This window comes from Collinsella aerofaciens (assembly GCF_028207065.1).
GTDB classification, from domain to species: domain Bacteria; phylum Actinomycetota; class Coriobacteriia; order Coriobacteriales; family Coriobacteriaceae; genus Collinsella; species Collinsella aerofaciens_AR.
On record NZ_JAQLFP010000020.1, the window covers coordinates 1 to 48,537 of the forward strand.

38 protein-coding genes and 2 tRNA genes are annotated in these 48,537 nt (G+C 57.2%); 11 read left to right on the forward strand and 29 right to left on the reverse strand.

Annotated elements, in window-relative coordinates; all coding sequences use genetic code 11:
- Window positions 1-738: 738 nt before the first annotated feature.
- The 15 genes from PMX72_RS06760 to PMX72_RS06830 form a co-directional block, all read right to left on the reverse strand.
- Complete coding sequence (locus PMX72_RS06760) at window positions 739-1,536, reverse strand: TraX family protein (RefSeq protein WP_117655807.1); 798 nt, start codon at window positions 1,534-1,536, stop codon at window positions 739-741.
- 193 nt (window positions 1,537-1,729) lie between these two features.
- A tRNA-Lys gene (locus PMX72_RS06765) sits at window positions 1,730-1,805 on the reverse strand.
- 28 nt (window positions 1,806-1,833) lie between these two features.
- Window positions 1,834-3,114 carry an aminopeptidase gene (locus PMX72_RS06770; RefSeq protein ID WP_117655806.1) on the reverse strand — a complete coding sequence of 427 codons (1,281 nt, stop codon included), beginning with the start codon at window positions 3,112-3,114 and terminating at the stop codon, window positions 1,834-1,836.
- A gap of 89 nt (window positions 3,115-3,203) precedes the next feature.
- A complete protein-coding gene (locus PMX72_RS06775) occupies window positions 3,204-3,779 on the reverse strand; it encodes an ABC-2 transporter permease (RefSeq protein WP_271729401.1) in 576 nt (191 codons plus the stop codon).
- Window positions 3,780-4,658, reverse strand: coding sequence for a phosphoribosylaminoimidazolesuccinocarboxamide synthase (locus tag PMX72_RS06780; protein ID WP_035136481.1), 879 nt, complete (start codon window positions 4,656-4,658; stop codon window positions 3,780-3,782).
- A 118-nt stretch (window positions 4,659-4,776) separates the two neighbouring features.
- Window positions 4,777-6,342, reverse strand: a complete 1,566-nt coding sequence (locus PMX72_RS06785; protein WP_117786700.1) for a sensor histidine kinase — start codon at window positions 6,340-6,342, stop codon at window positions 4,777-4,779.
- Between the two features lie 11 nt (window positions 6,343-6,353).
- Window positions 6,354-7,076 carry a response regulator transcription factor gene (locus tag PMX72_RS06790; RefSeq protein ID WP_006236208.1) on the reverse strand — a complete coding sequence of 241 codons (723 nt, stop codon included), beginning with the start codon at window positions 7,074-7,076 and terminating at the stop codon, window positions 6,354-6,356.
- Between the two features lie 153 nt (window positions 7,077-7,229).
- A complete protein-coding gene (locus PMX72_RS06795) occupies window positions 7,230-8,441 on the reverse strand; it encodes a twin-arginine translocation signal domain-containing protein (RefSeq protein WP_117786702.1) in 1,212 nt (403 codons plus the stop codon).
- Window positions 8,441-8,704: a TIGR03905 family TSCPD domain-containing protein gene (locus tag PMX72_RS06800; RefSeq protein WP_089572560.1), complete on the reverse strand. Its 264-nt coding sequence runs from the start codon at window positions 8,702-8,704 to the stop codon at window positions 8,441-8,443. The genes PMX72_RS06795 and PMX72_RS06800 overlap by 1 nt, the downstream gene beginning before the upstream one ends.
- A gap of 113 nt (window positions 8,705-8,817) precedes the next feature.
- Window positions 8,818-9,432: a GGDEF domain-containing protein gene (locus tag PMX72_RS06805; protein ID WP_271729402.1), complete on the reverse strand. Its 615-nt coding sequence runs from the start codon at window positions 9,430-9,432 to the stop codon at window positions 8,818-8,820.
- Complete coding sequence (locus PMX72_RS06810) at window positions 9,353-10,618, reverse strand: hypothetical protein (protein ID WP_271729403.1); 1,266 nt, start codon at window positions 10,616-10,618, stop codon at window positions 9,353-9,355. Before PMX72_RS06810 ends, PMX72_RS06805 begins: the two co-directional genes overlap by 80 nt.
- Entirely contained in the window at window positions 10,615-11,535 is a 921-nt protein-coding gene (locus tag PMX72_RS06815; protein WP_271729404.1) for a substrate-binding periplasmic protein, read from the reverse strand. Before PMX72_RS06815 ends, PMX72_RS06810 begins: the two co-directional genes overlap by 4 nt.
- A gap of 262 nt (window positions 11,536-11,797) precedes the next feature.
- Window positions 11,798-15,139, reverse strand: a complete 3,342-nt coding sequence (locus PMX72_RS10280; protein WP_334203762.1) for an Ig-like domain-containing protein — start codon at window positions 15,137-15,139, stop codon at window positions 11,798-11,800.
- A gap of 296 nt (window positions 15,140-15,435) precedes the next feature.
- Complete coding sequence (gene purB, locus PMX72_RS06825; RefSeq protein WP_117840643.1) at window positions 15,436-16,779, reverse strand: adenylosuccinate lyase; 1,344 nt, start codon at window positions 16,777-16,779, stop codon at window positions 15,436-15,438.
- A gap of 555 nt (window positions 16,780-17,334) precedes the next feature.
- Window positions 17,335-17,409 (reverse strand) — tRNA-Gly (locus PMX72_RS06830).
- Window positions 17,410-17,706: 297 nt separating this feature from the next.
- Here PMX72_RS06830 and PMX72_RS06835 point away from each other — a divergent pair.
- On the forward strand, window positions 17,707-21,138 hold the full coding sequence (locus tag PMX72_RS06835; RefSeq protein WP_271729406.1) for a SpaA isopeptide-forming pilin-related protein: 3,432 nt from the start codon (window positions 17,707-17,709) through the stop codon (window positions 21,136-21,138).
- A gap of 67 nt (window positions 21,139-21,205) precedes the next feature.
- Here PMX72_RS06835 and PMX72_RS06840 read toward each other — a convergent pair whose 3' ends face one another.
- Entirely contained in the window at window positions 21,206-21,424 is a 219-nt protein-coding gene (locus PMX72_RS06840; RefSeq protein ID WP_022094153.1) for a hypothetical protein, read from the reverse strand.
- A 21-nt stretch (window positions 21,425-21,445) separates the two neighbouring features.
- Window positions 21,446-24,643 carry a hypothetical protein gene (locus tag PMX72_RS06845; protein ID WP_271729407.1) on the reverse strand — a complete coding sequence of 1,066 codons (3,198 nt, stop codon included), beginning with the start codon at window positions 24,641-24,643 and terminating at the stop codon, window positions 21,446-21,448.
- Between the two features lie 198 nt (window positions 24,644-24,841).
- On the opposite strand from PMX72_RS06845, the gene PMX72_RS06850 reads away from it, so the two are divergent.
- Both PMX72_RS06850 and PMX72_RS06855 read left to right on the forward strand, forming a co-directional pair.
- Window positions 24,842-25,864 carry a helix-turn-helix transcriptional regulator gene (locus PMX72_RS06850; protein WP_271729408.1) on the forward strand — a complete coding sequence of 341 codons (1,023 nt, stop codon included), beginning with the start codon at window positions 24,842-24,844 and terminating at the stop codon, window positions 25,862-25,864.
- Window positions 25,851-26,768 (forward strand): helix-turn-helix transcriptional regulator, encoded by a 918-nt coding sequence (locus PMX72_RS06855; RefSeq protein ID WP_271729409.1) that lies wholly within the window; start codon window positions 25,851-25,853, stop codon window positions 26,766-26,768. Before PMX72_RS06850 ends, PMX72_RS06855 begins: the two co-directional genes overlap by 14 nt.
- On the opposite strand, the gene PMX72_RS06860 is transcribed toward PMX72_RS06855, so the two are convergent.
- Both PMX72_RS06860 and PMX72_RS06865 read right to left on the reverse strand, forming a co-directional pair.
- Entirely contained in the window at window positions 26,765-29,659 is a 2,895-nt protein-coding gene (locus tag PMX72_RS06860) for a helicase C-terminal domain-containing protein (RefSeq protein ID WP_117877322.1), read from the reverse strand. The two genes, PMX72_RS06855 and PMX72_RS06860, sit on opposite strands and share 4 nt — an antisense overlap.
- Window positions 29,653-30,618 (reverse strand): D-alanine--D-alanine ligase family protein, encoded by a 966-nt coding sequence (locus tag PMX72_RS06865; protein WP_117647819.1) that lies wholly within the window; start codon window positions 30,616-30,618, stop codon window positions 29,653-29,655. Before PMX72_RS06865 ends, PMX72_RS06860 begins: the two co-directional genes overlap by 7 nt.
- Window positions 30,619-30,703: 85 nt before the next feature.
- Between PMX72_RS06865 and rlmN the strand changes: the two genes are divergently transcribed.
- On the forward strand, window positions 30,704-31,756 hold the full coding sequence (gene rlmN, locus PMX72_RS06870; RefSeq protein ID WP_055287295.1) for a dual-specificity RNA methyltransferase RlmN: 1,053 nt from the start codon (window positions 30,704-30,706) through the stop codon (window positions 31,754-31,756).
- A gap of 199 nt (window positions 31,757-31,955) precedes the next feature.
- Here the strand turns inward: rlmN and PMX72_RS06875 are convergent, their stop codons facing one another.
- From PMX72_RS06875 to rpmH, 9 genes are all read right to left on the reverse strand, one after another.
- Window positions 31,956-32,210, reverse strand: a complete 255-nt coding sequence (locus tag PMX72_RS06875) for a hypothetical protein (protein WP_271729410.1) — start codon at window positions 32,208-32,210, stop codon at window positions 31,956-31,958.
- Window positions 32,200-33,105 carry a ParB/RepB/Spo0J family partition protein gene (locus PMX72_RS06880; RefSeq protein ID WP_271729411.1) on the reverse strand — a complete coding sequence of 302 codons (906 nt, stop codon included), beginning with the start codon at window positions 33,103-33,105 and terminating at the stop codon, window positions 32,200-32,202. Before PMX72_RS06880 ends, PMX72_RS06875 begins: the two co-directional genes overlap by 11 nt.
- Entirely contained in the window at window positions 33,098-33,898 is an 801-nt protein-coding gene (locus tag PMX72_RS06885) for a ParA family protein (protein ID WP_117584022.1), read from the reverse strand. The genes PMX72_RS06880 and PMX72_RS06885 overlap by 8 nt, the downstream gene beginning before the upstream one ends.
- 134 nt (window positions 33,899-34,032) lie before the next feature.
- Complete coding sequence (rsmG, locus tag PMX72_RS06890) at window positions 34,033-34,770, reverse strand: 16S rRNA (guanine(527)-N(7))-methyltransferase RsmG (RefSeq protein WP_233540033.1); 738 nt, start codon at window positions 34,768-34,770, stop codon at window positions 34,033-34,035.
- 96 nt (window positions 34,771-34,866) lie between these two features.
- Window positions 34,867-35,436: a Jag family protein gene (locus PMX72_RS06895; protein ID WP_022093802.1), complete on the reverse strand. Its 570-nt coding sequence runs from the start codon at window positions 35,434-35,436 to the stop codon at window positions 34,867-34,869.
- Between the two features lie 44 nt (window positions 35,437-35,480).
- Window positions 35,481-36,251 (reverse strand): YidC/Oxa1 family membrane protein insertase, encoded by a 771-nt coding sequence (locus tag PMX72_RS06900; RefSeq protein WP_271729412.1) that lies wholly within the window; start codon window positions 36,249-36,251, stop codon window positions 35,481-35,483.
- A gap of 29 nt (window positions 36,252-36,280) precedes the next feature.
- Entirely contained in the window at window positions 36,281-36,505 is a 225-nt protein-coding gene (yidD, locus tag PMX72_RS06905; RefSeq protein ID WP_022093804.1) for a membrane protein insertion efficiency factor YidD, read from the reverse strand.
- Window positions 36,502-36,840 (reverse strand): ribonuclease P protein component, encoded by a 339-nt coding sequence (gene rnpA / locus PMX72_RS06910; RefSeq protein WP_082435526.1) that lies wholly within the window; start codon window positions 36,838-36,840, stop codon window positions 36,502-36,504. The genes yidD and rnpA overlap by 4 nt, the downstream gene beginning before the upstream one ends.
- A 20-nt stretch (window positions 36,841-36,860) precedes the next feature.
- Window positions 36,861-36,995 (reverse strand): 50S ribosomal protein L34, encoded by a 135-nt coding sequence (gene rpmH / locus PMX72_RS06915; RefSeq protein ID WP_019127408.1) that lies wholly within the window; start codon window positions 36,993-36,995, stop codon window positions 36,861-36,863.
- A 345-nt stretch (window positions 36,996-37,340) separates the two neighbouring features.
- On the opposite strand from rpmH, the gene PMX72_RS06920 reads away from it, so the two are divergent.
- The 7 genes from PMX72_RS06920 to gyrA all read left to right on the forward strand — a co-directional run bounded on the left by PMX72_RS06920 (window position 37,341) and on the right by gyrA (window position 48,327).
- Complete coding sequence (locus PMX72_RS06920) at window positions 37,341-38,693, forward strand: ATP-binding protein (RefSeq protein WP_271729413.1); 1,353 nt, start codon at window positions 37,341-37,343, stop codon at window positions 38,691-38,693.
- Window positions 38,694-38,708: 15 nt separating this feature from the next.
- Entirely contained in the window at window positions 38,709-40,433 is a 1,725-nt protein-coding gene (locus PMX72_RS06925; protein ID WP_334203749.1) for a DnaA ATPase domain-containing protein, read from the forward strand.
- 238 nt (window positions 40,434-40,671) lie between these two features.
- A complete protein-coding gene (gene dnaN / locus PMX72_RS06930; RefSeq protein ID WP_099432409.1) occupies window positions 40,672-41,775 on the forward strand; it encodes a DNA polymerase III subunit beta in 1,104 nt (367 codons plus the stop codon).
- Window positions 41,776-41,784: 9 nt separating this feature from the next.
- On the forward strand, window positions 41,785-42,891 hold the full coding sequence (recF, locus tag PMX72_RS06935) for a DNA replication/repair protein RecF (RefSeq protein WP_271729414.1): 1,107 nt from the start codon (window positions 41,785-41,787) through the stop codon (window positions 42,889-42,891).
- Entirely contained in the window at window positions 42,878-43,441 is a 564-nt protein-coding gene (locus PMX72_RS06940; protein WP_271729415.1) for a DciA family protein, read from the forward strand. The genes recF and PMX72_RS06940 overlap by 14 nt, the downstream gene beginning before the upstream one ends.
- A 105-nt stretch (window positions 43,442-43,546) precedes the next feature.
- Entirely contained in the window at window positions 43,547-45,577 is a 2,031-nt protein-coding gene (gyrB, locus tag PMX72_RS06945; RefSeq protein ID WP_271729416.1) for a DNA topoisomerase (ATP-hydrolyzing) subunit B, read from the forward strand.
- A gap of 41 nt (window positions 45,578-45,618) precedes the next feature.
- On the forward strand, window positions 45,619-48,327 hold the full coding sequence (gene gyrA, locus PMX72_RS06950) for a DNA gyrase subunit A (protein WP_271729421.1): 2,709 nt from the start codon (window positions 45,619-45,621) through the stop codon (window positions 48,325-48,327).
- Window positions 48,328-48,333: 6 nt separating this feature from the next.
- Here the strand turns inward: gyrA and PMX72_RS06955 are convergent.
- On the reverse strand, window positions 48,334-48,537 hold a 204-nt coding region (locus PMX72_RS06955; protein WP_271746193.1), incomplete at its 5' end, for a hypothetical protein.

The window sequence follows — 48,537 nt, forward strand, 5'->3', positions numbered from 1 at the left end:
CAAATGGTTCGATGTCTGCCCGGATGCGACACTGAATGTGTCCATCCTCGCAGTATCCGGTTCTCAAGGTGCACGCCCCGCGGCTCATCCGGTCCGACCGGGCCGCGCGGCAAGGAGATATATTGCCAGACCGGAGGGGCGCCGGGGGCGGGAATCGCGCACTCCATATTTTGTTCACAAATGAATAGAACCCTCAGTTGCTTCACTGAGGCCGCATTCGAAGCAGCAGCTTCTGATATTGGCGATGACCAGCTGGTTTATAGGTGTTAAGGCATCGGTCATCTCTGGAGCGCCACTTTACTCCAAAAGCATGAGCTATTTGTTTCCCGTCGGTAAAAGGCAGGTTTTGTTCGCCAAGCGTTCTTATATATAGAGAAGTTCGGGTTCGAACCCGTGCACCGGCAACAAAAAAGCGACCAGCCGGAGCCGATCGCTTTCTATTCTATGCTGGATCATCCAGAGGGCGCTTCCGAACTCATTTTCTCGCTGCCATTCATGCTTTCGAGGCATCGTTCGACCTCCACAGCCTCATGTTTTGAGGATCTGCCGTGTTTATCACTGTTATTAATGAGTGTGTGGAAGTGATCCTCATACAGATACGTGCGATCCGCCAGAGAACTGAGAAGCATCTCTCTGCAGCCCTCGTTGCCTATCCTCGCATCTCTCAGGTCTTCCGGAAATTCACAAGCAGTCTTAGAGTCAGTTTGTTTCCGTTTTCAGAGACTTGTTTGAGAGTTTTTAAAGACAGTTCAAAACAATAAGTGAGACACCATAAAGCAGAGCAAGATGTGCCGGATAGAAAATGTAGAAGAAATATTTGAGCTTCAGCCCTCGCTTACCATTATAAAGATTGATAAGCAGCAACGAAACGACCGCGGCAGCAACATCAGGATTAAATACATTAGCTGTAGCAAACTCAAATCCGCCGCCAACTATATGGCATGACGAAAGGAGCACTGCACATACTGCAGCAAAGAACATCTTGGCCTTGCTGTCGTGGAATAAATAGAATGCAGCCACAAGCATAATGCCATACACACCGCCATCTAGTTTAGTGTATTCAGCTGCCAGTGCTGTCAAAACAATCAGAGCAGTTTCTGCGATGTATCTTTTCCGTTTTGAAAGACTTTGTATCTTTTCCAGAACAATCAAAAAGACCAAGGAAAGCAGGAGCTCACACATAACATTTTGTTGCCGAAGGTCAAATAGTTGCCCGGTTTGGACGAAATCGTATATGGGCTCCGCAATGATTGCGAAGACAAGCATATTTCGCAGGTACTTCTTTAAGTCATGAGTATGCAAAAATCCCTCAACTATCAAAAAGCAAAATAAGGGAAATGCAATTCTGCCAAGAACATGAAGCACATCCGAAGCCTCGCTTAGAATCGCCCACTGTTCGTCTGATATCTGACTGTACGATGCGTGAGTCATGATTCCATTGGTCAGGACGATCCTGCTTACATGATCGAGAACCATCGAAATGGCTGCTATTATCTTTAATGTGCTGCCGCTAATTCCGTATCTATTTGTTTTCATTTCGTATTCCTTACTTTGGGTGGGCCGTCAGGGGTTCAGCCTGCTCCGCAGGCGGCCGCTGCGGCGCTTCGCGCCTTGCGCGCTGCGCTGGCAAACGCTCACGCGTTTACTCAGCTCCGCGCCCTTTCGGGTTCGAACCCGCGTCGCGGCAACAAAAAAGCGGCCGGCATCCGCCAGTCGCTTTTCCATTCTATGGTGGGCCGTCAGGGGTTCGAACCCTGGACCTTGGGATTAAAAGTCCCCTGCTCTGCCAGCTGAGCTAACGGCCCGCGGGTGGCATTGTACCACGGTCTGGGACTATTCCCAACTCCATTGGCCGTTCTGGAAAATCACAACTTCACGTCCATCAGGCGTAATGCCCGTAATATCGATGTCGTCCGTGCCAATCATAAAATCGACGTGCGTGCTCGAGACGTTAACGCCATGCTCCAGGAGCTCTTCCTTGGACATGTCATACCCACCCTCGATACATTCGGGGAAACCGACACCTAGCGCGAGATGGCAGCTGGCGTTCTCATCATAGAGCGTGTCATAGAACAAAACGCCACTTTCACGGATCGGCGTGTTCTTGGAGATAAGCGCGACCTCACCCAGATGAGCGGCACCTTCATCGGTGTCAATGATGCTCGCAAGCGTCGCCTTGCCCACGCGGGCATCGTAGTCCGCCACGCGGCCGGCCTCGAACTTAATCCAAAAATCGTCGACCTTGTTACCGTGGTGAATGAGCGGCATGGCCGAGTACACGATACCGTCGGCGCGCATACGATCAGGCGAGGTGAAGACTTCCTCGGTGGGAATGTTGGGGAAGAAGGGGTGTCCATCGGGCGTCTTGCCCTTGCCGCCGGCCCACTCGTGACCCTTCGTCATGCCAATCGTCAGATCGGTTCCATTTTCCGCGGTGTAATGCAGGCGGTCAAAACGATTGTCGTTCAGGAAACGCAGGTTCTTTTCGAACGCCGCGTCATGAAGCTCCCAGTCGCTCTCCGGGTCCTGGCCATCGGCACGAGCGGTGTGCAGAATCGCATTCCATAGCTTATAGATTGCAACCTCATCGGCGTCTCCCGGGAACACCTCGTGCGCCCAAGCCACGACCGGAGCGCCGGCGATGCACCACGGATTGATGTTGTAATCCAGTCCACGGCGGAAAACTTTGCACTGCGTATTCCTCGCCTTGGATGCCGCGGCCGGCTTGGCTGGATCGATGCCCTTGAGGGCTGCAGGATCCGCACCCTCAATAAAGATAAAGCAGGCGCCATCCTGGGCCAGGGAATCCAACTGCAGGCGCTTCCACTCGGGCGTCTGCTCAAAATAGCTTTTATCGACATGCTCGTACGTGAGCCTCGTCACGGCATCATCGGCCCAAATGACCGTCACGTGGCCAGCGCCGGCGGCATAAGCCTCCGCGACCACCACGCGGGCAAAAGGCGCGCACTCGACCGGAGACTGAACGACAACCTCCTGGCCGGGCTTGACGTTTACGCCTTTGCGGACAACCAGGCGCGCATAGTTTTTAATCTTGGGCTCCAGGGCCTTCATGCCCTCCAGAGCTTCTTCGACCGTCAGGGCAGCTCGAATCATGTGCCACTCCATCTATCTATAGGACAATAATAAGGCGCGCCGCAAAAACGACACGCCTTATATCTTAGCGATAAGTATGCATGCAAACGCTACTTCTTCTTGGAGTCCTTTTTGTCCTCCTCGGCAGCTGCGCGCTCGATAAGAGCGTTGAGCTTGTTCTCGGACATGCCCTCGGCCTGCGTGCGGTACATGTTGCGCAGGGGACGAATACGAACGAAGTCGTAAATAAAGTCACCCAAAATGACGACGTAGGACAAAACGATGCCGACCATCTGGACAGGGCTGGACACCATGCCAGCGGGAGCGAAGTAGAACGAAGCCCAAATTGCCACGACGAGTACCATGCCGATAGTAAGCACGGCCCACCAGATACGACGGCGCTTGGTGTAGTCCTCATCCTGCTTGAGAAGGATATTCGACACCGTGTAGATGCGGTCCTCCTTGGCGCGCTGCTTAGCCTTGCGGGCGCGCTTCTCCTCTTTAGAGAGGCCCTCGAGGTTCTCGCCCTTCTCGAGCTCTTTGCGGCGTGCCTTAGACGAAGCCGGCACGACGCGGACAGAGCTCGCTGCCTGACGGGCAGGCTTAGCAGATGCGGCGGACTTGCGCGCAACCCCGGTAACCTCGTGGGATTGCGTGCGCTTGTTCGTGGCGCTACGGGTACTCACTTATGCGTTCTCCTTCATGCTTGTGAACTGGGAGCCCGTGATGATCTGGAAGGCCTCGCGATAGCGCTCGGACGTGCCATCGATGACCTCGGCGGGCAGGTGCGGGGTCTCCCCCGTCATATCCCAGTTGGCCTTGAGCCAATTGCGGACGAATTGTTTGTCGTAACTGGGCTGGATCTTGCCCTCCTCGTAGCTGGCAGCAGGCCAGAAACGGCTGGAATCGGGCGTGAGGCACTCGTCGATCAGCGTGACCTTGCCATCGATGACACCAAACTCGAACTTGGTGTCGGCAATGATGATGCCACGGGTCGCTGCATACTCGGCGGCAGCCTTGTAGATCTTGAGGGAAAGGTCACGAATCTGCGTGGCGATATCCTCGCCCACGATCTCGCAGCAACGCTCGAACGAGATGTTCTCGTCGTGGTCACCAATCTCGGCCTTCGTGGACGGCGTGAACAGCGGCTCGGGAAGCTTGGAAGCCTCGGTCAGGCCCTCAGGCAGCTGGATGCCGCAGACGGTGCCGTTCTCGTCGTAGGTCTTCTTGCCCGAACCGGTCAGATAGCCGCGGACGATGCACTCGATAGGAATCGTTTGGGCCTTTTTAACCAGCATGGCGCGGCCAGCGAGGTAGTCACGATACTCAGCAAACTCCTCGGGGAAATCCGCCGGGTCGATGGAAACGAGATGGTTGGGGACGATGTCGGCAAACTTATCAAACCAGAATGCCGAGATGCGATTGAGCACCTCTCCCTTAAACGGAATCTCGTCGGGAAGAATGAAGTCGAACGCAGAAATGCGGTCGGTGGCGACCATCAGCAGGTTTTCACCGGCATCGTAGATATCACGAACCTTGCCACGGGAATCCGGACGACGCTCCATCGTTGTCACGTGAGTCACTCCTTACCAAAATACGACAGTAATGCGGGTTCTTTCCCGCACGTTTTCGCAAACTCGGAGCGGCAGGGATGAAACCCCTCCTTCACCGAATAGCGAAAAGCTAGTGCTCCATTGTAGTAGATGCCGCGTCCGCCGTGTGCTCGCGAGGCAGATGAATCGTAAAAGTCGTACCCTTTCCAAGCTCCGACTCCACGGAAATGTAGCCATGATGTCGCTCGACGATCTGTTTAGTCACGGCGAGGCCCACGCCCAGACCGCCCGCCTCACGGGCACGGCTGGCATCGGCGCGCCAAAAACGGCCGAAGATGCGCGACAAGTCATCCTTGGCAATACCGATGCCGGTATCAGAAACGGCGACGCTGACGTGTTTGCGGTCACTGAGCACCGACACCACGACCCAACCGCCCTCGGGGGTATAGCGCATGGCGTTGCTCATGAGATTGATGACGCATTGTGTGATCATGTCGGGATCGGCTTCGACGACATCGTCGTGACCTTGGGTCTCGTCAGCAAAGCGCAAGCGCAGATCGCGGTCAACAAACAGGCGCTCCTGAGCGTTGACGATGGAACGCACGAAGGGAACCATGTCCACCGGCTCAAGGTTGAGCGGCGCTGTGCTGTTTTCCATGCGCGATAGATCGAGCATCTGCTGCACCAGACGGGCCAGGCGACGTGTCTCGGATGCAACGGTTTCCAGATGCTCGTCGTCGGTGGGATACACCCCATCCTGCATGGCTTCGACTGTCGCGAGCATGGCCATAAGCGGAGTACGAAGTTCGTGAGCCACGTCTGAGGTCAGGCGCTTCTCGTGTTTCATATCCTTCTCGAGCGAAGTGGCCATCTCATCGAAGGTCTCACCCAGCTGATCAATCTCGTCATCACCGCGCAAACCAGTACGAGCGGACAGATCGCCATCGCGAATTTGCTTGGCCGTGCTCGTAATACGATGAATCGGCTTGGTGAGCATGCGCGACACGAGCGATCCGATAACGACCGAAATGCAGATTGCAACAACCGCGGCGAGGGCCATGGCGTTAAAGGTCTTCTCCCTAAATGCAGAATCCGCCTTGGTGAGCAAGGCATCGGAGCCGATGGCCCATAGCTTTACCTGTCCGACATGCTCGCCCGAAGACGTTATGATTTCGACGTTGGCAACGCTATCGGAGTCGGTGGGAGCCGACGAGACCGGGCTATGCGATGCTTTTTTACCGCTCGAGCTGCTCGACGCCGATTCGCTCTCGCGCACATCGGCGGTCGCGCTTGCCGAAGGCCATGAGTCGTCATAGACGACAACGCCCTTCTTGTTGACGACCTGCATACTCAGGTCGTCGGATACCAAACTCGATGTCGCGACCGTGCGCAGCTCGCCCGCAGTCCAGTTGCCGTTTTCCTCATACGACGTCGCAAGCTTTTCGGCAGCTGAATTGGCGATCTCGACGATATTGGAGCGCGTGTAATCCGAAAAGACCGTGCCCCACACAACAGAGACCACGCCCACCAGCACCAATACCGTCATGAGCGATGTCAGAGCAAAAGCAAGTGCCATGCGCGAGGGATAGCTCATCGTTGGCCGTGAATCGGAACGAGGCGTGTTCCAACTAGCCTTGGAACCCGCCTCGCTCTCCTGCTTGTGCTTTTGTCCGATTTCAAAGCGCGCAGGTGTCATATGTGATTTCCCTATTTCTCGTCCGACTTATCGGTCTTGGCCGGAGCCTCGAAGCGATAGCCGACACCGTGGACGGTGTAGAGCCACTTGGGCTTCTTGGGATCATCGCCCAGCTTGGCGCGAAGGTTCTTCACGTGGCTATCGATGGTGCGCTCATAGCCCTCAAAGTCGTAGCCGAGCACCTTCTCGACCAGCTCCATGCGGTTGTAGACGCGACCGGGGTGACGGGCAAGCGTGGTGAGCAGCTTAAACTCGGAAGCCGTCAGGTCGACTTCCTTGCCCTCGACCAAAATCTTGTGGCCCGAGATATCGATGACCAGATCGCCGAAGTCGAGTACCTCGACGGCTGGCTCGTCGGCCTGATGGGCACGGCGGAACAAGGCGCGTACGCGCGCGACAAGCTCGCGCGGCGAGAACGGCTTAATCAGATAGTCGTCGGCGCCGAGCTCAAGACCGATAATACGGTCCTCGATCTCGCCCTTGGCAGTCAGCATGATGATGGGGACATCCGAGGTATCGCGAATGGTGCGGCAAACGCGCTCGCCGGGGATCTTGGGGAGCATAAGGTCGAGCACGACCAGGTCAAACTGATGCTTCTCGAACTCCTCGATCGCGGACTGGCCGTCGCCGACACCCACAACCCAGTAGCCTTCGCGCTCGAGATAGGCAGCGACGGCGTCACGGATTGCCTTCTCATCCTCGACCAGCAGAATCTTTTTTGCATCTGAAGCCATAACACGGCCCCCCTGTCTCAATCAGCTAAGAACAAGCCCATTTTAACGCACCTGAGCCCGCCGGATGCCACTATGACGCGGCAGCTCGGCGGGCGGTACTCACAATTACAACGCGTTTATTCCCCTGTTGGCGCCTTTTTAACCCCTCTAAGCTTAAAGAGAGAATAGGCGTGCGGTGACCGTCTCGGGTATACCCTGGCTGTTGCGCACCGTGGCGTACGTAAGGAATGAGTCCGATTTTCCCGCCGTAGCTGGATAATCGCCATATTCCAAAGCGCGGTCGGGCGACAACAGCGAGCCATAGGTCTTGGCAGAGGTGTCGATGAGAAAATGCGATGCCTGTACCTTAACGAGATATTTATTCTTCTTGCCGGCAGCACATGCGAGCGGCTCGCGGGACAGAAAGAGGTATGGCCCTCCCTCATTACCGATATACGTGCCCATGTTGCCCAGGCTGCCCACGTCACTATAGGTCGCCTCGATAGAAAACACGAAGGTATCGCCCATATATACGGCCTCGAAAGGCGAGACTGACGAGGGAAGGACTAGCTGGGCACGTTTGGTGTTGTTGCCATCGGTCAGATCGATTGCCGTTATGCCATAGTAGACGCCTTCGTCGTTGCGGACACGCGGCGAGATGGTCAAAATGCCGTCGCTCGCGCGCGGGGCCGATGCAAAGCGGCCCATCGATTTCCAAATTACCTCGGCCTTGGATTCATCAAGCGAGCGACGATAGCAAAACGAATCACTACTCGTTTTATTGCCGCCTGCCGAAGGCATTTTATACCAGATGACCGATGACCCGAACGCCGTAAACAGGGGCGGATCATAGTCCTTGCCACCTCGATCGAGCTCAGCCACGTCGCCAGAGAGCGAAGCGCCCGACAGATTTTGAGCGTAGAGCTTCCACGATGAATTGGCAAAGTTCATCTCAACCCACGCAAACACGCCATCGCCGGCACGGACATCGTAAAAAGCATATCCCGTGCCCTCGATAGGATCCTCGATTAATGTGGTAAGCGAGCCATCGCCCAGGTTGAGCACACCAAGCGTATTGGCATGCAGAGCAGAAGCAGGCGCCATCATCGCGGCGGCGTAGTCGCCATCGCAGTAGTACAGCAGCGTGCCCAGCGGCAGCGTCCACGACGCCGCCGGCTCAAGATCGATATCAACAGCTTCGTACTCATCAGTGATCGAGACAATCTTCGAATCGTCCTTGATAACCTGCGGCTCGCCGGCGGCATCGTCGCTGGTGCCCGTTTTTTTCGAGCAACCGGCAAGCACCGTGGCAGCGCCCGCGGCAGCACCGCCGAGCACAAAGCCACGGCGCGATATTCCATTCTTGATGTGGTCGGCGATACCCATTAGGCGATCTCGGCGCGAGCGGCCTCGATAGCGCGCGTAAGCTGATCGGCGCAAGAGGTCTTTTTCATACCGCAGGTATTACCGGCGAGAACCTCGATTACGCGATCGGCAGGAGCACCCTCGACTAACTTGGAGATTGCCTTGAGATTGCCGTCACAGCCTCCGGTAAACTCAACGCCCAGCACCTTGCTGCCATCGTCAGAGAGATTGAGGTGAATATTGCGAGAGCATACACCCTGCGGCTTGTAGTCAAAACTAATCATTGAGATCCCCTCTCGTAAAGCAATTTCAGACGTCTATTATCCCCGTCCGAACCGATAAAGTATCGCGGGCACCGATTCAACATTCCCCAGTGCGCAAACCGGCGGCAGCAATACTAGCAATCTGCTTCCCGAGCGTGGACTTTTCGTTTCTCTTGATACATGTTGTGGTCAGCGATGTGGTACATCTCGGTCAGCGAACATCCGGGTGTCTCTGCCGTCGCGACGCCAAACGACGCACTGACTGTCAGCACCTCATCGCTCGCAGCAGCAAGGCTGAGGCGAAGATCTTGCACTACTTCACATGCGGATTCGCGATCGGTGCGAGGGCAAATCAGCAAGAACTCGTCGCCACCAATGCGCATAGGCACAAACTTCTCGCCTGCCGTTCGCCTCAATACAGACGCCGTACGCCGTAGCAGCTCATCGCCCATTTCGTGACCGTAGAGATCGTTGGTACGCTTGAGGAAATTGCAGTCCATCATGATCACACTCACGGGCAGGGAATCGTTCACCAGGTCGTCGCCAAGGGACTCAAGGTAATTTCTATTGCGAAGTCCCGTCAGCTTATCCTGGAAAGAAAGCTCCTCGGCGCGCTTTGTCATCGAGATGTTATGCGTCGCCACGACGACCGACTCCAGTCGACCCTGCTCATCGCGGCGCTGTGGAACAACCTGCAGCGAATACCACGTACCTCGGCAGTCTCGTACCTCGGCATCCAAGTACGGCATGCCCTCCATACGATCCTGAAGCGTCTTTATATCTAAGAGCTCCATGACCGCCTCGCGACTTTCGGGACTCACAATGTCTCGGCAAACCGTTGCAAAAAAAATCATATGCCTCGGCGTGCTCGGCAAATATCTTCGCCACCGATGGCGACATGTTAATCCCCTCGATCTCGAGCGTGTCGAGATGCAACAGGAGGGTCGACTCATACGTGGAACTGATGGCATTGATGATGCCGAGCTGCTTGTCCTTTTCGGCCAAATTGCGACGATCGGCGACGATACGCACCAACAGCACTACAACCAAAAACACTAGGAACGCCAGCACGCCGACAGCGATAAATGAAATCCTGCCCGACATGACCTCAGATTTGGGATAGAGCGCAAACAGGCGATAGTCCTCATACGCCGCACGCACGGCATACCAGGTACTTCCCCGATATTCGACACGTGTTAGACCTTCGTCTTTCCAATCAATTCCGCTATCGGCAAGAAGCCGGGCGAGAGCTATATCGACGGTCGAATCGTTTGAAGAAACGATTTGCGCATCGCGCATCACGAACACGGTTGGGCTCTGATGGAATGTGTTGTTCACGAGCACGTCGGCGATCGTATACGAATAATCATCGGCGGGCTCGGGCGCAAGCGATCGATACCCCAGCGCTACGCCATCACCGTACGGAACAACACTCACGGCAAAGTCGACATCTCGACGCTCAACGACCGTCGAGTAGGACACCTTGGAGCCTCGATACATCGATGCGACCGACGAACAGGCAAGCTCCTCTCGCCACAGCATCAGCGGATCGCGACCGTCGATATCGTAATGAGCGGTCATATGGCCGTCGGCGTCCATGACCAACATTCCCAAAAGGTGCTCGGAATGGACGTACTCCTCGACACGATCATCGTTGACTTCAACGCGATCAGGCGGCAAGAACGTCGAAAACGACTCGAGCGCGGCATCCAAATTGTGCGTCGCCTCGGTTTTTCTTCCCTGTTCATATCGGTCATATTTTTCGCAGGCGTTTTTTAAAAACACCATGGTTTCCTGGCCAAACCCAAGCGTTTTATTGAGACAGCGATGCGTACCGACCACATACAGCAGACCCAACAAAACAGCGCTGGCCACAACGCAGATAGCCGCGGTGACTAATGCCTTTCGGCGCAAGCGGCGCTCATCATTTGTCATGATTCCGCTCCTTGCCCGTCCGTCGTCGCCCTTGCCTTGTACTTGCCCACAATGCGCTCAATCGTGCCATCTCGATCCATCTCGAACAGCACGGTATCGAGGTTTTTGACGTACTCCCCCTCATAGCCGTCCTTAAACGCGACGCCAAGGTCAACCGTCATAACGTTGTCGGCAAACACACGATAAACACCGGGACACTGCGCGACGAGCCGGTCGAGCGATTGGACGTCCGCCATCCAACAGTCAACATAACCTTTGACCAGGGCAGCTTTGCAGAGTTCGGCAGAGCCATATGATTTGATGTGCACATCCGGCGAGATCCCTAGGTCCCCGGCAAGCAATCGGCGTTCACTCACCGAACCGGCAATCACCGCAACAGTCTTGCTGCCATCGAGATACGCCAAGGACTTGATACCACTCGTTTTCTTGGTGGCAACCGAAACCGTTATGGTTAGATACGGCTCAGTCCAGTAATACTCGTCTTCGCGATAACAGGGCGAGTAGTCGCACCACAGACAATCGATATCGCCGTTTTTGAGCAGGCGGTCACGATCATTCCAAGATATGTCAATGAACTGCGGTTTGATTCCCGCACGTTTGCAGGCCTCGCGGGCGATATCGATATCAATACCAGCGTAGTCGCCTGTGGTATCGACATACACATAGGGATCGTTATCCGTAACGCCGATTTTGAGCACCGGGAGATCTTTATCGGCTTCGCTCGGTGAGGTAGAACTGCTTCGAACGGTATACGTCAGGGCGACCGCACAAACGGCAACAAGGAGTATGAGCACGGACGAGACGATGGCGCCTCGTTTGATACGTCTGGACACACGGCTCTTTTCATCGAAACAGCAGATAAGGTTCATTTTATTACCAGGGGGCCAGTGCAACAGCGAAAAAAGCGCCTTGCCCAAGACGGGCAAGGCGCCAATGGTTGAAATGCATCCGCAGGCGGTCGAATTAGGTCAACCCTACTCGAAGCTCAGCTGCTCCCGAATGCACCCCCGACCGCTGCCTCGTTCAGGCCGTTGGCGCCGACCGCGTATCTGGCGGTTTCCGACGCGCCGCACTGCACGCGACACACGGGCTGAAGTCTTTAACGTAAAAGCCCCGTAGGTAAAACGAGTTACCAACGGGGCTTGGACTGAAAGGTCGCGCTTAAACGAGAGGGGCGCCCTAGCGCTCGAGACGTTTGCGCATAAGCGCGAAGGCAATCAGCGAAGCGCCGGCAACGGCCATAATAAAGGCGACAGCAAGGGCCTGGTCGCCCGTGTTGGCGAGCGTACCCTTAGTAGTCTTAGCAGACTTTTTGGTTACCTTGGTCGTCGTCTGCTGACCGGGCTGGGACGGCGTCGCGGGCTGAGTCGGCTCCCCCTTGGCCTCCTCGCCCGTCACCACGTACGTCGAGAAGTGGCTCGTGCGGAAGCAGAGGTAGTCGCCCTCGGTCCACGTATCCATAGTCTGAGTGGAACCATCCTCGGCAACGTAAAGCACCTTGAGATTGGTGAGCGCCTTCATGGCAGCAGTCATCTTGACACGGACGATGAAGGACATGCCTTCGTAGTCCTCGATAACCTCGCCGTCCTTGAGAAGCTTGATATCGAGCTTATCGGCAACCTTGGTACTCCCCTGCTCAAGGCCGGAAATTGTAGCATTGGCGGCGTCGGTAAGATTTGTCGGTTCCTCGACCACAAGAGAGATGCTGTTGTTCTGGGCAATGCCGGCAGCGGCATTGTTCTCGGCGCTTACGCTAACGTCCGTTCCGTCGCTACCTGCAACGCCCGCAATAGTCCTCGCCGCCACAGTAACGGTACAGGTCATTGTTTTGTCACCACAGGTAGCGGTGATCGTGGCGGTACCGGCCTTAAGCGGCGTCACGACGCCGTCTTTGACCGTAGCGATCGACGAGTCGCTGGAGGTCCAGCTCACCGTTGTATCGTCTGCATCTGCAGGAGTCACCGTTGCGGAGAGCTTTGCGGAGGCGTCGCCTACGGTAAAGGAAAGGTTCGTCTTGTTGAGCTCAACCTTCTGGGCGGGATTGGTCACGCTCACCGAAACGGTCTGGGAGAGCGACCCTGCAGTGATGACAAATGAACCAGAACCGGTCTTGAGGGCGACAACGGTGTAGGAGCCATCGCCGTTGTCGACGACCTTAAACGCCTTCGAAGCGCCCGTGTCATCCAGAGCGAGCTTGGTCTCGTCGACCTCACCTGCCAGGGCTCCGGCAAGAGAGGCTTTTACAGTACCTTCTTCACCCTTCGCAAGGTTGAGGGAGGACTGATCGACTGTAAGACTCGTTGCGGGATTAGAGACGGTCACCGCGCAATCCTGAGAATAGGTGCCATCTTCGGTCGAAGCAGTGATGGTTGCGGCGCCCTTGGAAACAGACGTCACTTTGCCGGTTTGATCGACCGTAGCGACGCTCTCGTTACTGGACTTCCAGACAACCGTCTGGTCAGCCTCCGCGGGAACGACCGTTGCCTTAAGCTGCTCGGTTGCAGCGCCCACAAGCGTGACCTTCTGCTTATCGAGCGTGATACCCGTTGCAGGTTGAATAACCGTCACCTTGCACGTGGCACTATATTCGCCGTCCTCAGTGGTAACGGTGATCGTGGCAGCACCGGCCTTGACCGGGGTCACGACGCCGTCCGCAACCGTGGCGACCTCCGGGTCGCTCGAAGACCAGGACACATTCTTATTCGTTGCATTGTTGGGCTCAACCGTTGCGGTCAACGTCGAGGGCTCACCGCCCACAGCAAGCTTAAGATTCGACGCGCTGAGACTGACGCTCGAGACCTTTACGACCGGAGTGGTTACCGTAATTGCATCCGTGGTTGCAGAGACTCCATCAACCGTTGCCGTGATAGTAGCATTACCGTCACCGACAGCAGTAACAAGACCGTTGCCATCGACGGTAAGGACGCTCTCGTTAGAAGAGGACCAGACAACCTTACTGGCTTTATCGTCAGGGGAAACCTTTGCCTTCAACTGCTGAGTCGTGCCCTTGTCCATAGATGTTGAGTAACCATCCGCAATGGAGACCGTAGTTTTTGCAGGTTCCTCGCCAGGCTTAACGACATGAACGGTCATCGTGTCACAGAGACGACCACCCAAGTACATTGAAACCGTTGCATCGCCGTAACTATGAGGCACTAAATACCCCAAGTAACTGCCACCATTAAACATCGGTCCTTTTACCTCGAGGACATCGGGATTATCTGAAGTGAAAGAATACTTTGCACCGGCATAGGAGTCCATCAATTCCTCAGCGCTTTTGCTCAGCACGCCCTTTGGATATTCAAACCCCCTGTCACATTCCAGCCAAAGCCAATCTTTGGATATACTATCTGAACTGACCTCACAGGGAAATGTATAATCGCTCGACACAAACTTAGCCTTCGAAAGGCTCACTTCCGCAGGGTCGACAACCTCTATCTCAAAGGGATGGTCATTGCCAAGGCCATCACGAGCATGAGCCTTAACGGTGCCAGGCTTTATTGCCTTAAACGAGTTTTCACCATCGATAAGCTCAACAACATCGCTGCTTTCTAGAGAATAGGTTACAGAGCTAACGAGCGAATCCCAATGTGCACGCTGGCATGCCTTCAGTGCTTCATTTGGGGAAACGTTGAGAATGGCAGACAGATAAGAGCTGTCCCCAACCAGCATCTTTTGTTTTTTGTTCCCACGCTCATTGAATCCAGGCTCCTGATTCTCGGTTACAACATCACATAGCTTCTTCATCTCGGTCTCGCCGTTGCAATAGTCGACAAGAACCTTGGCCTCTTTTGCATCTTTCGCCAACGCCTCGAGTTGCAAAGAAGCGCTTAGCTCAGAAGTTCCATATGAATAATAATTCGAATTCACCCTTGCCTGAACTTTGGAATCCTTTGAGGGATCTTCCTTTATTTCAAAATATGTAGCCGCACGGGTCTCGTCCTTGGGGCGAACGTAAACTGTCCCCTCTAGCAATGCATAGTGCGTGTTCCCGCATTTTTGCGGACAATCATCCGTGTAACCCAGCGTTGCAGTCGTTGTCGTCGCACCGGATTGGTCATAGGATACGAAACTCACCTTAATTGGATTGACATTAGCCACGCTCTTAATCTTAAGAGAACCGTTTAAACTCTCGTCAGCCCTGCTCTTCATGGTTATAGTCGTTGTGCCGACTTTGGTGGGACTAATTGTCAACACCCAATCACGTGATTTATAGCTCACTTTAGCGATATCCTCATCAGACGATGTGATATCGATATCACTGGGGTCAATGGGCGCCCATTCGTGATTTTTATTAAAAAAGGAAAGCCTTCCTTTCACCGTCTGTCCAACAGCGACATCAAATTCTGACCACACATCGCCTGTAGACGAATCGTATGGGAGAAACGATGCACCCATGGAACCATCCTGCGACTCCAGCATGACAGCATCCGCATGCGGGGCGGCCACCGTCAGCCCAAACGTTGCCGCCGTTAAAGCAACGCAGATGCCTGCGGCTATCCTCCAAAACCCTTTTCTCATTCCCCTAAGTCCAATCTCTCGTGAAAAAACGCAGCATTCTCCCACACCTTAAAATTGGCTTAAGGATACCCCCCCCCAACGAGCACTTGCAAGCTAATGTTTGCCAGAAGGGGCAAATTAACGGCAAGCGACATTTCTGCAATATACCATCATCCGCTGAAGTATGACTTTCCCGACGCTCCCACGCAAAAGCCCCGTTGATAAACGCGTTACCAACGGGGCTTGGGCTGAAAGGCCGAGCTTCAACGGAGGCCGAAAGTAAACTGATCGGTTTGACTTCGTCCCCAATCGATCAGTTAGAACTCGAGCTGCTCCAGACGATCGAAGACCGTGTCGATGCGGGTGAGGAAGTCCCACGGATCAAAGATCTCGTCGAGCTTCTCCTGGCTGACGGTGCAGCGCGGATCAGCCTCGAGACGCTCCTTAAAGGTGGGACCGGAGACGCAATCCTGCACCTCGTGCCAGGTAGCCATGGCGTTTTCCTGCACGATCGCATAGGCATCTTCGCGGGTGATGCCCGTATCGACGAGGGCCAGCAGGACCTTGGAGGAGAAGATGAGACCGCGAGTCTTGTTGAGGTTGGCCATCATGCGAGCCGGATACAGCTGCAGGCCGTCGATAACGCGAATGAGACACTGGAACATGTGGTCGAGTGCGATAAAGCTATCGGCCTGGGCGACGCGCTCGGCAGAGGAGTGCGAAATGTCGCGCTCATGCCACAGGGCGACATTGTCGAAGGCGACCTGGGCATTGGACTTCACGATGCGCGACAGGCCACAGACCTTCTCCATGGTGATCGGGTTGCGCTTGTGCGGCATGGCGGAGCTGCCCTTTTGACCCTTGCGGAACGGCTCCTCTGCCTCGAGCGTATCGGTCTTCTGCAGATTGCGAACCTCGGTAGCGATGCGCTCGCAGGTGGCTGCGGTGGTGGCGAGAACGCCGGCGAGATAGGCGTGATGGTCGCGGCTGATAACCTGCGTGGACAGCGGATCGTGAACCAGACCCAGGTGCTCGCAGACATATTCCTCGACAAACGGCTCGATGGAGCTGTAGGTGCCGACGGCACCCGAGATGGCACCGAAGGCAACGTTCTTGCGGGCATCCTCAAGACGATCCAGATCGCGCTTGAGCTCCCAGGCCCAAGAGCCAAACTTCATGCCGAAGGTCATCGGCTCGGCATGGATGCCATGGGTACGGCCGGCGCAGAGCGTGTTGCGCTCCTCGAAGGCGCGGCGCTTGCAGATCTCGCCGAGCTTCTTGACGTCCTCGATGATCAGATCGCAGGCCTGGGTAAGCTGGTAGCACAGAGCCGTATCGCCCAGATCGGAGCTGGTCATGCCATAGTGAACCCAGCGGCTGGGCTTGGGGTCGCCCTCGGGAACATCAGCGTCGATGTACTCCTTCATGTTGGTCAGGAAGGCAATAACGTCGTGGCGCGTGACTTCCTCGATCTCGTCGACCTTTGCCTTCTCAAAGTTGGCGTGGTCGCGGATCCATTGGGCTTCGTCTTTAGAAATGCCGATCTTGCCGAGCTCCGCCTGGGCCTCGCAGGCCAGGACCTCGATCTCCTGCCAAATGGCGTACTTGTTCTCGAGGGAGAAGATGTGTCCCATCTCCGGGCGGGTATAGCGATCGATCATAGCGGCTCCTTTTTGGTTATTGGCACGTTGGTCGTAACCCAACCATTGTACCGTGCGCAGGTGCAAGTATGGGCAGCAGGCATGAACCTAACATTTTGGAATTGGAGCGGGCAACGGGACGTCCGCGCGCCCGCGTCGCGGACGCACACCGGCTGTGGTCAGCATGCCCCGGTCCGCAAAGCCGCCGAAGGAGACCGGATCGAACCGAGTGTCCCAGCATCCCCCTTGGCTGATGGAGCGGGCAACGGGACGTCCGCGTATTTGCTTCGCAAATCCGCACCGGCTGCGGTCGATCTCCCCGGATTCACGGAGACGATGGGGAAGACTTTGTTGAATTGGCCGTCCCAAGGTCTCCCGCGCCCGATGGAGCGGGCAACGGGACGTCCGCGTATTTGCTTCGCAAATCCGCACCGGCTGCGGTCGCCTATCGGCGACCTTGCCTGCTCGCTATAAACGCTTCGCGTTTATTTAACGCTCGCACCCTGTCGGGTTCGAGTCCCGGCACTTTATTGAAAAAGGCACAGTAACGAAACGTTACCGTGCCTGAAATTCGAATGGAGCGGGCAACGGGACTCGAACCCGCGAGTGTCAGCTTGGGAAGCTGATGCCTTACCACTTGGCGATGCCCGCATATGTGGGGGATAGTATAACGCGGTTGTCTTGTTCGATACAAGGGTGGCGATGCTTGTTTTAGCTGTGGAGATTCGTTTGAAAATCGCGTCAATTGTGGAGACGAGGACCTTTGACTTCCTGTTCACCTTATCTTCTACCTGCGCTTTTGCTTGATTGTTGTATTTGAGCTCAATTTGTCAGGAATTGGGCAAGCTTTTGGTCAGGCTCCGGTACTTACCCGCATGAACCTCGGGGGTAGCCTCATCCTACGCGTCGCAACCTCCCCGTGCGGCGCACGAGGGATAAGGAGCAGCCATGTCCAACGCACCCACGCACTCTGTCCACAGCGCAATCGCAACAGGTCCGCTGCTCCTGCTCCTCTTCCTGCTTTTCGGCTGCCTGGCACCGGGAGCCGCATTTGCCGTCGATGGCTACGACCAGCTCGGCTTCCGCACTATTAGCGATGATTGTGGGCCCTTCTTTATCGGCAAGTATGAAGCTCAAGACGCCTCGATTGCCTACTGCATGAACCAGGAGCGCCCCGGCCCCACCAAGCCGGGCGGCCCATGGCTCAACTTTGATCAAGGCTGGGTGTGGCTCGACGACGAGTTCGCGGCAATCGTTTGTCACGGATATCCTACCGCCACGTCGTTTGGCTGTTACCATCTTTCACCCGATCGCGCCCGCGCCGCCACCCAACTCGCCGTATGGATGCTCAACGGCACTACCCATGTCGACGGCACCTACTCCTACACGACCGCTCAGGGCAAAACCAAGAGTGGGCACTTTACCGCCGACAATGAAGTCGTGGCGGCTGCGCGGTGGCTCCACGACAACGCAAAATCAGGAAGCATCAAAGCCGCTCCGCACCGCGCGCGGCGCTATTTAGGGGCCGTATCGGGCGGCAGCAAACGTCAAGACATGCTCTATGTACTGCCGGCGGTCTCTGTTTCCTTCCAAAAGCAGTCTGCGAACACCGTTATTACCAGCGGAAACAATACCTATCAGTTTGACGGGGCAACATTCGATGTTTTTGAGAGCGCCGGCGACGCACATGTCGGCACCATCAAGATGGACGGCAACGGTCGAGCACAGGCAACACTTCTGCCCAATACGGCATACTACCTAGTTGAAACGAAGGCGCCGGCCGGCTATGTCCCCCGTCGTGATCGCATCGCCTTTACCACGGGGAATGACAGTGGACAGGTCGCCATTGATGAACAGCCCGGCACCATCAACCTGTGTATCGTAAAACTCGATGCCGCGACGAATGCCGGCCCCCAGGTGGGATCTTCACTCGCAGGAGCAGAGTTCACGTGTGTGTCGCAATCAACCCCTGGATGGGCGCAAATCCTCACGACCGACGAAAGCGGTCGAGCTACCCTCACCGATGTCCCCCTGGGAACCTTTACCATCTATGAATCGAAGGCGCCCGAGGGCTATTTGCCCTCCGGTGACAGTTGGTCTTACACCGTTGGAGCCGACCAACTCGGCGATTCAGGCGTGGTCGAGATCGAATCTCGCGTTTCCGATATCCCCATTGCGTTTGACCTTGAGATTTCCAAATTCAAGGACTACGGCAATAGCGATCAATCCGGCCTGGAGCAGCCGGCAGGAGATGTTGTCTTTGAGGTTGTCAGTAACAGCTCTCAGCAGGTTGTTGGCACACTGACTACAAACATCTATGGCTTTGCCTCCACCAAAGACCAGCCCGAAGCATGGTTCGGCACAGGCAAGCGACCAGCCGGTGTCCACGGAGCCGTCCCATACGACCGCGCCGGCTACACGGTTCGTGAGGTTCCGGAAACCGTCCCCGAGGGTTTTAAACGTGCGGGGGAATGGACCGTCGAGGCCAATCAGATTTCCGACGGCGCCGAGCTTCAATATATCGTGGACAACCACGCTCTGTCGACGCATCTCCAGATTGTAAAACGCGATGCCCAAACAGGCGCTTCTGTTCCCCTAGCCGGATTCACCTTCCAACTCCTCGACAGCAATCACAAACCTGTCTCACAAACATGCTGGTATCCAGCACATAACGTAATGGACACCTTTACGACTGACGCGACCGGCACCGTCACACTGCCCGAATCGCTCGTGCCGGGCACCTATTATGTACGCGAAACCTCGGCCAAAGAGCCCTATCTTGTCGGCGGAGAGATCGAGGTAAACATACCCGCCGATATAAACCTAACGCCCGTTGCAATCGTCTCGTATTATGACCGCGCCGCAACCGGAAACATCAGGATCGTTAAAACCGATGCCGTAGACGGCAGCAGCCTCGCGGGCGCCATCTTTGAGATCCGTGCCTCAGGTGATATCGTGCGCCCCGACGGTAGCATTGCCGCGCTCGACGGTGAGACTGTCGCTACCGTCACGACGGATGAAACTGGAGAAGCACGCGCGGACGACCTCCCGCTGGGATCTGGCACCGCACGCTACGAGGTTGTCGAGACTCAAGCGCCGACCGGCTTCTTACTCGACCGAACGCACCATATCGTCGACCTTACCTATGCCGACCAGAAAACACCCGTTGTAGAAGCACGGCTTAACGTATCCGACAATTACACCAAGGTTGATATCTCCAAGGTCGATGCAAGCGGAGAGCGGGAAGTGAAAGGCGCACAACTCACCTTATATGGTCCCGATAAAACCGAAATAGACTCCTGGACCTCATCCGACAAGCCGCACCGCGTCGAACATCTTGCACCCGGCACCTACTCGTTGCGCGAAATGATGTCTCCGCGGACCTATGACCTTGCCGAGGAGATAACGTTTGAAATAAAGGATACGGGAGAAGTCCAATCCGTCGCGATGAAGGATGCGCCCATCGAGATCAAAGGACAGGTCGACAAGCGTCAGGAGCTTGTCCAACCTATCGGGAAGGGTCTGCTGGCCAACGGCGATGGTAAAAATCGCGCCGCAACGCAAACCAATACGGACGGTCTTTTCTCCTATACCATCGACGCTCGAAACGATTCAGCTACCTGGGTTGATGAGTTCACAATTACCGATGATCTTGAGTGCGCCAAAGACGGCACGGCGAGATTCGTCTCAATCGAAACCCCCGTCGCCATCGGCGACCTCAACGGTCTGTGCAACGTGTGGTATCGCACGATGCCGTTGGACTCGACAGACGTCGATGAGCCGGCAAACGCGACGCTTGACGATGGGCACGAAAATCCTTGGCTTGAGTCCGACGAAGTAAAAGAGAGTCTGGGTGAGGATTGCCGCCTCGTCGATTACGACGGCTGGCACCTCTGGAAGGCGGATGTCTCGACCACGGAATCCACCACATTGGAGGCGAAAGAACTCGACCTTGCATCCAATACCGTCGTAACGGGCATTCGCATTGAATACGGTGCAGTAGCCGCCGACTTTACGACTCGAAGCGATGTGGATTCTTGGACCCGTGATGATCTCAAAGATGAGCACGACGACCTTGACGATGCCAAAGCAATCCTTGGCACAGACGCTCGGGGCGCAGCCGTGCACATGCAGGCAACGTCAGCTTATACGCCCCAAACCGCACTCACCAACAGCGCGCGCGTCGATCTTTGCCGCAACGGCGGCGGCGATAAACTTGAGTCACATGACGAGGACCGTGTCATTCAACGCTGTACCCTACCGCAGGACCTACCGGCAACAGGATCAGTTCCCATCGCCGCTTGCATCACCGCGCTTCTGACCTCGGGTGCCGCAGCCCTATGGTTCGCTCGCCTTAGGTCGATCCCAAAGAACCGCTAGCACGATGAAAAAAGCGGGCGAGCCAGTCCCCCGGCTCGCCCGCTTTCAATCATTTAAATCGCCGTATCTACTCTGCAGACGAAGATCCACCATCAACGATTGCCTGCTCGGACTCAGGAATCCCATCGGCACCCGTGCTCTGTTCTTGCTCCACCTCTTCGCTGATTGCGGAGGCGGGGGTCGAGCCCTTCGCACCCACGATGTAGGCAGCCCCAAATCCTAACGCAATGGCAATCAAGGTCAAAATCACATAGACAGGCCAATGGCGCTTAATATACGAAAACACGTTGACTCCTTAGAGCTCCGTCTACGAACGGCGGATAACCTCGGTCACGACCTCGGATACCGTGGCAATGTTCGTCGGGTTGACATTGTGGGGCAGGTCGTCCTCGGTACGAGCACAAGCCAGGCGCGTGCCGTCCACGCCGGCGATGGTGAGGGCTCGGCGGCTCGCCTCGAGCGCGGCATAGGCATCGGTCTTGGCATAGGGCATCTCGAGCGCGCCACAATCGACATGGAACGACTTGCACACTTTGCTGACCAGGTTCATGATGCGGCGATCGCCCTTGAGCAGCTGCTGTTCGCCCTCAACCGTCACCACCGAAAGCCTACCGGCGCCGACGGATTCAAGATTGATGAAGAATACGCCGCGGAGCTTATCGCGATGCGAAGCCAAGAAGGCCTTCATGCCGGCGCCATCACAATCCGAGGCGCCCGTTGCCACAAACCAGATATCGTGACCGAGCAGCTCATCGTCACCCATAGAGGCGACAGCCGAGAGCATATCTTCGGAAGAAGCGCCGTCGGAAGACGTAGCGCCGCCCTTCCAGCCATCGTTGTCGTCCTCGAAATTATCCCACGAACCGATGCCGCGACCGGACTTCTTGGCATCGTAATCGTCTTCGACGCCCAGCCAGTCACTCATGCTGTCCTGTTCGTTTTTCTTTTTACGACCGAACAGGCCGCCCAGGCCGCGCTTGCGAGACTTGGGTGCCGCAGGGGCGGGAGCCGAAATGGTCTCGATCGGCTGTGCGCCCGACGCAACGGGCATAGGAGGCGCAACGGGTGCCGATGTGGGTTCGGGACCCTGAGCGGTAGCAAAGGGGTCGTTGACCTGTGCGGAGGGATCGGGAAGGTCGAACAGCGACGTGCGAGACGCAACGTTTGTCTGCTTCATCGACGGCAGCGACGGATCGGGGACCGAAGCCAGCGGAGACGAGGAGGGTGCAGGCGACGGTGCCGACGCCGGATCGGGAACATTCATCTGCGGACGCGGCGATGCTTGGGAGGAAATCTGGGCCATAAGGGAATCGACCGTTTCGTCCTGGGTGGGAGCGACATTGGCAACCGTGGCACCGGAACCACTCGAGGTCGGCATGGTGAAAATCTGCGTGGAGTAAGGCCTCGACTCATCCGTCTCGGGAGTCTCGGAAACCGCAGGCACTTCCTCCTGCTCGACCTCGGTCGAATCACCTTGATCGGCTGCCGCGTATTGCTCTTCGTCAGAGTTGGCCTCGACGGGCTCGTCCTCGGCGACATCTTGGATTTCGGCAGCATCAATAGGCTCGTCATCGTCTGCCGCGTCGCCCTGCTCATCGGAAACAGGAAGGGGCCCGGCAATCGCGGTGCCTTGCTTTTCAAACGTTATCGTGGAATCGAACTGCGCGGCATCAAACGACATGGTGCTATCGACATGTTGCTGAGCCTCGAAAGACGTCGTCGCCTCAGCAACATCCGCGGACGCCGGTTGCTGGGACTCAAAGGACGTCGTAGCTTCGGCAGCATCGACGGGCACGGACTGCATAGCCTCGTTCTGCTCGAGCTCTTGCGCCGCGCGCTCACGTGCCGCCTCGGCTGCCTGCTGCTGAGCGATAGCCTCCTGCTCGGCAGCCTCGCGTGCGGCAGCGCGCTTCTCCTCGAAATCGTCGACAAATTTCTTGCCCTTTGCAAGCGCACCCTTAAAGAAGTTGGAAGCACTGGCGCCAATCGAAGAGAACGCGGATGCAATATCGGCATGGGGCGTTGCCGCGGGAATCTCGGCCGAGAAATCAGTATCGCTCTCGTAAGACACGCGCCTCGGCTGTTCAACGTAATCGTCGTCAGACTCGTCCGTAACGTCTTGCGCCGGCGCGGCGGGAGCCAAAATGTCCAGTCCTGCCGCGGGATCGATCGCGGACACCGCCTCGGGCTCGGCAACAGCAGCGGTAACCGCGGCAGACTCATCATCCACGGCGACAACGGGCGCAGGTGCAGTCACGACGGGGGCAGGCTCGGGCTCAAACGTCGGCTCCTCGCCTTCCTCGTAATCGAGCGTGCAGGACTCAGGAAGCATTCCGAGCGCACGGATGGCATCCGAACCAAAGCGGATGTTGCCGGCGGCATTGCGATAGAGCTTGGGCTCGGGCTCGGCCGCGACAGGCTCCTCCGCCGGCTCGGCAGCGGGAACCTCGTCATTGAACTCTTCGGCCTGGACAGCCTGATTCTGATCCTCGGGCACGATGGCGCCAATCAGCGTCTCGTCGGCAGACGCACCCTCAAAGCCCTCGATCTGCTCGTCGAAAGCCTCGCTCTGTTCGGGCTCGGTCTGAGCGTCGGAAGCAATCGGCTGGCCGAACTCGTCCTCGGCGTAGGTAGGCTCTTCATACTCGATGGTGTTGCCGTAGTCGTTTTGCTGTTGGGCCGCGGCATACTCCGCCGCTGCGCGCGCCATTTCCTCGGCACGACGCTTCTGCTCCCCAAAATAGGTATCGAACGGAACATCGTCGGGAAACTCGTTTTCGCCCTGGAAGGGAGCAACGTTGTCCATAACGCCGAGCATAGCGGCGACAGAAGACTTGTTGCACACTGCGCCGGACGTATAGGGAAGCACAAAACGGTTAGAAATGATGTTTGCCGCGTTGGCGAGCGCAACGAGGGAAGCGAGGATCGCGACAATCCACAGCAGAACCTTGAGCGCGCCGGGGAGCGGCAGGATACGCAAGATGGCAACGGCAGCAGGGGCAACCGTGGCAACGGGCAACAGCTTGGCGATGAGCGCACGATAAGAAGCATAGGGCTCGCGGGCGAGCAGCTCAGCACGGGGAGAGTCGTAGTGTGCGACAACGACCACCGGGCGGTTGCGCGGAGACGCGAGCGGGCCCGAGGCCTTGTGGTAGGCGATGACATTTTGGCTCACGCCCGTCTTGCCCAGGCGCGAAACCACGGGGTGGCCCGTGCGTTCGAGCACGTAAAGAACGGCGCCGGCAATGGCCAGCAAGGTGCCGACCAAGCCGATGCCGCCGCCGATGCCCATCAGTAGGGCGCCGGCAAACGCAAGAATACCGGTAACGGCAAATGCCAACCTACTGGGCGCCGGGGCATTGAACTCCTGAACCTCGGGATCAAAGCCGTGGTTGCGGAAGATCTGAGCGATATCCTCGGCAGCCAAGCGCTCTTCTTCGCTGCATGCCGGCGTAATGCCGGTGTTCTGCAGCAGGTGGTTAATATAGTTCTGGGTGTTCGCCATGTGCGCTCCACATCCATAATCCGACAAATAGGCCCAATGCATGCACATTAGAACCGTATATAGTCGAAAGTATACCCCGAGCGAGCGCAAACGACCGAATTCGGGCCATCTTAACGCCCCGAGCGGACAAGGATATAGCCTAATCTCCATATCGGACTAAAATCATGGCAGCAAACCACCTTCTCATGCGAGGACTCTATGACGGCAAGCGACGCGACCGCGACAATTAAAAAGGAAAATTCGGAGCCCAGTTTCGATAAAACGGCTCAGCGCATCCTCAATCTTTTCTTTGTGCTCAACAGCTCCCCCGAACCGCTGACGACCGAGCAGATCGTCTTGGATTCTGACCTGGGATATGGCTCGGGCAACATCGACTCTGATAAGCGCAAGTTTCGGCGCGATCGTGACAAACTGCTCGAACGCGGCATCCTAATCAAGGAGGTTCGCCCTGCCGGCGCGCAGGAGACCGAGGAAAGCTCGTGGACAATCGACCGCGAGCACACGTTTGCAGCAGGTGGCCTCATCACCGCAGACGACGCCGACATCCTACTCAACGCCATCGACCAAACGCTTGCAAGCGGCTCTTCCACCTTTGCCGCACCGCTTGCCGATATTCGTTCAAAGATTGCCTATCTCACCGGCAGGACGACGGTAGACGAGGCGCCGATCAGCCGCTCTCCCACCGTCGATGCGGTTTGGAGCGCCTTTGCCGAGCGATGCGCGCTGCGATTTTTATATCAGAACGGACGCGGTGAGCAAAAAGAGCGTACCGTCTGCGTCTACGGCATGTTCGAGCGCGAGGGCGTGGCGTACTTCTGCGGCCTCGACAATGCCACCGACGACACCAGGACATTCCGCTGCGACCGTATCGTTCGCGCTTGGCGTCCTTCGAAGGCCTACACCATCCCTGCGGACTTCAACCTCAACGACTACCTGTTCTTTGAATTCGATTTTGCCGACCGACCGCCCGTTGCAGCTACGTTCTCATTCGCCCCTCAGACGCAGATCGATATGATCAACGGTCTCACGCGCGGGCGAGGTAAGCTCGCACACACCGATGCGGGATGGATCTGGACCGTTGACGTGCGCGACCTTGAAGCCGCCGCCTCATTTTGCATGGCCCACGCCATGGACGGCATGAGGCCCATGGCCCCCAAATCGCTCAAACAGGCGTGGAACCACCTCATCGAAAGGACGGTGCACGAGCATGCCCGTGCGTAAACTCACCAGCGAGCAGAGGCTCTCGCGCGCCATCGACATCATGGAGGCCCTCTACGCCGCCGGCGAGAACGGCATGACTCGAAACGAGATTTGCAGTCGCTTTGACATCACGGGGGCGTCGCTCGACGAGATTCTCGAGATCGTCTCGACGCTCGCGAACCGAGAATCGGGCGCGCGCATCATCTGCGAATGCCACGGCGAGCGTGTGGTCCTCACCGGTGACGCCGGTCGTGTGCTACCGCTGCGCCTGAGTGCCGCCGAGGGCGCCGTGCTCAACCACGAGCTTGAATCGTTGGGGATCGAGCCGCAGACGGCGGCTCGGATTCGATTTGCTCTTCTACCCGAAGAGCTCGGCTATAACCAGCGCGTCTTTGACACCGTCAACCACGGGTCGCACTGGCAGCAGCTGAGCTGCGCCATTCAGGACGGCGTTCGCTGCCGTATCTCGTATCGCTCGATGGACGATGCACGGCCACGCGAGCGTCTGGTCGACCCCTTGCGCATTACGGCAAACGGCGACCAAACATACCTGATTGCCTGGGACATCGCAGTCGATGAGCAGCGCACCTATCGCATGGATAAAATCGAGGGACTCGCCTTAACGGAAGACTCCGTCGTGCCTCACGCACCGGACGTCGCATCCCTCCACGATTCCCTTGCCCGGACGCAGCGCAGCGCAAAGCTCTTGATGCCATTCGATATGGCGGAGCATCTGGACTGGGCCGGCATCACCCTAATCAAGCGCAGCGGGACAGACATGGCAACGGTAACCGTACATTACGGCTCCGAGCGTTGGCTGCTGAGCCAGATAATCGCAGCGGGCGGAGCCATCCGCATCTTGGATGACCCCGCCCTGTCAAAGCGTCTGTGCGATATGGCAAAAACCCTCGTCTGTCCGCTTTAGCGCCGCCGCTCGTGGCGTGCACGCCACAGCTGTAGATAGTGCCCAATCTGCGCCGATTCGATGCGCTGGTAGGAGCTCGTGGGCAGCGACGTTAAGAACTTCTTGCCATAGCCCTTCGTCACCAGGCGAGGATCCGCCAAGATCAGCACACCGCTATCGGTCGACGAGCGAATCAAACGCCCCGCGGCCTGCTTAACCTCGAGCACCGCCTCGGGCAGCGAATAGCGCGCCCATGCGCGGTCTTCGCGCAGGTTGCGCTCGCACGAGAGCGGGTCCGTGGGGCTTGAGAACGGCAACTTGGGAATGATGACGCAGCGCAGCGTCTCGCCGCTGGCATCAAACCCCTCCCAGAAGGCCTTGAGCGCAAAAAGCGACGAGGTCGGTTCGTTGATAAACCGGTCGCGCAGGCGACGAGGAGATGAGTTGCGCTGCTGGCAGTTGAGCTCCAGACCCGCACGGGCCATCTTGGGCTCAACGCGGGCGTATAGGTCCTCCATGTCGCGCCGATTGGTGAACAACGTGAGCACCGATCCGCCCATGGCAAGATGGGCGTCGACCAGTACGCGCTCGAGCGCCGTAAGATAGCTCTCACGATCGCGCGGATCGGGGATATCGCCCGCAACGACTACAGCCATGTTCGAATCGAAGTCGTAGCTCGAATCCAAGTGCAGCGATGACGACGTTGAAGCACCGATGCGATCAAGGCCGACCGCATGGTTAAAGTGCTCAAAGCTTTTGGACACCGTCATGGTCGCCGAGGCAAAGATAGCCGTGTGAACCTCGGGCAGCCACTCGGTTGCCAAGGCCTCGCCAATGTCGATGCGCTCTGCGGTCATTGACTCTCCGCCGGCACGCAGCCTGCGATTGACCTGCAGCGAATACACGTAGTGTTCATCGGTACCATCAATGATGAGTTTTAGGTTCTCGGCCAGCTCGTGCAGGCGGCGCGAGATATCACCCAGGTCGACAACAACCTCTGGCTTGTCGGCGGCGACGGCTTGCACCAGCGCGTCGACGCTCTTGTCAGCTTGTTCCAATGCGTCGATGCCAGTGTAGGCCGACTGTAAGAAATCATGCCAGTCGTCAGATTCGCGCAGCTCGGGGCCAATCCATAGATTGGCATTGTCATAGCCCCCACGGGCACGGCGACCGAGCTCGCGAACGCCATCGAACACGCCGGCGATCGCCATGCTCGCGCGCGCAACCGTCGACGTCGCCTTGGCGGTAAGGCCCAGATAGAGCGTAGAGCCCTCGGAGGTTGCCAAATCACGGGAAACCTGGCTTAGCGCGCCGGTGCTCGAGCCACCCAGACGCTCAAACAGAACGCGTGATTCGTCCGCCGACACCACACGCGCCCACTGACGGCGCGCCTCGCGCTCGATGGAATGGGCCTCGTCGATTACCCAATGACGAATCGGCGGCAAAATCCTGCCCTCGGCCGCGACGTTGCGGAACAGCAGGGAATGGTTGGTGACCACCACATCGGCATGCGCCGCACGACGGCGAGCGCCGTGGACCAAACATTTATCAGGGAAAAACGGGCAGAGGCGACGAGCACACTCGCGCGAGGCCGTCGTAAAGTCGGGACGGTTGACGCTGCGCCACCGAATGCCGAGCGAGTCGAGGTCGCCATCGGCTGATTGGCAGACGTACGCCATAATGACCGCGACCGCCGTGAGCGTGTCCGCCGGATCGCGCTTGGTGGTAATCTCGACCTGGCCGCGGCTCATGCGCTCGAGCTTGCGCAGGCACGGATAGTGGTCATACCCCTTGAGAGCGCAAAATGACAGACCACCGTCCAGTTGCTCGGCAAGTTTTGGCAGCTCATGGTACATGAGCTGGTCGGCAAGATTGTTCGATTTGGTCGCAATACCAACCGTGATGTTGTTACGGCGTGCTGCCTCGGCAAAAGGCACCAGATAGGCCATCGATTTGCCGACGCCTGTGCCTGCCTCAATTACTCGATGAGTGCCCGTGACCAGCGCATCGCGGACCTCGAGCGCCATCGCGATCTGCTCATCACGCGGCTCGTAGGTGGGATACATGCGATTGACCAGGCCACCTGGCGCATAGTCTGCCTCGATCTCCTCACGACTCGGCATCTTGAGAACCGGCAGCTCATCGGCGTCCACCCGATCGTCGGCGCGATCGGCCTTGAGAACGTCAGCACGAGCGGCGCTGAGAGAGAAGATAGAACCAGGGTTCTGCCCTGCCAAGAATGAGAAGATAGGACGATAGGACCAAGGCACGTCCGGATGCATGTCGGCTAGGCGCGCCATGAGGCCCTGGGGCAAGTCGGTGAGCGCCACGAGCAACACGCGCCATACGCCACACAGGGCGTCGACGTCGGCATTGGCACGGTGTGATACCGAGTCGCAGCCAAACAGATCGGCCATAAAAGACAGCTTGTGCGAGGCCAGGCGCGGAAGCGCGATGCGCGACAGCGCCAGCGAATCGATCCAAATATCGCTCACGTTGACGCCGCCTTTGATCGACTCGATAAACGAGCGGTCGAACGTGGCGTTGTGTGCGATCACCGGGCAGCCACCGACAAAATCGGCGAGAGCGGCGACGGCCTCAACCGCCGACGGGGCATCTGCCACATCGGCATTTGTAATGCTCGTGAGCTCGGTAATCTCGGCGGGAATCAGCTGTTTGGGATGCACGAAGGTATCGAAGCGGTCGATGACCTCGCGGCCCGAAAGACGGGCCGCCGAGATCTCGATCAGCTCGTTGTCCTGCACCGAAAGACCCGTGGTCTCGGTATCGAGGACAATCACATCTTCCTCGATAAGGCCGAAGGACTGCGTTTTGGCGCGGTCGGCAAGCGTGGCATAGGAGTCGATGACAAACTGCGGCGTTCCTGACGAAACCGCGTCCTCGATTAGCATGCAATGCCCGCTCGACGAAGGCCCATACGGATCAGGCTGTCACAGACCTGCGGGAACGTCATGTCGTCGGTGTGGCGGATCTCATCTGGATACAGCGACGTATCGGTCATGCCGGGAATGGTATTGGTCTCGAGGATAACGGGGCCGTCCTCGCTCACAATAAAGTCGCTGCGCGAGATACCCAGGCAACCGAGGGCCTTGTGAGCGGCACAGGCAAGTTCCTGAGCGCGAGCGTAATTCTCGGGTGAAATCTGCGCCGGAATGCGATGGATATCCGTAGGGTCGACATACTTCACGTCCAGATCGTAGAACTCGCAGTCCTCGGGCTTACGAATCTCGACAATCGGCAGGGCGCGTACGTCATCTTCGCCGTATACGCCGACGGTGATCTCGGTACCCTCGATGCACTTCTCGACCAGCACTTTGTCGCCGTACTCAAACGCCTTGGCGATTGCCGCGGGCAGCTCGGAGGGCTCATGGACCAGGGAAATGCCATAGCTGGAACCGTTGACGGCCGGCTTCACAAAGCAGCGCTCGCCACAAACCTCGACGATATGATCGATATCGACTTCATCGCCCACCTCGAGCGCAAGGCCGGGGGCAATGGGAATGCCCGCCTTGGCGTATAGGAGCTTAGAGACCTCCTTGTCGGCACCGCAGGCGCTGGCAAGTACGCCCGAGGCCGTGTAGGGGATACCCAGGGTCTCCATGGCACCCTGCATGGCGCCATCCTCACCGCCGGCGCCGTGCATGGCGATAAATGCCACATCGAATCCGCCGTTCGCCATGGTTACCATAAAGTCATCAGCGGCCGTGTCAAGCAGCTCCACCGAGGTGTAGCCGGCTTCCTTCAGTGCCACCACAACGTTCTTTCCCGAATCGAGCGAAATCTCGCGCTCGGCGGAATGACCGCCCGCCAAGACCGCTACGTGCATGTTCTCTAGGCTTTTACCCGGCATGGGCAGACTCCTCCTCTATAATTTCTGCAGCTGATACCATATTGTAGCGATACCCTCTACGTTTCCCCAAAATCGAAAGGCTTCCATGAATCCCAGGACTAAATCTCAGGACATTCGCGACTTGAGCCAAAACGATATTCGCGAGCTCGTGGCCGAACTTGGCCAGCCCGCCTTCCGCGCGAAGCAGCTCATCGAATGGGTCTTTGAGAAGAACGTTTGTTCGTTTGACGATATGACCAACCTTCCCAAGGCTTTCCGTGAGCAGCTTAAAGAGGCTTTTGCCTTTGATACGCCGACTGAACTCACCAAGCAGGTTTCCAAAGATGGCTCTCGCAAGTATCTGCTCGAGTACCACGACGGCGTTTCCGTCGAGACTGTCGGCATGCCCCGTCGTAACAAGCTTTCCGTCTGCGTTTCCACCCAGGCAGGCTGCGGCATGGGCTGCGCCTTTTGCGCTACCGGTCTCAACGGCCTCAAGCGCTCTCTGACAGCTCAGGAGATCGTCGACCAGGTGCTTCATGTATCCAACGACTTTGGCGAACGTGCCACGAGCGTTGTCTTCATGGGCCAGGGCGAGCCGTTTGCCAACTACGACGAGGTTCTCAAGGCGCTGCGAATCCTCAACGACCCCGATGGCATCGGTATCGGCGCTCGTCACCTCACCGTCTCCACCAGCGGCGTTATTCCCGGTATTCGCAAATTTGCCGACATCCCCGAGCAGTTCACGCTTGCCGTTTCCCTGCATTCCGCCATCCAGTCGACACGCAATAAGCTTATGCCCGGTGTTAAGAAGTACACGCTGCTTCGCCTTCACGAGGCGCTTCAGCTCTACACCGAGAAGACTGGCCGCCGCCCGACCTATGAGTATGCCATGATCGAAGGCGTCAACGATACGAATCCCGAGATGCAGGCGCTCTGCGACTTCTGCGAGGGAACGCTGTGCCACGTTAACCTGATTCAGCTTAACGACATCGAGGGCAGCCCGCTCAAGCCGTCGCCGATTCATAAGGTTGAGGATCTTCAGCGTCGTCTTGAGTCCCGTGGCATCGAGACCACGATTCGCAACTCCCGTGGTAACGATATTGACGCCGCTTGTGGACAGCTGAAGCAGCGCTTCAAAGTTCAGAAGAACGCATAGGGGAGTCGCACCCCAATACGTTTCATGTGAAACATCGAACGGCCCCGGTTGCAGGATATGCAACCGGGGCCGTTTCATTTATCGACCTCAATTTTGGACCAACTGCTACCTTTCCCATTTTTTACGGACAAAATAAAGGGCCCTTGTCTCATGAATCAGACAAGGGCCCCTCAAAATATGCAGGGTAATTGTTAGGTACCTAATAGCCTACATTTTCCCATTGGTTGCTAACCCAACCTTGATTAATCTTGGGATTCTTCGTTACCTGAGCAGTACGCATGGCAACATCTTCTGTCATAACATCCATTTTCTTCTTTGAAGTATCGACGATATCTTGCGCGCTACGAAGCAAACGACCCCGAAGTTCATCGTCTGTCGCGATCTTATAGCCAGCAAAGGCACCAGCCGCGACAGTCGTCGCCAATGCAATCGCAGCTATAATCTTATTCCTCATCTTGGCCCCCTTGATCAAACTGAATCATTTCACCAAGAATACGAGAAAGCTCTTCTTCGTCTTTAAACTCAATTTCAATCTTATTCTTTCCACGCGAGCTCTTCACACGCACGTTGGTATTAAATACCTGGCGAAGCACACGGGCAGCCTTTTTAAAAGACTGAGGCGTTGCAGGCCTCGGCGTCTTAGGCGTCTCTCCGGCAGAAAACAATGGAGCAAGATTTTCTGTCGCTCTTACGGAAAGGCCCTCTGCAACAACCTTTTCTGCAAGTCGAATTCGAGCATCCTCATAGGGAACTGCAAGAATCGCACGTGCATGACCAGCAGTAAGTTTACCCTCAAAAATCATCTGCTGAACTACTTCGGGGAGATCAAGAAGGCGCAACGAATTTGTAATTGCAGAGCGTGATTTGCTTACTGCCTTCGACAATGCCTCCTGGGTCATACCGCTGGCATCAATGAGCTGGCGATAGCCCTTAGCCTCTTCGACGGGATTCAGATCAGAACGCTGAAGGTTTTCGATAAGAGCAAGAGCCAGCATCTCTTCATCATTAACATCTTTAATGATGACAGGCAGCTCCTCAAGACCAGCAAGCTTTGACGCCTGGTAACGACGCTCACCAGCGATAATCTCATAGCCGTTTCCATGCTTGCGAACCAAGAGCGGCTGCAAAACGCCATGCTCTTGGATTGACTCGCTCAACTCGCGAAGTTCAGTTTCATTAAAATGAATTCGCGGTTGATTAGGGTTGGGAACGATATCCTCAATAGCTAGTTTTGTTACAGATGCGGCATTTGAAGCAGATACAGCAGAACCACCGGTCTCATACTCGGCCTCTGAGACCAAAGCATTGAGTCCACGTCCCAATCCGCCACGTTTCTTTACACTAGGCACGCTTGATCACCTCTTTTGCAAGGTTCATATACGCTTTTGCACCCTTATTTTGAGGTGCATAGGTAATTACCGGTTCTCCAAAAGACGGAGCTTCGGAGATTTTAACCGTACGGGGGATTAGCGTCTTAAATGCCTTATCACCAAAGTACGATTGAACCTCCTCAACAACCTGATTCGATAGAGAAGTACGCGAGTCATACATGGTCATAAGCACACCATATGTGTCTAAGCCCTTGTTCAGACGTGATTTGACCATCTTCATTGACTCTAGCAGCTTCGTAACGCCCTCGAGTGCGTAGTACTCGCACTGGATCGGAATCAAAACGCTGTCTGCTGCGGTCAAGGCATTGATAGTAAGCAGGCCGAGCGAAGGAGGACAGTCAATGAAAATAAAATCGAACTCGTCCTGAATCGGCTCAAGCAAATCTTTGAGGCGGGTTTCACGAGCAATTGCGCTTACGAGCTCAATTTCGGCACCTGCAAGCTGAATCGTAGCTGGAATTACGAATACCTTTTTGCAATTTGTATCAAGAACAAGCGATTCTGCCGGCACATCATTCAACAATGCATCATAGATGCAGCGATCAAGGTCTTCTTTTTCAATTCCAAATCCACTGGTGCTGTTTCCCTGCGGATCAAAATCGACAATCAGTGTCTTACGACCCTGCTCACCCAGTGCTGCTGCAAGGTTCACAGCCGTCGTTGACTTACCGACGCCGCCTTTTTGATTGATGATTGCAATGATACGCGTGTCTTTTGCGCTCTTAGAACGCTTAACGTCGCGAAATCCCACGGTCCCTCCTGGTGTGTATTAAAGCTGTCAAACGGAGGATGTTTCACGTGAAACATTCCGATTCGATATCAACCGCCATGTTTCACGTGAAACACTGCAAGTTGTTAGTATCCATTATGTTTCACGTGAAACATCTAGGCAAGCGGATTCTTCTTTGCCATGCCATTTGCACGAGGCAATGAAACGGATGCCGGATGACTCTTTTTAAGAACAATGAACTCCCTGTGGCCCAAGCCCTCAGGCAAATCGATTGCGTCATTCAGAAGCAAAGTGAAGCCGCAAATCTTAGCTGCTGACATGCCGGAAGCAAGCTCCTCATCCGAAGGATTACCCTTGGTGATAACAAATAGCCCTCCGTCTTTGAGGAACGGAGCAGCATACTCAACAAGAATCGGTAGAGGGGCAAGTGCGCGGGCGGTTACGACAGAAAACTGCTTCTTATGGCTTCGAGCATATTCTTCAAGGCGATCATGAACCGCATGAGCATGTTTCAATCCAAGAACATCAACAAAAGAATTGACAGCATCAACCTTCTTACCAACAGAGTCAATATAAGTAGCTTTACGATGCGTGGTTATGGTTAACGGAATACCAGGGAAGCCCGCACCTGTTCCCATATCGAGCAAAGCTCCCTCAGGAGCCTTATTGATATAGGGGAGCAAAACAAGTGAGTCGAGGATATGAAGTACCACAGCATCTTCTATGTTAAGAATACGGGTGAGATTGGTTGTCTTATTTGTTTCGAGAACCAAATCCAAATGTTGAATACATTTCCTCAGCTCAGTATCAGTTAAGCTCAAGGAATACTCTTTGCAATAGGAAGTTAGACGACTCAACATCTCGTCAGCCTGCTGATCAGTAAGTACTAACAACGAAAGCTCCTTTCTGACAAAAATCAGTGTATCGAGAACTTTTGACAAAAAAAGGGGACGTGGAAACCACGTCCCCTTAGCATAAGCTCGAGTAGATTATCGAGCAACAATCACCACATGGCGATCGGGGTCAGAACCCTCAGAATGAGTATCGACGGCGTCATTGCCACGAAGTGCAATGTGAACCAGTCGGCGCTCGTAGGCATTCATGGGCGGAAGCGAAACACTCTTATGAGTGCGGATGGCACGCTCGGCTGCAGACTGAGCCATGGAGGCAACCTTGTCCTGACGGCGGCTCTTGTATCCCTCGACGTCCACTACAACCGGATACCTAAAGCCAAGCTTGCGGCTCACTAGCAAAGAGAACATAACCTGAAGGGCATCAAGGGTGCGACCATGACGGCCAATGAGAACAGCAAGGTCGGGAGCCGTTACATCCAGAATCAGCTCACCCTCGTCGCCCTCATACTCATCGATAGGAGAGTTGGCGGCATCGAAGTGCGAAAGGATGGAACGCAGGATGGAAATCGCGACATCGGCAATGGTGTCGAGTTCCTCGTCGGTCAGCTCTTCACCGGCCTTGTAGCGCTGTGCAATCTCGGGATAATCGCCCGCGACCTGCGGGGCAACCTCCTCAAGCATATCCTCGATGATCTCTTCAGACATAACGTACTCCAAAAGTTAGGTACCTAAATAAGATTGATATCCCGCTACTTCTTCTTGTGCGGGCGCGGCTTCTTCTCGCGACGAGTGACCTCAACCTGCAGCGGCGCGTTCTTAAGGCGCTCCTCCTCATCGGCCTTCGCCTTGTCGATGACCTTCTGCGTCACAAAAATCTGCTGGATAACCTGCCAAGCAGACGAGACGTCGTAGTACAGCAGAACACCAACGGGAAAGCTCCAGCCCATCCAAAGCATCATGACCGTCATGACAACGGCCATCATACGCATGCTCTGAGCCTGCTGGCCGGTCTGGTTGCGCGACATATAGAGCTGCGGAATCAGGGTCAGGACAACGAACAGGATCAGGCAGACCAGCGCAGGCAGCGCGACCATAAAGCCATCGGCAAAGGAGGCACTCGGCGTGGTGGTCAGGTCGGGCAGAATATTAAAGAACGAGAACGTGCCGTCGTTAAAGTAGTCCGGCAGGTTACGCAGCAGCGTAAATAGGGCGAACAGGACAGGCATCTGAATCAACAGCGGCAGACAACCAGCCATCGGGTTGAACTTGTTCTCGCTGTAGAACTTCTGCATTTCCTCGGCCTGACGCTGGGGATCGTCGGCATAGCGCTCCTGGATCTCGAGCATCTTGGGCTGCAGCACCTGCATGCGTGCCGTCGACTTAGTCGACTTGAGCATAAGCGGCGTCAGCAGCAGACGGATGATGACCACCAGGATGATGATGGACAGGCCCCAGTCGACCGCAAAGGTCTGGATGAGCTTGAGCAGCTCGAAAAGGATGTTAACGATCCAATCCCACATGTAAGTTTTCCTCCGATAGCGAGTGCCCGCTAGGGCACAGGGTCATAACCGCCGACGTGCAGGGGATTGCAGCGAGCGATGCGCCTCACGGCAAGCCAGCAGCCTCTCAAAACACCGTACTTCTCAATCGCCTGGACGGCGTATTGCGAGCACGTTGGGTAATAAATGCAGGCGTCAGGCAATAAGGGCGAAATAACCTGTTGATATATGCGAATAGGAGCGATGGCAACACGTCGCAAAACGTGATTGCTCATCGCTCCTCCCCGGCAACGCCGGCGCGTTTCATAAGCGAACGCAATGCATTGTCCATCTCCTGAGGCGAAGAAACCCTCGTCTTGGGAGTTGCGAACAAGATGATGTCATAACCCGCAACGGGAAATCCACAGCTGCGGGCGGCCTCGCGCATCACACGCTTAGAACGGTTGCGCACGACAGCACAACCGAGCCGTTTAGCACCAACGAAGGCGACCCTTCCGGAGTCGCCTTCGCCAACCGATTCACATATGGTCATTCGAATCAGAGGGTGATTGAAACGACGCCCCTGACTGAACACATGCTCGAAATCTTGCCGAGACTTAATAGTCTTCATGCGAGATGTGTGTATCGCTGCTAGACAGTGAGACGCTTGCGGCCCTTGGCGCGACGACGGGCGAGCACGGCACGACCACCCTTAGTGGCCATACGGGCACGGAAGCCATGGGTCTTGGCACGCTTACGCTTATTAGGCTGATACGTACGCTTCATCTTAAGTTCCTCCTGCTGCATTTCGAGTGTCCGCGGGGGCGCGGACGCAGATATAGACACGTGAGCTTGAAGATTGTAGGGAAATCAATGTTCAAATGTCAAGAAATCAAAGGTAAAAGGTTGCGCAGTTCACACGGTTCCCCCATAAGCCGAGCTCGATTTAGCGGTGCATGGCAACTTTTCACGATATTTCATCGAGTTTTCAACAGGTCATGTTGGCAATGTTGAGAACTTTTCGTCCGTTTTCCAAAGTTTTCAACAGGTTTTGAAAAGTTGTCGAAAGATGAGAAACATTGCACGGTGAGCTACTATTTGTTCGAAACCTTTTGAAAGATTGCGAGCGGCATGTCTGACGACTTTTACACCATGGTCGATTCCGGAGACCCGGCACCCGACAACGAGCACATCACCGGCGTGCGCGAAGAGCGTGAGGAAGGCGAGCAGACGACCACGCAGGCGCCAAAAGTCATGTACGCCGCGCGCATCGCCGTCTATGACGACATGCTGTCGACACCGCGTGTGATCGTCATTGATCCGCAAGATGTCCGCACGTATTTGGAAGAGACGACCAACACCGTCTACCAGTGCATGAAAGAACAAGGTGGCCATATCTCGCTCATGGTCATCCGCGAGATTGTCGAAAACTTTATCCACGCGCACTTTGCCGAGCCCATCATCTCGATTCTGGACGGCGGAGACACCATCCGCTTTGCTGATCAAGGACCCGGCATCGACGACAAGGAGCGCGCTTTCGACTTTGGCGTTACCAGCGCAAACAGCAAGATGAAGCGCTATATCCGTGGAACCGGAGCAGGGTTTCCCATGGTGCAGGAGTATTTGGAAAACGCCGGCGGGGCCGTGTCCATCGAGGACAACATGGGCAACGGCACCGTGGTTACGGTAAGCCTGGATCCTAAACGCGTGCAGGAAATCGAACGCGCCGGCGGGCGCGGTGCTGCCGTGCGGCCCGAGACGGAGCAGCCCGCATATCCCCTGCCGGGAGCTTTTGCGCAGCAGCCCATGGCAACGCAACAGATGCAGCCCCGCGTGGGACAGATGCAGCAGCCCGGAATGCTTCCTACACAAGAGTCCCAGGCGGCGTCGATGTCGATGCCGCCAAACGTGCCAGAGGCCATGCCGCTGGCGGATCAGGATGCAGCAGCAATGCAGCAGGCGACGGGGGCACCGGGTGGCCAGCAAATGGGATATCAGCCGTACCAACAGGGATATCCATATCAGCAGATGCCGCCACTGGGGTATGGCCAGCAGTTCCCACAGCAGTACCAGCAGGGATATCAGCAGCCGTACCAGCAGATGCCGCAGCAGCAGCACAACCCCTGGGCCCAGCAGATGACTCCGCAGCCTTACCAACAGTGGCCTCAAAGTTTTCAACAGCAAATGCCGCCGATGCAGAGTTCTCAACAACCAGCAGCTCAAATGATGTATCCTAATGCAGCAAATCAGTATGCGCAGCCACAACCGGACGTGTTCGTAAGCGATCGCGGCAACGCCGCGCTGGGCTATCTGGCGCAAAATCAAGCGTGCGGTGCTACCGATCTGGCGAGGGCGTTTGGAAACTCGGCCCCCACTTGGTCACGCACGCTCAATGACTTGGCGCAGGCCGGCTTGGTCATCAAGCATGGCCAGAAATACCATCTGACCGAACTCGGCGCCGCTCGCGTGCGAGCTCAGAGCTAAAGAACGGGAGAGATAGTGGACGAGGAAGCAAGCATCATCCTGGGGGATGCCATCGCCTTTTGCCAGCGCGACGGCCAAGATGCACGCCTCATCAACATGCTGGGGCAATCGCGCGCCATAAGCCTAACCGAAGATACGCTCACGGTCGAGGCCCCCTCGCGCTTTGCCATCGCGCAGCTCAAAAAGCATCAGCCGACCATTGAGGCCTATCTGGAAGAAATCGCCTTTGCACCGATTGCGCTCGACATCGTGGCACCGCAAGGCGCCGCGACGGAATCCGCTGCCGCGACGGCGCCCGCCACGGCCCCCGCTGCTTCCCCGGCGGCGCCGGCCTCCGCAGGCGACGTGCCGACAATCGGGCACCAGCACAGCGATGTTTCCCGTGAAACCATGGCACCGTTGCCGACCGCGGCGGCGACGTCAACGAACGCACCCGTCACGCACATGCCCATCGCTCACGACGCAACGACGGGCGCGGATTCGGGCATTGCAATCAAGAACACGCTCTCGGCCGATGATTTTCGTCGCATGATGAACCAGATGAAGGGCGGAGCGCCAACTAAATCCACGCAAGCTGCGACCCCCGCTTCACCCATGCCAGCACCGACCGCGCCGGCCGAACAGAATACGGATGGAGCCCCGCTCGCCGCGAACTCAAAATTTACCTTTGAGAACTTTGTCTACGGCCCCGAGAACAGCCATGCCTATCGCTCGGCACTCAAGTTTGCCGCCCTCGCGGACGAGCGGGGCACGTGCACATCACTGTTCATCTACGGCAAATCGGGCCTGGGCAAGACGCACCTGCTGCTTGCCATCAAAAACGAGCTCGCCGAAAAGTCGCCCGAGATCAAGGTCAAGTATGCCAACTCCCAGGCATATCTGGACGACCTGATGACCGAGTTCGACCGCCAAAAGAAGAGCAACGCCCCCATCATGCAGGCGTACCACGGCGTGGACGTGCTCATCATCGACGACATCCAAAACATCATCGGCAAGCGCGCGAGCGTGGACTACTTTTTCCAGCTCATGGACGAGTTCATCCGCAACAACAAGAAGGTCGTCATCGCGGCAGACCGCGCCCCCAAGGACCTGAGCATGGACGAGCGTCTAACCAGCCGCTTCAACGCCGGCATGCTCTGCCTGGTCTCAGAGCCCAGCTACGAAATGAAATACAAGATCTTGCAGCGCTATTACGAGAACACCATCGTCGCCGCTCCCGAGGCAGGCGACGACTCGCTGCTGGCGGCCTATGGGGGCGACGGCGGGCACCTAACCGACGAGCACTTTAAACACATGGCCGAGGTCTCGGGCACCAACATCCGCGAACTCGAGAGCTTTTGCGAGCGCTGCGCCGGCGAGGCGGGCGACCGCGAGCGCGAGGGCGGGGAGCTCACCTTTGACGATATCGACGCCATCGCCAGCCAGTACTTTGACACATCGGCCAAAAAGATCAACGTCCAGACGGTTCAGTCCGTCATCGAAGAGCAGTACGGCGTGACGCACGAGGAGCTCATCGGCCCGCGTCGCAACTCCAATATCGCCAAAGCACGCCATATCGCTATCTACCTGGCCATCGAGATGTGCGAGATGACGACCACGGCGGTGGGCGCCGAATTTGGCAACCGCAACCACTCGACCGTCAGCACGAGTTACAAAAAGGTCCAGAAGATGATCCAGGAAGACCGCACCGTCACCGAAGACCTCAAGTCGCTGCGCGATAAAATTACACTGCGCTCGTAGGGAAATAGAGACACCTGTTGAAAACTTGTCGAAACCACGGGCATAAGGTGTCTAAAACCCAACCCGCGGTGATGAAAAGTTTTGCGCAGGTTTTGAACGTGGAAAACCACCCCTGTTGCACACAGGTTGCTGTCGATTCTCTTTCTTGGTCTGACCTGCGTCTTTGGGAGTAATCAACAGTTTCGTCAGTGCTATTACTATTATTAAGATATTTATATCTATAGAAAGGTATTAAAAGATGAAGTTCACCGTCAGCCAGAGCTCGCTTACACAAGCCATCGGCGTCGTTATGAAGGGTGTCGCTTCGGCATCCACCCTTCCCATCCTGTCGGGCGTGCTCGTTAAGGCCCAAGACGGCATCTTGGAATTCCAGACCTCTAACTACACTATCTCGATCCGTCATCGCATCGCGGCGCATGTCGAAGAAGAGGGCGAGATGGTTATCCCCTGTAAGATGCTCTCCAATATCACCAAGACCCTCCCCGATGCCCCGGTCACCTTTGAGCTGTCCGAGCGCCAGGTGCTGATTGGTTGCGAGAAGAGCTCTTTTAGGCTGAACACGCTCGATGCCAATGACTTCCCCGAGTTTCCGGCCTATGCCATCGAGAGTGCCGTGGAGCTGCCGACCGATGTCTTGTCCGAAATGGTCGGCCGCGTGTGGCGCGTCACCTCGACCGACAAGGCTCGCCCCATCCTGGGCGGCGTGCACATGAAGGTCGAGAACAACACCGTACGCCTGGTGGCGACCGATTCCTTCCGCTTGGCCGTGTGCGATACGCAGGTCGAGACCTCGACCCTCGAGGGCTCCTTTGAGCTCAACGTTCCGGCTGACGCCTTTAACGACGCGCTGAACATCATGGCCAGCCAGGCGACCATCATGATCGGGGCTACCGACACCCAGGTCGTCTTCGAGGCCGGCAACACCACCTACGTGTCGCGTCGCATCGAGGGCGTGTACCCCAACTACAAGCAGCTCATCCCCGATTCTTGCGTGACGAGCGTCAAGATCGACGTCGCCGCCTTTAACGCCGCCCTCAAGCGCGTGGCCGTTATCGCGAGCGCCAACCCCGCCGTCAAGTTCGAGATCGATGTCGAGAACGGGCAGATGGGCCTGTCCTCCATTTCCAATGACCAGGACCTTGCGCAGGAGACGATCGATGTCGAGGCCGAGGGCGAGTCGGGTACCATCGCCTTCAACTACCACTACATTTTCGGCTGCCTCAATGCCCTGTCCAAGGAGAAGGAGATCACGCTGGAGCTCAAGAGCTACTCGCAGGCGGGCATCTTCAAGTCCTACGACAAGATCAACTACCTGTACCTGGTCATGCCGGTCCGCATCTAGCGCTGCGCCATGACCATGTTCGCCCGCGATCTTTCCGTCGCGCACTACCGCAGCTTCGATAGCTATCGCCTTGCCCTGGACGAGGGCGTGACGATACTTGCGGGACCCAACGCGGCGGGAAAGACCAATCTTATAGAGGCGCTGCAGCTGCTGACGAGCGGCGCCTCGTTTAGGCATTCGACCGCAGCCGAGCTCGTCCATGACGGCGTGGGCTCGTGCAAGATCGAGCTGAGGCTCGAGGGCAACGGCCGCGTGCTTGATATGGGATTGAGCGCGGAGGACGGTAAACGCTCGTTTAGCCGCAACGGCAAGAGATGCTCTGCCGCCGGTGTGCGCGGGGTTCTGCCGAGCGTGCTGTTTTGCCCCGACCATCTGGACATGGTTAAGCGAGGCGCCAGTGTGCGCCGAGCCGCCCTCGATGACTTTGGCATGCAGCTGAGCGCACGCTATGCCGATCTTGCGAGCACCTATGGGCGCTGCGTGACCCAGCGTAACGCCTTGCTCAAGGAGACCTGGTGCTGCCGCGAGATGCTCGGCGCGTGGAACGATTCGATTGCCCGCGCGGGCTCGGCCCTGCTCGTGCACCGATTGGCCCTGCTCGACCGGCTGGCGGGCCATGTGCACACTGCCTACGGGCAAGTGGCGTCAGGTGAGACCGCCAACGTGACCTATGCGTCCACGCTGGGGGATTTGCCCCAGGTCGAGGATCGCGAAGAGCTGAAGGGCTGGGCGTACGAGCGCATGCTGGCCGCCCTTGACGAGCATGCCGACGAGGAGCTGCGCCGCGGCGTGACGCTTGTGGGCCCGCATCGCGACGAGATTGAGTTCACCGTGGCGGGTCGCTCCGCCCGTTCATTTGCCAGCCAAGGACAGCAGCGCACGCTGGTGCTGTCCTGGAAGGTGGCCGAGGTCGCCGTGGCTCGCGATGTCCTGGGCACTGCCCCGCTGCTGCTTCTGGACGACGTGATGAGCGAGCTCGACGGCGAGCGTCGCGGCGCTTTCCTGCGGCTGATCGGCGATGATATCCAGACGGTCATAACTACGACCAACCTGGGGTACTTTACCGATGACCTGCTTGATCGAGCCAAGGTGGTGAGCATGGGTGAGACGTGCTAATTACGAGCGCGAGAGCGAGACGGTCGCCTTCAGCGGGTTTTTGAACGCAGAGCGCCAGCGCATCCTGGCGGCTGCAACGCCTAGGCGTCGTGCGCAGATGGAGGCTGCAGAGGAGTCTCGTGCGGTCTATCGCGCCTGGAATGCGGTGTGCTCGGGCACGCGCGAGGGGCGGCATGTGACGGGGCTGCGTTACCTGCCCGAGTCCAATGAGCTGCTGGTGTATCTCGACTCGCCCTCATGGACGCAGGAAATGACGCTGCTGCGCGAGATCATCCGCGCGCGCATGGAGCGCGCCGGTGCGCATGTGGACGGCCTGGTGTTCAAAACTACCGCGCCCGGTCACACGCCACCCGCCGCCAAGGAGCGCCTGCGCCCGGCGACGACCGAGCGCCCGCCGGCCCCGCACGCCGACCTAAGTGAGGCCGAGCGCACCGAGATTGAGCGCCAAGTGGCGCCCATCGAAGACCAAAAACTGCGCGAGGCCCTCGAGAACGCCATGAGAGCCAGTGCCGAGTGGGCCAAGGGCGTGCAAAGCAAAAAAGAGCCTTAAATCGCATCTGGTGGCCTTGTAGAGCCAAATACCCTCGTTCCCGAGGGTATTTTTTTACGATAAACTAGTAAGGCTGTACACATTTTCTTGACTGAAGGAGGACGTGTGGCAAACGAAAACGATTACGATGGCGGCGAGATTAAGATTCTCGAAGGTCTCGAGGCCGTTCGTAAGCGCCCGGGCATGTATATCGGCTCGACGAGCGCCAGCGGTCTGCATCACCTGGTGTGGGAGATCGTTGACAACTCCGTCGACGAGGCCATGGCCGGTTTCTGCACCGAGATCCAGGTGACGGTCCACGCCGACAACTCCATCACGGTCGTCGACGACGGGCGCGGCATCCCCGTCGACGAGCACCCTGTTAAAAAGATCCCGACGCTCGAGGTCGTCATGACGATCCTGCACGCCGGCGGTAAGTTCGATAACTCGGCCTATAAGGTCTCGGGCGGCCTGCACGGCGTGGGCATCTCCGTCGTCAACGCACTGTCCAAGCGCGTGGTCGTTCAGGTTCGTCGCGATGGCAACACCTACGAGATGGAATTCTCGCGCGGTAAGACCGTCAAGAAGATGGAGGTCGTGGGCACCTCGGATTCGACGGGCACCACCGTCACCTTCTGGCCCGACGACGAGATCTTCGAGACCTGCATCTACGATTTCGATACGCTGCACAACCGTCTGCAGGAGACGGCGTTCCTCAATAAGAACCTCAAAATCGTGCTGACCGACGAGCGCGAGGCGACTCCCCACGTGGAGGAGTTTTGCTACGAGGGCGGCATCGTCGACTTCGTCAAGTTCCTCAACGAGGGCAAGGACGTCCCTGAGGCCTTTAAGGAGCCCATCTACATCGAGGGCAAATCGGATCCGGACGCGCCTGTGGCCAAGATGGGCGAGGTTGAGGTTTCCCTGCAGTGGAATAGCGGCTACGGCGAGAACGTCATGTCGTTCGCCAACGACATCTACACTCCCGAGGGCGGCATGCACCTTGAGGGCTTCCGCACCGCGCTCACCCGCGTGATCAACGACTACGCGCGCAAACAGAACCTGCTCAAGGAAAAAGACGCCAACCTGACCGGCGACGATGTGCGCGAGGGCCTTTCGGCCGTTATCTCGGTCAAGCTGCCCGATCCGCAGTTTGAGGGCCAGACCAAGGCAAAGCTCGGTAGCTCCTATATGCGCGCGCTCACGCTCAAGATCGTGACCGACGGCCTCGCCGATTACTTGGAGGAGCATCCCAAGCCCGCCCGCGAGATCGTCAAGAAGGCGCAGCAGGCCTGCAAGGCGCGCAACGCCGCCCGCAAGGCGCGCGAGGCGACCCGCCGCAAGAGCCTGCTCGAGACGGCGTCCCTGCCCGGTAAGCTCGCTGACTGCTCGGTGCGCGATGCCGAGCTGACCGAGCTCTTCATCGTAGAGGGCGACTCGGCAGGCGGTTCGGCCAAGGACGGCCGTCGCCGAGACATCCAGGCGATTCTGCCCCTGCGCGGCAAGATTCTGAACGTCGAACGCGTTGGTGACCATCGCGCGTTCTCGAGCGACACCATCCAGTCGCTGATTACCGCGATCGGCTGCGGTGTCACGACGAGTGCCGGCGACGGCGGCGACTTCGATATCACTAAGGCTCGCTACCACAAGATCATCATCATGACCGATGCAGACGTCGACGGTGCGCATATCCGCATCCTGCTGCTGACGTTCTTCTACAAGTACATGCGTCCGCTGATCGATGCCGGCTACGTCTATGTTGCCTGCCCGCCCATCTTTGGCATTAAGGTGCGCAACAAGATCCACTACGTGTATCCCAACGGCCGCCAGCCCGAAGACGAGATCCTGCGCGACACCATCCAGAGTCTGGGCCTGAACCCCGACGATAACGACGAGGACGGCAAGGCCAAGGACGGCAAGATCACCAAAAAGCGCAAGGGCTATACCGTCCAGCGCTACAAGGGCCTGGGTGAGATGGACCCCAAGCAGCTTGCCTCGACGACGATGGACCCCAAGACCCGCATCCTGCAGCGCGTGTCGATCGAGGACGCCGTGGTGGCGGACCGCGCTGTGCGCGAGCTCATGGGTTCCGAGGTCGGCTATCGCCGCGAGTACATTGAAAAACACGCGCATGATGCACGATTCCTTGACGCTTAAGAGGAGGTAACGTGGCAGACGATATCAACAACAACGAGGGTATGGACGAGGCCGGCGACGCCGGTATGCCCGATGATCTGAAGCGCCTGCTTGCCCGTGCTGAGCAGGGCGAGGACGGCGACCCGGACGCCTATAACCCCGATGCCGATGATGATGAGGAAGAAGACGACGCCGAGCTCGAGGAGAGCTTTGGCGAAGTCGACCGTGGCGCCTCGGCCGGCGAGGATATCAATGGCGGCCAGCTCCAGATTTCGGAGTTCGGCCGTGAGATGAAACAGTCGTTCATCGAGTATTCGATGTCGGTCATCACGGCGCGCGCCCTGCCGGACGTGCGCGACGGCCTAAAGCCGGTTCACCGCCGCATTCTGTACGCGATGAACGAGAGCGGCATCTACCCCAACCGCCCACACAAGAAGTCGGCCTGGACGGTCGGCGAAGTTATCGGCAAGTACCATCCGCATGGTGACTTCGCGGTCTACGAGGCAATGGTTCGCCTGGCGCAGTGGTTCTCCATGCGCACGCCGCTCATCGACGGCCACGGCAACTTCGGCAACATCGACGGCGACGGCGCCGCTGCCATGCGTTACACCGAGAGCCGCCTGGCAAAGCCCGCCATGGAGCTGCTGCGTGACCTGCAGAAGGATACCGTCGACTGGCAGCCCAACTACGACGAATCGCTCGCCGAGCCTCAGGCGCTGCCTGCGCGCTTCCCCAACCTGCTGGTCAACGGCAGCCAGGGCATCGCCGTCGGCATGGCCACCAATATCGCCCCGCATAACCTCACCGAGGCGATCGAGGCAACCTGCTACCTGATCGATAATCCCGACGCCACTGTCGACGAGCTCATGCAGATCATGCCCGGTCCGGACTTCCCCACCGGCGCCATCATCATGGGCAGCGCCGGCATTAAGCAGAGCTACGAGACCGGCCGCGGCTCCATTACCGTGCGCGCCAAGGCCCACGTGGAATCCACCAAGACCGGCCGCAACCGCCTGGTCTTTACCGAGATTCCCTACATGGTCAACAAGGGCACCCTGCAGGAGAAGATCGCCCAGCTCGTCAACGACAAGCGCATCGAGGGCATCTCGGACATGCGCGATGAGTCCAACCAGAAGGGTATCCGTCTGGTCATCGAACTCAAGAAGGGCGTCATCCCGCAGGTCGTGCTCAACAACCTGTACAAGTACACCTCGCTGCAGACGACCTTTGGCGCCAACAACCTGGCGCTTGTCAACGGCGTTCCCAAATGCCTGAGCCTGCGAGAGATGCTGCAGCACTACATCGACCACCAGGTCGACGTCGTCACCCGCCGCACCCGCTTCGACCTTAAGAAGGCCCAGGCCCGCGCGCATATCCTTGAGGGCTACCTGATGGCCCTTGACCATATCGACGAGGTCATCAGCATCATCCGCTCCTCGCAGACTGATTCCGAGGCCAGCAGCCGCCTGATCGAGCGCTTTGGCTTTACGCCCGAGCAGACCACGGCCATCCTCGAGATGAAGCTGCGCCGCCTGACCGGCCTGGAGCGCGACAAGATTCAGGAAGAGCTGGACGGCTTGCGCCGCGCCATCGCCTACTACGAGGACCTGCTGGCGCACGAGGAGAAGATCCTGGGCGTCATTAAGGAAGAGATGCGCGAGATCTCCAAGAAGTTCGGCGATAAGCGCCGCACCGAGATCAGCCATGTCGAGAAGGACCTGGACGTTGAGGACCTCATTGCCGACGAGGACATGGTCGTGACCATTACCCACACCGGCTATGTCAAGCGCATCCCGGTGGCCGCCTACCGCGCCCAGAAGCGCGGCGGCAAGGGCGTGTCGGGCGTCAACCTCAAAGAGGACGACGTTATCGACGAGATGTTCATCGCGTCCACGCACGAGTACGTGCTGTTCTTCTCGAACAAGGGTAAGGTCTATCGCCTGAAGGTGCACGAGCTGCCGGTGGGTACGCGCCAGGCGCGCGGTACCGCGATCGTCAACCTGCTGCCCTTCGAGGAGGGCGAGAAGATCGCGAGCGTCATCAGTTGCCGCGAGTTCCCTGCCGACGAGTACCTGATGTTTGCCACCAAGAGCGGCATGGTCAAGAAGACCGTAATGAGCGCATATGACCGCAGCCGCCGCGACGGCCTGATCGCTATCAACCTGCGTGACGACGACGCGCTGCTGAACGTGCGCCGCGTGCGCGAGGGCGACAAGATTATCCTGGCCACCACCGCGGGCAAGGCGATCGTGTTCTCCGAGGAGCAGGTGCGCGCCACCGGCCGCGATACTAGCGGCGTTCGCGGTATCGGTATGAAGGACGGCGTGAGCGTTCTGGGCATGGAAGTCACTAACGGCAACGGCGATCTATTCGTCATCACCGAGCGCGGCTACGGCAAGCGCACGCCGGTCGCGGACTACCCGGAGCAGAATCGCGGCGGCCAGGGCGTCTACACCATCCAAATGACCGAGCGTAAGGGCAACCTCGCGGCCATGAAGACGGTGGGCCCGCAGCACGAGTTGTTCATCGTGACGGAGGGCGCGACGGTCATTCGCGTCAAGACCGATGAGATTAGCCAGACTGGCCGTGCTACCCAGGGCGTCAAGATGATGACCGTCGACGACAACGACCGCGTATGCGCTGTCGCCCGCATGACGGCCGCCAAAGAGAAGCCCGAGGGCGAAGCCACAGAAGACGGCTCTGCCCCCGAAGAAACCCCTGTCGATCTAGGCGACGGCAACGATATGCCAGAAGATCTCCTAGACGAGTAAGAGGCCCTAGCTGGTAGAAAATATCAGACCCCATATATCGGCGGTCGGCGCACCTGCGCGCCGACCGCTTTTTTGAAAACCTTGGGACCCCATGGTCGCCGGGCTGACGAGATGGTTTTGGTTTGTCGCGAGTTCCGCACGCAAAGAAGGCCACTTAATGTGGCCTTCGTCTTGCGCAGGACTGTCCGAGCAGCAAACCAAAACCATCTC

Bases quoted from the DNA above. Each gene is read 5' to 3' on its own strand.
- PMX72_RS06760 (WP_117655807.1), bottom strand. From the start codon at position 1,536: ATGAAAACAAATAGATACGGAATTAGCGGCAGCACATTAAAGATAATA.
- PMX72_RS06770 (WP_117655806.1), bottom strand. From the start codon at position 3,114: ATGATTCGAGCTGCCCTGACGGTCGAAGAAGCTCTGGAGGGCATGAAG.
- PMX72_RS06780 (WP_035136481.1), bottom strand. From the start codon at position 4,658: ATGGAGCGTCGTCCGGATTCCCGTGGCAAGGTTCGTGATATCTACGAT.
- PMX72_RS06785 (WP_117786700.1), bottom strand. From the start codon at position 6,342: ATGACACCTGCGCGCTTTGAAATCGGACAAAAGCACAAGCAGGAGAGC.
- PMX72_RS06790 (WP_006236208.1), bottom strand. From the start codon at position 7,076: ATGGCTTCAGATGCAAAAAAGATTCTGCTGGTCGAGGATGAGAAGGCA.
- PMX72_RS06795 (WP_117786702.1), bottom strand. From the start codon at position 8,441: ATGGGTATCGCCGACCACATCAAGAATGGAATATCGCGCCGTGGCTTT.
- PMX72_RS06800 (WP_089572560.1), bottom strand. From the start codon at position 8,704: ATGATTAGTTTTGACTACAAGCCGCAGGGTGTATGCTCTCGCAATATT.
- PMX72_RS06805 (WP_271729402.1), bottom strand. From the start codon at position 9,432: ATGCCGTACTTGGATGCCGAGGTACGAGACTGCCGAGGTACGTGGTAT.
- PMX72_RS06810 (WP_271729403.1), bottom strand. From the start codon at position 10,618: ATGACAAATGATGAGCGCCGCTTGCGCCGAAAGGCATTAGTCACCGCG.
- PMX72_RS10280 (WP_334203762.1), bottom strand. From the start codon at position 15,139: ATGAGAAAAGGGTTTTGGAGGATAGCCGCAGGCATCTGCGTTGCTTTA.
- purB (WP_117840643.1), bottom strand. From the start codon at position 16,779: ATGATCGATCGCTATACCCGCCCGGAGATGGGACACATCTTCTCCCTC.
- PMX72_RS06835 (WP_271729406.1), top strand. From the start codon at position 17,707: ATGTCCAACGCACCCACGCACTCTGTCCACAGCGCAATCGCAACAGGT.
- PMX72_RS06845 (WP_271729407.1), bottom strand. From the start codon at position 24,643: ATGGCGAACACCCAGAACTATATTAACCACCTGCTGCAGAACACCGGC.
- PMX72_RS06850 (WP_271729408.1), top strand. From the start codon at position 24,842: ATGACGGCAAGCGACGCGACCGCGACAATTAAAAAGGAAAATTCGGAG.
- PMX72_RS06855 (WP_271729409.1), top strand. From the start codon at position 25,851: ATGCCCGTGCGTAAACTCACCAGCGAGCAGAGGCTCTCGCGCGCCATC.
- PMX72_RS06860 (WP_117877322.1), bottom strand. From the start codon at position 29,659: ATGCTAATCGAGGACGCGGTTTCGTCAGGAACGCCGCAGTTTGTCATC.
- PMX72_RS06865 (WP_117647819.1), bottom strand. From the start codon at position 30,618: ATGCCGGGTAAAAGCCTAGAGAACATGCACGTAGCGGTCTTGGCGGGC.
- rlmN (WP_055287295.1), top strand. From the start codon at position 30,704: ATGAATCCCAGGACTAAATCTCAGGACATTCGCGACTTGAGCCAAAAC.
- PMX72_RS06875 (WP_271729410.1), bottom strand. From the start codon at position 32,210: ATGAGGAATAAGATTATAGCTGCGATTGCATTGGCGACGACTGTCGCG.
- PMX72_RS06895 (WP_022093802.1), bottom strand. From the start codon at position 35,436: ATGTCTGAAGAGATCATCGAGGATATGCTTGAGGAGGTTGCCCCGCAG.
- PMX72_RS06900 (WP_271729412.1), bottom strand. From the start codon at position 36,251: ATGTGGGATTGGATCGTTAACATCCTTTTCGAGCTGCTCAAGCTCATC.
- yidD (WP_022093804.1), bottom strand. From the start codon at position 36,505: ATGAGCAATCACGTTTTGCGACGTGTTGCCATCGCTCCTATTCGCATA.
- rnpA (WP_082435526.1), bottom strand. From the start codon at position 36,840: ATGAAGACTATTAAGTCTCGGCAAGATTTCGAGCATGTGTTCAGTCAG.
- rpmH (WP_019127408.1), bottom strand. From the start codon at position 36,995: ATGAAGCGTACGTATCAGCCTAATAAGCGTAAGCGTGCCAAGACCCAT.
- PMX72_RS06920 (WP_271729413.1), top strand. From the start codon at position 37,341: ATGTCTGACGACTTTTACACCATGGTCGATTCCGGAGACCCGGCACCC.
- dnaN (WP_099432409.1), top strand. From the start codon at position 40,672: ATGAAGTTCACCGTCAGCCAGAGCTCGCTTACACAAGCCATCGGCGTC.
- recF (WP_271729414.1), top strand. From the start codon at position 41,785: ATGACCATGTTCGCCCGCGATCTTTCCGTCGCGCACTACCGCAGCTTC.
- gyrA (WP_271729421.1), top strand. From the start codon at position 45,619: ATGGACGAGGCCGGCGACGCCGGTATGCCCGATGATCTGAAGCGCCTG.